Genomic DNA, 56,155 nt, shown 5'->3' on the forward strand with positions numbered 1-56,155 from the left:
ACCTTGTTGAACAATCATCCCAGCAACAAAAAGTGTTGCCAAAGGAATCCCCACCAACCAACCCCCCCGAAGAAGAGTCAGCCAGCACGGGGCAATAAATCAAATTGGCACTGGCTTATCAAGCACCCTGTTGAGTTCTCAAAGAACAACCACACACCAGCCGAAATCCCATATCCTGGGACACCGTCCGGGGCAACCTCTCCAACCTACCCGGAGCGTCCCGCGCCGTCAATCTCGGGTCTGAGATGATCAGCTTGGTTCGTTCCGGACCCACGTCGACGCACGCCGTTCCCGGCGGTCGTTTCTGTCGTGGGAAGCCCGCAGACCGGCCGATCGCCGCTTCGCGGCCATCCGCCCGGCTCCTGCCGGCTTCAGCACTCTACCCGGTCGGTTTCGCGATCGCAACCCCGTCTTTCCCGGAGTCACCCGCACCGCCCGATCCCAGTCTCGCTCGGCGTTTCCGCCACGAGCCTGGCGCCCGTTGTCGGCCGGTTTGTCCGGCCTCCCGCGTGCAGAGAGAAAGTTACGCGGGCAGTCCGCAGAAGGCAAATCAGCCCTCGTTGATGCCTCGACCCGGGGCCGTTGCCCGGTGTGCCAGGCGGTCCGCGCGGTGGACGGCTTGGCCACCACCCCACCGCGCCCTGCTTCCTGCAGCTGCAGGAAGCCACCGCCGAGAATCGGATGTTCGTACGGCGCGCGGCAACCGCGGGCGGCCGTGACGTGCCAGAGTGTCTGGCATGGATGACGTGTCCCGGCCCCCGGCGACGGTGCTTGCCGAGGAGGCGCTGCTCGGGCTGCTGCTGCCGTTCTGGCAGCTGGTCATCGGCGCCTTCGTGCTCTTCGTCGTCCTGGTCTCGGTGGCCCGGCTGGCCCGGCGCGGGCCGTCCCGGATGAGTACCGCCCTGCTCGTCACGGCGGCGGCGATCGCCGGCTTCGCACTGGTGGGGGTACTGCTGCAGGGGTGACGGCGGTCAGAGCCGGCGGTTGGCCAGGCTCGGCAGTTCGGCGCGGATGGTCCGCAGCCGCTCCAGGTCGAGGTCCGCGACGACGAAGCCGGGGCCGTCCGGCACCTGGCTGAGCACGGTCCCCCAGGGGTCGATCACCATGCTGCGCCCGAAGCAGGTGCGGCCCGGCTCGTGGTCGCCGGTCTGACCGGCCGCGGCGACGAAACACTGGTTCTCGATGGCCCGGGCGCGCAGCAGCACCTCCCAGTGGTCCCGCCCGGTGTGCATCATGAACGCCGCCGGCACCACCAGCAGCTGCGCCCCACCCTCGGTGGCGAGTTGCCGGTACAGCTCGGGGAAGCGCAGGTCGTAGCAGATCGACAGCCCCACCCGGAGCCCTTCGACGTCGACCACCACCGGCTGGTCGCCCGGCGCCACGGTGGCCGACTCGAGGTACGACACCCGGCCGGGGATCTCCACGTCGTAGAGATGGATCTTGCGGTAGCTGGCGGCGAGCGCACCGGAGCGGTCGAACACCAGGGAGGTGTTCCAGGTGTGCGCCGGGTCGGGGCCGGCCTCGTGGAAGGAGCCGGCGATCAGCCAGACGCCCAGCCGCCGGGCGACGTCGGCGAAGAAGGAACCGACCTCGCCGTCGACCGGTTCCGGCTCGGGTAGCCCGGCCGCCGGGCCCAGGTAGTCGACGTACTCGGGCAGGATCGCCAGATCCGCGCCGGCGGCCGCCGCGCGCTCCACCAGTGCCGCCGCGGCGGCAAGGTTGGTCTTCCGGTCGTCGCGGGCGTTGAGCTGGCAGACGGCGACACGCATGGCCCTCAGCGTACGGGTGGGAGCGCCGCCGCGACAGCGTCGGCCAGCGCGGGCGGGTGGTCGGCGACGCCCTCGCTGGACAGGGGCGTCGGCGGCCGGTGGATCAGGCGGACTTCTCCTCGCGGTCCCGCCGGGCGCGCCGGCCGGTGAACTCGCGCGGGACGATGGTCGGGTTGACGTTCTCCAGGACGACCTCGCGGGTGATCAGCACCCGGGCCGCGTCCGGGTTGCTGGGCACCTCGTACATCGTGGAGAGCAAAACCTCCTCGATGATGGCCCGCAGCCCTCGGGCGCCCGTCCCCCGCAGCATGGCCTGGTCGGCGATCGCCTCCAGCGCCGGCTGGTCGAACTCCAGCTCGACCCCGTCCAGCTCGAAGAGACGCTGGTACTGCCGAACCAGGGCGTTGCGCGGCTCGGTGAGGATGCGTACCAGCGCCTGCCGGTCGAGGCTGCGCACGTTGGTGATCACTGGAAGCCGGCCGACGAACTCGGGGATCAGGCCGAATTTCAGCATGTCCTCCGGCATGACCTGGCCGAAGATGTCGTCGGTCGAGCGCTCGGAGACCGAGCGGAGGCGCGCGCCGAAGCCGGTGCCGCCCTGACCGGTGCGGGACTCGATGATCTGATCGAGGCCGGCGAACGCGCCACCGCAGATGAACAGCACGTTGGTGGTGTCGATCTGGATGAACTCCTGGTGCGGGTGCTTACGCCCACCCTGCGGCGGCACGTTGGCCACCGTGCCTTCCAGGATCTTCAGCAGCGCCTGCTGGACGCCCTCGCCGGAGACGTCGCGGGTGATCGACGGGTTCTCCGACTTACGGGCGATCTTGTCGACCTCGTCGATGTAGATGATGCCGGTCTCGGCGCGCTTGATGTCGTAGTCGGCGGCCTGGATCAGCTTGAGGAGGATGTTCTCCACGTCCTCGCCGACGTAGCCGGCCTCGGTGAGCGCGGTGGCGTCGGCGATGGCGAACGGGACGTTCAGCATCCGCGCCAGGGTCTGCGCCAGGTGGGTCTTGCCGCAGCCGGTCGGGCCGATCAGCAGGATGTTGGACTTGGCCAGCTCGACGGCGTCGCTGCCGGAGCCCGGCGCGCCGGCCGCCTCGGCCTGGATCCGCTTGTAGTGGTTGTAGACCGCGACGGAGAGCGCCTTCTTGGCCTGGTCCTGCCCGACGACGTAGTTGTCGAGGAACTGGCAGATCTCCATCGGCTTGGGAAGCCCTTCCCACTTCACCTCGCCGGACTCGGCCAGCTCCTCTTCGATGATCTCGTTACAGAGATCGATGCACTCGTCGCAGATGTAGACCCCGGGGCCCGCGATGAGCTTCTTGACCTGCTTCTGCGACTTGCCGCAGAAGGAGCACTTCAGTAGGTCGCCGCCGTCACCGATCCGTGCCACCTACGTTCTCCCTGCACTCATCGGCCGGAACCCCGGCCCTGACCTGCGGACGCTGTGCTCCGTCCGTCTCCTTCACCCCGCCGGATCCACCGGCGAAGCGGCACAGACCCGACGTTACCCGCTGGCGGGGCTTTCTCCGACCCCCAAAACGGGTGTGTCAAAGGTCGGCCGGGGGCGAACCCCGACCGACCTCCGACCCGGTACCGGTCAGCTGGCGGCGTTCGCGGCCAGCAGCCCCTTCTTGCGACTGGTCAGGATCGTGTCGACCAGCCCGTACTCGCGGGACTCCTCGGCCGTCATGATCTTGTCACGGTCGATGTCCTTGCGGACCTTCTCGATCGGCTGGTTGCAGTGCCGGGAGAGCATCTCCTCCAGCTGGGTCCGCATCCGCAGGATCTCCCGGGCCTGGATCTCGATGTCCGAGCCCTGCCCGTAGCCGCCCTCGGTGGCCGGCTGGTGGATGATGATCCGGGAGTTCGGCAGCGCCATCCGCTTGCCCGGGGTGCCCGCGGAGAGCAGCACCGCCGCCGCGCTGGCGGCCTGGCCCAGGCAGACCGTCTGGATGTCCGGCCGGACGTACTGCATGGTGTCGTAGATCGCCGTCATGGCGGTGAACGAGCCACCCGGCGAGTTGATGTACATGATGATGTCGCGGTCCGGGTCGGTGCCCTCGAGCGTCAGCAGCTGCGCCATCACGTCGTTGGCCGACGCGTCGTCCACCTGGACGCCGAGGAAGATGATCCGGTCCTCGAAGAGCTTGTTGTACGGGTTCGACTCCTTGACCCCGTACGACGTGCGCTCGACGAACGACGGCAGGACGTAGCGGTTGTGCACGGCCGCGAACTGGGGCGGCAGGCTCAGATCGGTCATCGTCAGCTCCTCAGCTCAGGGTCCCGGCGCCATCCGGAACCTGAGCGGCCCCGATGATCACCTTGTCGATGAAGCCGTAGTCCATGGCCTCCTGGGCGGTGAACCAGCGGTCGCGGTCCGAATCCGCCTCGATCTGCGCCTGGCTCTGGCCGGTGTGGTGGGCGACCCGCTCCTGGAACATCCGCTTGGTGTAGAGCATCTGCTCCGCCTGGATGGCGATGTCCGACGCGGTGCCGCCCAGGCCGCCGGAGGGCTGGTGCATCATGATCCGCGCGTGCGGCAGGGCGTAGCGCTTGCCCTTGGTGCCGGCGCAGAGCAGCAGCTGGCCCATGGAGGCCGCCATGCCCATGGCGACGGTCGACACGTCGTTGTCGATGAACTGCATGGTGTCGTAGATCGCCATGCCGGAGTAGACCGAGCCACCCGGCGAGTTGATCCAGAGGTTGATGTCGCGGTCCGGGTCCTCCGCGGCGAGCAGCAGCAGCTGCGCGCAGATGCGGTTGGCGACCTGGTCGGTCACCTCACTGCCCAGGAAGATGATCCGCTCCTTGAGCAACCGGTTGTAGACCGAGTCGTCGAGGTTGCCAATGTTGTCGCCACCGCGGGCCTCGATCGCCCGGAGCGGCTTCGCTGGGATGTGCATGTCGGTCATGGCAGCCCTTCGCTCTCCGTACCGTCCTACCCGACACTAACCGCTCGACCGGGCCGCAGAGTCCCGGTCGGGGCACTGTTCGCTCTCAGCGCAGCTGCGCCGAACACGTACCCCGGAAAGGGTTTCGGCCGCCGTCCACCGCAAGCGGCGGACGGCGGCCTCCGCCTCGTCGATCAGTGCTCGTGGTCGTGCTCGGCCTCGTTCGCGGCGCGCAGCGCGTCGAGCGTCACCTCGTTGCCGGCGGTGTCGGTGATCTTGATCCGCTCCATGACCGAGGCCAGCGCCTTGCCGCGCCGGACGTCGCCGAAGACCGCGCCGGCCGCGCCGGAGCGGACCAGCTGGTCGTAGTACTGCTGCGGAGCCATCCCGGCGCGCTGGGCCCGGTGCACGATCTCGTGGCCGAACTCGTCGTCGGAGACCTGGACGTCCTCGGCGTCGGCGAGGGTGTCCAGCAGCAGCTGGATCTTGACGCCCTGGGTCGCCGCCTCGGTCAGCTCGGTGTCGATCTGCTCCTCGGTCTTCTCCTCGGCCGCGAGGTACTCCTCCAGCGAGGCGCCGATCCGCTCGAGCTGGTCGACCATCGCCTGCTTGCGGCTCTCGACCTCCTCGCGGACGACCCCCTCCGGCGCCGGCACGTCGGCGGCCTCGACCAGCTGCTCGAGGGCCTTGTCCCGGGCGGCGTAGATCTGCTCGACCCGCTTGCCCCGGCTGACCCGCTCGCGCAGGTCGTCGCGGAGCTCCTGCATGGTGTCGAACTCGCTCGCCATCTGGGCGAACTCGTCGTTGAGCTCCGGCAGCTCCTTCTCCTTGACGGTGCGCACGGTCACCGCCACCTCCGCGTCGCGGCCGGCGAAGTCGCCGCCGACGAGCTGGGTGGTGAAGGTGGTGCTCTCGCCGGCGGCCAGGCCGACGACGGCCTCGTCCAGGCCCGGCAGCAGCTGCTTGCTGCCCACCTCGTGGGAGATGTTGCTCGCCGAACCGCCCGGCACGTCCTCGCCGTCGACGGTCGCGTTCAGGTCGATCTGGACGTAGTCGCCCTCCTGGGCGGCCCGCTCGACGGTCTTGAGGGTGGCGAACCGCTCGCGCAGGTTCTTCACCTGCTCCTCGATCTCGCTGTCGTCGATCTGCAGCTCGTCGACGGTCACCTCGACGGTGGACAGGTCCGGCAGGGTGATCTCCGGCCGGACGTCGACCTCGGCGGTGAAGTTCAGCGAGTCGCCGTCGTTGAACTCGGTGATCTCGACCTCGGGGCGACCGAGCGTCTTCAGGTCGTGCTCGCGGACCGCGGCGAGGATGTTCTGCGGGATGGCCTCCTGCACCGCCTCGTTCAGGACGGTGCCCCGGCCCACCCGCTGGTCGATCACGGCGGCCGGCACCTTGCCGCGGCGGAAGCCGGGAACCTGGACCTGCTGGCCGATCTCCCGGTACGCCTTCTTGAGGCTCGGCTCGAGCTCGACGAACGGCACCTCGATGGCGAGCCGCACGCGCGTCGGGCTCAGAGTCTCGACGGTGCTCTTCACAGGCGTACTCCTTGACGGATCTCGGTTTGAGTCTGGGCGCAATTGGCCCATCGAGTGTAGGCGAGCCGGCCGGGAGTACCGGCAGCGCCCGGGCACCGCACGAACGGCGGGCCCGGTGGCACCGGCCGCGGACGACAGTCGGGGTGGCGGGATTTGAACCCACGGCCCCTCGCTCCCAAAGCGAGTGCGCTACCAAGCTGCGCCACACCCCGTGGCGACGAGAAGTGTATGCCGTCGTGCCCCACCGGACGTGTCGGGTCCTCCCCCAAACCGCCGAACGCATACCAACCGGACACCCGGCCCGCGCCGCCCCGGGTGCCGCGCTGCCCCTGGGCGCGGGGCGCGGCGACTACGGATCTTGGCGATCGGCGCGCCCGGTACACGGCTGCGCGTCGGGGGAGCGGATTGGGTACGCTGTCGGCGCGCCCCGTGCTGTCGGGGCGTACGCGGGCGTAGCTCAATGGCAGAGCTTCAGTCTTCCAAACTGACGGTGCGGGTTCGATTCCCGTCGCCCGCTCCACGACGAGGCGCGTTCACCTGCCCCGTGCCGGGGCTGCTCGGTAACCCGGTGGCGCGGCCGAGGGCTGGTCACGATGATCGAGTTCGTGCTTGCCGACCTGTGGCCCCTGTATGGCCTGACCGTCTCCACGCCACGACTTGAGCTGCGCCTGCCCCGCGAGGAGGAGCTGGCGGCACTCGCTCACCTCGCCGGCAACGGCGTCCACCGCGCAGACGAACGTCCGTTCCTGACGCCGTGGACCGACGGCACTGCCGAGGATCGGGCGCGGTTCGTGCTGCAGGGTCACTGGAGCCAGCTCGGCGGGTGGAGCGTGGCAGCCTGGCGACTCGGGCTCGGGGTCTTCCGGGACGGAGAGCCCCTGGGCGTCGTCACGCTCCGAGCCCGCGACTTCCCGGTGGTTCGGGAGGTCACGACCTCCGCCTGGCTGGGCATCGCGCACCAGGGCAGGGGCTACGGGACCGAAGCCCGCGTCGGTCTGCTCACGCTGGCGTTCGACCACCTCGACGCGCGGGCCGCGCTCACCGAGGTGTTCCAGGACAACCACGCCTCGCAGGGCGTCTCCCGCAAGCTCGGCTACCAGCCCGACGGCATCTCCGTCGACGCCCGCGGCGAGGAGGCCGTCGTGTCCGACCGCCTGCGGCTCACCAGGGAGAAGTGGGCTCAGCAGCGGCGGCTGGTGGCGAGGGTCGACGGGCTGTCGGCCTGCCGTCCGATGTTCGGCCTCTGACGGGCCCGCTCCCGCTGGAGCGCCACCCGTCCGGGAAGGCTGGACGGTCCACGACCCGGGCCGCGGTCAGTCGCTCGGCAGGTCGCGGCGGACGGCGATGACCGCGCCCGCACATGCCAGGACGGTCCAGGCCGCGGCGATCATGAGACTCCGGTGGGCGCCGGCGCCGGCGCCCAGGAAGGCGGAGAACGGCAGCGGCGCCTCCAGCCTGCCGAGCAGGCCCTCGACGAAGACGAACCATCCCGCGTAGCCCAGGAACAGCCAACTGGGCCGACGGACGATCGCCGCGTTGGCGGCAGCGAACACCGCCAGGATCGGCACCATCGTCAGGATGTCCTGGTAGCGGGCCGCTCCACCGCTGACGACCACCGAGACGCCACTGATCGCCGCGAACCCGGCTGGGCCGGATCGTCGCCACCCGGTGCAGCTCACTGCCCACCAGCGCGATCATCCGGCCGCCAGGTCGAGGAAGATCTGTTCAAGGTTCGGCGTGTCGACGGTCAACTCGTAGATCGGCACCCGCGCGTCGAAGGCGATCTCCCCCGCGTCCTCCGAGGACAGCCCCACCACTTCCAGGGTGTGTCCGTCGGTGGTGACCCGAGCGCCGGAACTCTCGAGTGCCTGCCACAGCCGCCGGGGGTCGGGTTGACCAGGTCCCGGAACCTCCGGTTGTTGATCAACGCCGCGCCGGCGGTCGGCCGGGTCAGACCGAGCAGCATCCGCAGAGGGTCGTCTTGCCCGCGCCGTTGAGCCCGAGGAACCCGGTCACCCTGCCGGGTCTGGCGGAGAAGCTGACGCCGTCCACGACCCGGACCCCGCCGTACTCCTTGGTGAGCTCGACGGCCTGGATCACGGCTGGGCGAACCGCAGGTGCCGGCGCTGGCGGAGCCGGACCGCGGCGGCCACGGCGACCAGCACGGTGAGCGCGACCGCGAACGTGGTCCCCTGGGTCAGGCCGCGGGCGAGGTAGCCGCCGTCGGTGTGGTCGATGGCGTACGTGCCGATCTCGCGGCTGAACCAGAACGGCAGCGCCCGGGTCGCGGTGTCGGCCGGGTCCATCACCATCTGCAGGCCGACGATCGTCAGCAGCACCAGTGTGCCCTCCAGCTCGCGGGGCAGCGCGGCGCTGAGCAGCAGGCCGAACGGGGTGGCGACGGCCACCGTCAACGCCATGATGAGGGCGATCGCGCCGTACCGGACGTCGTGCTGGTCGACCAGGATCAGCACGAAGTACGGCGCGGACAGCAGCACACCGACCGTCCACAGGGCGAGCAACCGCCCGAGCACCAGGTGCAGGCTGCCGTAGCCGGACAGTCGCAGCCGGGGTTCCATCCCGCGCGCCGCGCTGCCGGCGAAGAGCGCGGCGGTGCTCAACGCCCAGCCCAGCCCGAGGCAGACGAACCGGATCGACTGGCCGAGGTGGTCGCCGCGGCGGCTGAGGTAGAAGGCCAGCGGCAACAGCAGCAGGATGAGCAGCACGGAGCGGCGGCGCAGCAGTTCGCGCAGCGCGCTCTCGGCCACCACGAGGATCTTGGTCATGCGCGGGGCTCCCGGGCGGCGGTCAGGTCGAGCACGATGTCGACGCGGTCCAGTTGGTTGAGCAGGTGGGTGACGACGACGATCGCCTTGCCGGCGTCGCGCCACCGCCACACCTCGTGCCAGAAGTCGAGATAGGTCCCCCGGTCGAAACCCTGGTACGGCTCGTCGAGCAGCAGCACGTCCGGTTCACCGAGCTGGGCCAGCACCAGGTTCAGCTTCTGGCGCGTACCGCCGGAGAGGTGCCGCGCCTGAGTGCCGGCCGGCGGCGCCCAGTCCAGCACGGCGGCGCCGGCCCGGCCGGCCTGCCGGGCGGCGGCCCGGTTCAGGCCACGGCCCGCGCCGACCAGCACGAAGTGCTCGTCCGGGTCGAGGAACTCGGCGGTGCCCCCGTCCTGCGGGCAGTAGCCGAGCGTGCCGTGCACCCGCACCGTGCCGGCGTCCGGGCTCAGCAGGCCGGCGCAGATCCGCAGGAAGGTGCTCTTGCCGGCCCCGTTGGCGCCGACCACGGCGGCGATCTCCCCCGCCCGGACGGTGAGGTCGACCCGGTCCAGGACGGTCCGTCCCCGGTAGCGCTTGCTGATGCCCTGGGCGGCGAGCCGGACCGGGCCCGGCTGCCGGCGGGGTGGGCGCTGGTCGGGGCCGCCGAGACTGTCCGCGACCGCCCGGGCGTACACGTCGGGCGGCCCGAAGACCCGCAGCGGCGGTTCCCCGCTCTCATGCAGGTGGGTGGCGGCCTCGGCGACGACGTGTCCGGCCAGGTCGGGCCCGACGCCGTGCCGGCGCAGCTCGCCGGTGAGGGCGGCAAGCCAGGCGTTGTGGTTCACCGGTTCGGCTCCTCGTGCAGTATCGTGCCGACGCTCGCGGCGAAGGCGGCCCAGTCGATGGCGGCCGTACGCAACGCCGCGCTGCCGGCCGGGCTGATCCGGTAGTACTTGCGGGCCGGGCCGGTCTCGCCCTCCCGCCAGTGCGCGGTGACCAGGCCCGAGCGCTGCAACCGCAGCAGCACCGGGTAGAGCGTGCCGCCCTGCACGGCGCCGAGCCCACTGGCCTTCAGCGCCTGCGACAACTCGTAGCCGTAGGACTCCCCCCGGCTGAGCAGCCCGAGGACGCAGAGGTCGAGCACCCCGCGCAACCACTGCGCCCGCCGTTCCTGGTTCACCCGGCGCCGCCCCGACCCGCTGGAAAGATCACGCGGACAACCTAGCGCCGCCATCTAGCTAGCGCAACAACCTAGTTCGCGACGCGACCGCCGGCGACGTGGCAGCGCTGGTGGCGGCCACCGCCCGCACCCCGGCGGGGATCCGCGCGCTGGGCAGCCTCGCCCCGTTGCTCTCCATCGCCGTCTGCTGCACCGACGCGATCGGCTACGACCCGGCCGGTGACCGGTTCCCCTGGCGGGAACGGATGCGGCGGGAGACCCTCGTCGGGCTGCTCGACCGCCTCTCCGGGCAGTTGCCGGAGGCGGAGGTGGCGGTCTACGACGGTCGGGCCTGGTTGATGACCGCGGCCTCGACCTGCCGATGTTCGCCGCCGTCGGGCTCGGCGTCGCGATGGCCGACGGGCACCCGGGGGTGCTCGCCGCGGCCGGCGACAGCACCGGCGGCGTCGACCAGGACGGGTTCGCCGACTGGCCGCGCCGCGAGCGGGTGATCGGCCCGGAGGCCTGACCTGCGGACCGGTACGCCGGTGGCCCGGCCGCCGGACGCGACCGGGCCACCGACGACCGGACGGTCAGCCGCCGAGACTGGCCGCGGCCGACGCGATGGCCGAGGCGAAGGTGCTCACCTGGGTGTAGACACCGGGGTAGTTGGGTCGGGCGCAGCCGTAGCCCCAGCTGACGATGCCGACCTGGATCCAGGCGTTGGTCGCGTCCCGGCGGAACATCGGGCCGCCGGAGTCGCCCTGGCAGGTGTCCACACCGCCGCTGGCGTAGCCGGCGCAGATCTCCTCGCTCGGGATGATGTCGCCGCCGTAGTAGTTGTCGCAGGTGGTGTCGTCGACGAAGGGGACGGTCGCCTTCAGCAGGTAGCGCTGCTGCGGGCCGCCCTCCCGGGCCGCGCCCCAGCCGGCGACGGTGAAGGTGCCGTTGTCGTACGCCGTGGTGTTGGCGATCTTCAGGGTGCTGAGCGAGGTGACCGGGGTGGCGAGCCGGATCAGTGCCCAGTCCTTGCCGGCGCCGTTGTAGCCCGGCGCCCGGTAGACGTAGTTGGACCGGACCTGGATCCGGCTCGACGACTGGAGGTCCACCACGCCGAGGGTGGCGGTGATGCTGGTGTTGGTGCCGGTGCGGCCGACGCAGTGCGCCGCGGTGAGCACCAGCCGCGGGCTGTAGAGCGACCCGCCGCAGCCCATCGAGAGCCGGACCATGAACGGGAACTCACCCTGCGCGGCCCGGGTCCCGCCGACGACGTACGGGGTCATGCCGTCGTCCGGCGCCGCGTTGGCCGGCACGGGCGCCACGAACGTTCCGGCGGTGACCACCGCCAACACGGCCGCCATCCGGCCGACGAGTCTGCGCCAACGCACCATGGGTCCCTCCAAGCCTCGACGGCGCGGCTCGTGACCACGCCGTAGCTGTGATGGCGGGAGCGTACGCAAGTTCATCGATAAATGGCAATGTATGGATTCCATCCCGGCTCGGTCATACGACGGCCCGGCGCGTCGGGCCGACCGGCCGACCCGGTGGCGGCGCGGGCTGCGTACCATGCGGGACCGGGCATCCCCTCGTCCCGCGCGGAGGTATCGGCAGATGGCAGGCCAGCACGAGGGGTACGCCCTCGGCGTCGACCTGGGCACGTCGAACACGGTGGCGGTGCTCCGCCGCCCGGACGGGCAGACCCGCCCGCTGCTGCTGGACGGCCAGCCGATCATCCCCTCCGGCGTGTACGCCGACGCGGACGGGGTGCTGCACGCCGGCCGCGACGCCCAGCGGCTCGCCCGCACCGAGCCGAGCCGGTACGAGCCGCACCCGAAGCGCCGGATCGACGAACCCGCAGTGGCCGTGGGCGACCGGCGCTATCCCCCGGCGGAGCTGCTGGCCGCGACCCTGCACGCGGTGGCCCGGGCAGCGGTCGAGGCGGTCGGCTTCCTGCCCCCGGCGGTGCTCACCTGCCCGGCGACCTGGGAGGCGCCGCGCCGCCAGGTGCTCAGCGACGCGCTGGCGCTGGCCGGGTGGCCGTCCGCGGCTGAGCACACCATGTCCGGCCCCACCCCGCCCGGGACCCGGCTGCTGCGCGAACCGGTGGCCGCCGCCCGCTACTACACCCAGGTGCTGCGCCGGCCCGTGCCGGTCGGCGGCACCGTCGCGGTCTTCGACTTCGGCGCCGGCACCCTGGACGTCGCCGTGCTGCGCAACGAAGGCGCCGACCCGTGGGGCGACTCGGGATTCACCGTGGTGGCCGCGGGCGGCGCCGCGGACCTCGGCGGCCTGGACGTGGACGCGGCCCTGTTCGCCCGGCTCGGCGAACTGGTCGCGAGCGCGCATCCGGACCGCTGGGCGACGCTGACCCGGCCGGAGTCGACGACCCAGTGGCGGGACCGCCACCAGCTCTGGGAGAACGTCCGGGGCGCCAAGGAGATGCTGTCCCGGGCCACCGTCGCGCCGGTCGCCGTACCGGGGGTGGAGGCGGCGGTCCCGCTCACCCGGGACGACCTGGAGCGGGTGGCCACCCCGCTGCTGCGCCGGGGGGTTGCGGTCACCCGCGAGGTGCTCGACACGGCCGGCCTGCACCCGCAGCAGCTCGCCGGTCTCTTCCTGGTCGGCGGCGCCACCCGGACCCCGCTGGTGGCCCGGTTGCTGCACGCCGAACTCGGGGTGGCGCCGACGGTGCTGGAGCAGCCTGAGCTGCCGGTGGCCGAGGGCGCGCTGACCGACCTGCCGCTGCCCCGCCCGGCCCGGGTGGCGGCCGGCTTTGGCGCGCCCGCGGCCGTCGCGCCGCCGCCCGTCCCGGCCCCGCCACCAGCCGCGCCGGCGCCCGTCCCGGCCCCGGGCGACGGGCCAACTGTGCCCGCGGCGGCCCCGACGCAGGCCACCCCGGCCGCACCGCACCCGGTCAGCCCCGCCGCGCCACCACAGGTCCCGGCCGACTCGGCGCCGGCCCAGCAGGGCCTCGCGGCGACGCCGAGCCATGCCCCGACAGCACCGGCCGTCGCGGCGGCACCCAGCGCGGCCGGTGCACCGCCCGCGGCCACGCTGGTCGGCCCGCCCCCGCCGCCCGCCACGCTCCCCGAGTCGCGGCCGCCGGCCGCCGGGCCGCCCGGCGCGCTTCCGGTCGGGCCGGGCGCGCCGCCGCCGGGCTGGCCGGGCGTACCCGTCTCCGCCGCGCCGCTGTCACCGCCGCCCGGCCGCCCGGGCCTCTTCCGGCCCCGGGCGGTGTGGATCACGCTCGGTGCCGTGCTCGCGCTCGCCGGCGTCTCCGTCGCGGCGGTGCTGTACCTGACCCGGGACCGCTACCCGGCCCTGGAGTGGCAGAACCCGGTCACCGAGGTCGAGCGGATCGCCGCCGGGCAGGAGCGCCCGACGGACATGTTCACCGCGGTCCTCGGCGACCACGGCTACCTCGCCCACCCGCTGCCGGACGGCCGGCTGGAGGTGGTCGCGATCGACACCCGCACCGGCGGGGAGAAGTGGCGCCGGCAGGTCGGGGCATCCACCCAGCGGTGGGAGCGGATCGTCGCCCTGCCGGGGGCGGTAGCGGTCTTCGCCGACGCCACCTCCTCCGACACCCCGCGGGACCTGATCGTCCTCGACGGCGCGTCCGGCGACCGGCGGTGGGACGAGCCGATCCGGGGCGACGACGACGTGCTCTTCGCCGAGAACGTCGCGGTGCTGGTCGACCGCACCCTGGACCGGCTGGTCGGGCTGCGGCTGGACGACGGGGCCGAGGCCTGGGCCCTGCCCAACCCGCGCGACGAGTACGACGGCGCCCGCACCACCGTCCACCGGGTCACCACCGACGAGGCGCTCGGCGGGCCGGCGTACCCCAACGGCACCCCGCGGGACCCGTGGCGGGGCGACGCCCGCCGGATCGTGCAGGTCGGCGCTGACCGCTCGGTACGGCTGATCGACACCGACACCCGGGCCGTGATCCGCACCCGCGCCGGGGCGGCCGACCTCGACGACCTGGTGATGGCGCACGGCGACCGGCTCTACGTGGCCGCCGACGAGTCGCGTTACCAGGTCTTGGCGTACGACCTGACCAGCGACGCGAAGCCGGAGCTGCTCTACACCGCCGGCGACGGACGGCGGCCGGAGGCGCTGGTGCCCTGCGGCGAACGGCGGGTCTGCCTGCTCGAGGTGGCCGGCGGCGACGCGAAGACCACCGAGGTGGTGGCGGTCACCGAGGAGCGGGTGGAGCGCTGGCCGGCGCCGCAGGCGACCGTGCTGGTGCCGCTCGGCGAGCACGTGCTGGCCCGGCGCACCTCGCCGGAGTCGGCCGGCACGCTGTTCGGTCCGGACGGCCCGACGGCGCTGAAGGACCGGGACGGGGTGGCCGTCCGGATCAACGCGGGCAACCTGCTCGTCTTCGCCGACCGGCTCAGCTCCGTCGAGGACGACCGCAGCGTCGCCGGGGTGCCGGTCAGCTCGGGCAAGGTGGTCGAGCTGGGCCAGCTCAAGGACGTCCGGAGCGACACCTGCTCGTGGAACACCGCCGTGGTGGTCTGCGGCGCGGACAAGGACTACGTGCTCTACCGGTTCGCCAAGCAGTAGCCCGAAACCGCCGCCGGCCACCCGCGCCGGCCGCCCGTTTGCGGCACGGCGGCTCCCACTGAGCCATCGATCAGCGACCCGGCCGGTGCGCCCGGCCACGGATGATCCGCGGCCGGCCGGGTAAGCAGCGGCCGTCCTGGTGGAGAGACGACCTCGGTCGCGGCACCCGCGACCGGACGCCCCGGGCGGGCGGCGGCAGGCCGGCCGGTCCGGGGCGTACCGGGGGGATCAGTTGTTGGTGATCCAGTTCCAGGCCGACACGACCCACTCGGTCTGCTGCAGGTAGGCGACGCCGAGGCCGGCCAGGAAGACCGCGGTCACCAGGTGCGCGCCGCGGGCGCTGCGGCGTACCCGGCCGAGTTGCCGCTCCAGCACCACCCGGCCGAGCAGCCGGGCGAGCGCGAAGAGCCCGGCCGCCACCAGCAGGCTCAGCACGAAGATCAGGAACGGGCCGGTCAGGTCGCCGCCGCCGGAGATCGCCCAGATGCCCCAGCAGACGAAGGCGAAGAGCACGCCGGCCGCGCTCCACTCGCCGCCGCGCCGCAACTGCGCCAGGTGCCAGCTCATCGGCCGCCGTGGCGAAGGCCCGCCCGGCCAGCCGGTGCCGGTCGGCTCCTCGACGACCGGGAACGGCTCGGTGCGCGGCGTACGCGGCCGGCCGACCGACGCCACCCCCGGCCGGAACGCGTCGCGCTGCGAGGGCACCCCGACGCCGGGCTGCGGCGGCACCGCGACACCCGGCTGCGGCGGCACCTCGACGGTCCGCTCCGCCCACGGCTGCGTCTGGTCTGCCATCTCGTCCCCTCCCCTGGACCGGCGGCGGCCCACCGGTCGCCGTCCCGGTTTCGAGGGTAGCCAGCCGGCAAATCGGTCGCCCCTGGTGGCCAGCGCCACCGCCTTCACCCGCCGGCTGACCGTGCCGGGCGGCACCGTGCCGGCCGCCCACGTCAGCATGGTCGGGGTGGTGCCGACCCACCGCCGCCGCTTGCCTGCTCACCTCGCTGATGCACCACCAGGCTGGCACCGCGCCCCGGCCGCCATGGAGGTGTTCTGACTCACGGGACGGTACGGTCGGCTGATGGGGGACGCGGAACGACGGCGGCTCGGCGACGCGGAACCACGCCGGCGCCGGCTCAGGCACCAGCCGGGCGGCGAGGCGACGGGGGGCGCCGACGGCCCGAGCGCGACCACCGCCGGGGTGCACGACGGCGGCGACCCGCCGCGCGGGCGGCGGGGTGGCCCGCCCGAGGACCGCGAGGGTGAGCGGGGGCTGCGCGGCCTGGTCGGTTCCGGCTCGTCCCAGGTGAGCGTCACCGCCGCGATGCGGGCCCGGGACGCCGCCCGGCCGAGCGAGGCGGACCTGGCCGAGGCCGAGGAGCGCGTGGTGATCGTCCGCCGCAACTGGGTGCCCCGGGAGGACCTGCCCCGCCGCTGAGCCGGTGGCTCACCGCGCCGGCGGGAACGCCGTGGCCGGGGGCGCGGCCGGGCCGCGCCCCCGGCGGGCAGCGTCAGGCCGGCAGGGCGGGCAGGGTCCGGGTGCGCTCGTACTCGGCCATCTGGGCGACCCGCCGGGAGTGCCGCTCGTTGCCGGAGAACGGGGTGGCGAGGAACGCCTCGACGATGGCGGTCGCGTCGGCCAGGGTGTGCTGCCGGGCGCCGACGGCGACGATGTTCGCGTCGTTGTGCTCGCGGGCCAGTTGTGCGGTCTCGATGTTCCAGGCGAGCGCGGCCCGGACCCCGGCGACCTTGTTGGCGGCGATCTGCTCGCCGTTGCCGGAGCCACCGATCACCACGCCGAGGCTGCCCGCGTCGGCCACCACCCGGTCACCGGTGTGCAGGCAGAACGCCGGGTAGTCGTCGTCCGGGTCGAAGGCGTGCGGGCCGACGTCGACCACGTCGTAGCCCTGCGTGGCCAGGTGGTTGGCCAGGTGCACCTTCAACTCGAAACCGGCGTGGTCGGATCCCAGGTAGACGCGCATACCGCGCAGTCTGTCAGGCCGTCGCCGCCGAACGCCGCGCGGGCGGCGTCCGGGGGCGGATTCGTCACAGCTCAGCCGGCCAGCTCGGCGGCCACCAGGCCACCGCGCGCCTTCGGGGTGAACCAGGTGCTCTTGCGCGGCATCTTCTCCCGGGCGAGGTTCACCGCCACGAAGTCGTCCACGGTCACCGGGGCGATCAGCACGGCCAACTCGGCCCGGCCGGCGTCGACCTCGCCGGTGAGCCAGCTCGCCGGATAGTCGCCGCCGACGTAGGTGATCCGCTTGTCGCCCGGGTCCAGCCCGAGCGCGTCGCGCAGCAGCAGCCGCTCGACCAGGGCGTGGTCGAGGTTCTCCAGCCGGCCGCCGCCGGTCCGCGGCAGCGTCACCGCGTACCCCTGGCCGGGAAGCCGGAGTCCGACGGTGCCGCCGGCCGCCGGAACCTCGACCGGGCCGTCGATCGGGGTGACCTGCGCGCCGGCGGCGCGCAGCCGGTCGAGCAGCTCGTCCGGCGTGGTGGTCAGCTCGCTGACCAGCCGGTTGTAGGGCTGGATGGCCACCGACGCGGGCGTGGTGACCACGGCCAGGAAGCGCGGCAGCCCGCCGGTCTGGGCGGCCAGGCTGCGGTGGTTGCCGTCGGCGACGACCAGTTCGCCGCCGCCGGCCAGCGCGGTCAGCTCGTCCTGCTCCGGCCCCGGGCCGACCAGCCAGATGGCGTGCGTGCGCCCGGCCTGGTCGGTGTCGGTGGCGGCCGGCGCCCCGGCCGTCTCGGTCGCCGCCACGAGCGCGGCGTGCAGCTCGTCGCCCCGCCCGGTCTGCAGCAGCAGTACGGGCGAGAGCAGGTGACCCAGCGCCTCGGCCAGTGCCACCCGCTCCCGCACCTTGGCGATGAAGACGTCCTCGTTGCGGATCACCAGACCGGGCTCGCCGGCCCGGGTGGAGATCTGGTCGGTGTCCACCATCGCGAAGAGCCCGTACGCCGGCTCCTCCCCCGGCGCGCTGATCCGGTAGAGCACCACGACCTGCTCGGCGGGGGTGTAGCTGCCGTCCGCCTTGGCCTCGGCGAGCCGGGCGACCGCGTCCGGCAGCGCGTCGAGGAAGGACTTCCCGAGGCTCTCCGGCGCCCGGTGCGGCATCTCGATGCCGAGGGCACTGTGCGGGTTCGCCTCGATGATCGCGGTGATCTCCGCGTCGTCGGCGAACTCGTCGTAGTTCTGCGCGCCGGTGCCGCCAGTGGTGATCCAGGCCCGGGCGATCGGATGCACGACCGTCATGACCGCTGACGCTACCCGGGGCGGACCGGCCCGCGACCGCGGACCCGCACGGCGTCCACCAGACGGCCAGCGGTGGCCCGGTCAGTCGGCGCGCTCCGCCGAGCCGGCCTGGCGGCGGTGCCGGCCGGCCGGGACCGGCCGGCGGTGGGTGGTGGACGCGGCGTGTGGACCCCGGCGACCGCCCACCGGGCTGCCCTGCCCGCTCTGCGACGTCGGCCGGCTCTGCCCGCCGACCGGATCCGCCGGGCCGATCGGCGCGCCCGGTGGCGCGGGCACCGCCGGCCGGATGGGCGCGGCCGACGCGGGCCGGGTGGCCACCAGCGGCGCGGGCCGGTCGGCGGCGGGCGGGGTCAGCCGGGAGGTCGCCGGCACCCGGGCCACACCGACCACGATCGGCGGGGCGAGCAGGTCCACCACGTCCGGGGGAAGGTCGGGCCGGAGCGCCGGCCAGCGGGAGTCGTCGACCGACCAGTACGCCGCGTCGGGGCTGTCGGCCACCTCCTCACCGCTCGGGGAATCGTCAACGGACGCACGGTGCTTGGCCATCGGGATGCCTCCACGAGCTGCGGGGTGCGGCCCTGCGGGTCGCTGCGGCGGACATGGAGGCCAACGAGCCCCGCACCACCCCGGTGACGCCCCACCCACACCCCGCCCGCCTGGCCGCGCCCCGGCGGGTGGGATCAGTCGAAGATGGGGTCGAGGTCGCGGGAGCGCTTCAGCTCGAAGAAGCCGGGGGTCGCCGAGACCAGCAGGACGCCGTCCCAGAGGCGGCCGGCCGCCTCGCCCTTCGGTGCCGGGGTGACCACCGGGCCGAAGAAGGCGACCTGGCCGCCGTCCGGGCCCGGGGCGTGGATGACCGGGGTGCCGACGTCGGTGCCGACCGGCCGCATGCCCGCCTCGTGGCTGGCCCGCAGCGCCTCGTCGTACCCGGTGCCGCCGGCCACCTCGGCCAGCGCCGGGTCCAGCCCGGCGTCGGTCAGCGCGGCGGCGTACAGCTCCGGCCCGAGGTTCTGCTTGCCGAGGTGGATCCGGGTGCCGAGGGCGGTGTAGAGCTTGCGCAGCACCTCCGAGCCGTAGCGCTGCTCCGCGGCGATGCAGACCCGCACCGGACCCCAGCCGGTCCGCATCAGCTCCTGGTACTCCTCGGGCAGGTCGCGCCCCTCGTTGAGCACCGACAGGCTCATCACGTGGAAGCGGATGTCCACGTCCCGGACCTGTTCGACCTCCAGCAGCCAACGGGAGGTGATCCAGGCCCACGGGCAGATGGGGTCGAACCACATGTCGACGGCGGCACGCTCGGTCACGGTGAGGTCCCTTCACGACGGGTGACACCGGGGTTCCGGCGCCTCACCCCCGATCCTCGCCCCCGGTGCCGCGGCGCGGTACCGGAACGAGAGCGTGACCTCGACCACCGCGGACCGGCGGTGCATGCAAGACTCGGATCCGACCGGCCGCCACGAGCGGCCGGCGGACGGGCGCCGCCGCGGCGTACGGCGAGAGTGGGATGGAGACGAACGTGCCGGGAGTGCGCAACCTGACGCAGGTCGAGGCGACCGAGCGGGCCCGCCTGCTCGACGTGACCGGGTATGACATCAGTCTGGACCTGTCGAGCGCCGTCCAGGCGGCCGAGGGCCGCACCTTCCGATCGACCACCGAGGTCCGGTTCCGCTGCGCCGAGCCGGGCGCGAGCACCTTCATCGAGGTGGCCGCCGACTCGGTGCGCTCGGCGACGCTGAACGGCGCCCCGGTCGACCTGGGCGACTGGTCCGCCGAGAAGGGCCTGACGCTGTCCGGGCTGGACGGCGAGAACGTCCTGGTGGTCGACGCCGACTTCGCGTACTCCAACAGCGGGCAGGGGCTGCACCGCACGGTCGACCCGGTCGACGGCGAGACCTACCTCTACAGCCAGTTCGAGACGGCCGACGCGCAGCGGGTCTTCGCCTGCTTCGACCAGCCCGACCTGAAGAGCGTCTACACCTGGCGCGCCACCGTGCCGGGGCACTGGCGGGTCGTGTCGAACATGCCGGTGGCGCGCGAGGAGCCGGCCGGCGAGGGCCTGAAGACCGTCCACTTCGCCGAGTCCGCCCGGATGAGCACCTACATCACCGCGCTCTGCGCCGGCCCGTACCACGAGGTGCGGGACAGCCACGACGGGATCGAGCTGGGGGTGTTCTGCCGGGCGTCGATGGCGCAGTACCTCGACGCCGACGACCTCTTCCTGGTCACCAAGCAGGGCTTCGACTTCTTCCACGAGAAGTTCGGCGTCCGCTACCCGCTGCCCAAGTACGACCAGCTCTGGGTGCCCGACTTCAACGCCGGCGCGATGGAGAACTTCGGCTGCGTCACGCACGCCGAGTCGCACTACATCTTCCGCTCGCAGGTCACCGACTTCGAGTACGAGCAGCGCGCGAACACGATCCTGCACGAGCTGGCGCACATGTGGTTCGGTGACCTGGTCACCATGCGCTGGTGGAACGACCTGTGGCTGAACGAGTCGTTCGCCGAGTGGGCCAGCCACTGGTGCAACACGCACGCCACCCGGTTCCAGGACGCGTGGACGACCTTCCTGTCCATCCGGAAGAACTGGGGCTACCGGCAGGACCAGCTCTCCTCCACCCACCCGGTCTACTGCGAGATGCCGGACCTGGAGGCGGTCGAGGTCAACTTCGACGGCATCACGTACGCCAAGGGCGCCAGCGTGCTCAAGCAGTTGGTCGCGTACGTGGGCGAGGAGCCGTTCCTGGCCGGCCTGCGGACGTACTTCGAGAAGCACGCCTGGGGCAACGCCACCTTCGACGACCTGCTCTCCGAGCTGGAGACGGCCTCCGGCCGGGAACTGCGCAAGTTCGCCGCCCAGTGGCTGGAGACCGCGCAGGTCAACACGCTGCGCCCGGAGGTGGCGATCGACCCGGACGGCGCGTACCAGCAGGTGGTGGTCCGGCAGGAGGCACCGGCCGGGCACCCGACGCTGCGCACCCACCGGATCGGGGTGGGCCTCTACGACCTCGCCGACGGCCGGCTGGTGCGCCGCCAGCGGCTCGAGGTGGACGTGACCGGCGAGCGGACCGAGCTGACCGAGCTGCGCGGGGTGCGCGCCGCCGACGTGCTGCTGCTCAACGACGACGACCTCACCTACACCAAGCTGCGGCTGGACGAGCGGTCCATGGCCACCGTGGTGCAGCACATCGCCGGCCTGGAGTCGTCGCTGGCCCGCGCGCTCTGCTGGACGGCCGCCTGGGACATGACCCGGGACGCCGAACTGGCCGCCCGCGACTACGTGGCGCTGGTGCTGGCCGGGCTGCCCGCCGAGACCGACATCAACCTGGTCACCGCGACGCTGCGGCAGGCCACCACCACGCTCACCTTCTACGCCGACCCGGCCTGGGCGCCGACCGGCTGGGCCGAGCTGGCCCGTACCGCCCGGGCGGCGCTGGCCGCCGCGGAGCCGGGCAGCGGATTCCAGCTCGCCTGGGCCCGGGCGTACGCCTCGGCGGCCCGCTCCGCGGAGGACCTGGCCACGCTGCGCGGCTGGCTGGCGGGCAGCGAGGTGCCGACCGGCCTCACCGTCGACACCGAACTGCGCTGGGCGGTGCTCGGTGCGCTGGTGGCCAACGGCGCGGCCGGCCCGGCCGAGATCGAGGCCGAGCTGGCCGCCGACCGCACGGCCAGCGGCGAGCGGGAGGCCGCGTACGCGCACGCGCTGGTGCCGACGGCGGCGAACAAGGCCGCCGTCTGGGCGCAGCTGACCGGCCCGGAGGCGCTGCCGAACTGGCGGCACCGGGCGCTGCTGCAGGGCCTGACCCACCCGGCGCAGGTCGAGCTGGTCGCGCCCTACCGGGAGAAGTACTTCGCTGCGGTGGGCCAGGTGTGGGCCAGCCGGGACAGCGAGCCGGCCCAGGAGTTCACGCAGCTGGCGTACCCGGCGTACCTGGTCGAGGACGACACGGTGGCGGCCACCGACGCCTGGCTGGCGCAGGAGGGCCACCCGGGCCCGCTGCGCCGGCTGGTCGCCGAGGGCCGCGACGGCGTGGTCCGCGCCCTCAAGGCGCGCGCCAAGGACGCCCGGAGCGCCTGAGCCGGCGTGACCGGCCCGAGGCGTACACCGGTCGAGCGGGATACCTCAGAGTCATCGATATGACGCTGAGGTATCACCCGCAACGGCCCGTGTGCCGAGCCGCTCACCCGGTCCGCCGACGCGACGAAGCCCGGCCCGCGTGGGACGCGGACCGGGCTTCGTCGTACGGATGGGCTCAGCCCTTGCCGGCGTGGCTGGCGAGCTGGTCCAGGCCGTTGATGATGCCGCCGGCCAGGTCGCCGCCGCCGAACGCCGCGACCATGGAGAGCGCCGCCAGCTTGGCGTACGTGTCCGGGATGCGCTTGCGGGCGTACCGGCCGGTGACGATCTCCAGCTGGCGTTGGTTGGGCGAGATCGCGATCAGCACCGACTTGTCGGGCTCGGCGAGCTGGCGGTGCAGCCGCTCGGCGTGCTCGCGGATCGGCTCGTCGAGACCGCCGACGAAGACCGAGAAGACCAGGCCCGTGTTCTGGTCGGCCAGCCGGAGCGCCTCGTCGATGCGCAGCAGCTGCCGGGTCGAGAACGGCCCGTCCAGCACCTCGGGCGGGCTGCCCGGCCCGGCCTGCTTCTCACCAACGGTCACTTGCGCCTCCGGTTCCACCGGCCGGCGCCATCTCGCCGGCCTGCTCCTGCTTGCGGCTGGTCAGCGCCGGCGCCTGGGCGCCCGCTGCCAGGGCGGTGCCGGCCGAGTCGGCCAGCTGCTCCGGACGGGCCAGGAACCAGACCGGAGTGAAGTCGAAGGGCCGACCCGGCCGGTAGCGCTTGGCGCCGCCACCGCCGCCACGGCTACCGGCGTACGCCAGACCGGCGATCACCAGCACCGTGGCCGCCGGGATGCCGACGAAGACCAGCAACGTCTCGGTAACAGACAATCCCAACGCCCCCAGGCGGAAAGAGAGACCAGAGCATCCGGGTCGGGTGGACGATCATGGCGCCGACCGCCCGACTCCGCTGCCATTCACGTTAGCGGAGCCGACGGCCCGCCAGATTGCGGGGTGGCGATCCCACCCGCCACTGGAGTTCTCCAGTTGCGCAGCCGTGGCGATCAGCCGCGCGTCGTCACCGTACCGGCCGGTCAACAGCACCCCGACCGGCAGTCCCTCGGCGGTCACGCCCACCGGCAGTGATACGGACGGATCGCCGGTGACGTTGAAGATGGCGCAGTACGGCGAGAACCGGCGTTGCCGGTCGAAGTCCTCGGCCGGGTCGCCGCCCTCGGCGAACCAGCCCACCGGCGCCTGCGGCGCGGCGAGGGTGGGGCAGAGCAGCAGGTCGCAGCCGGCGGTGCGGTGCACGCCGAGGCGTACCTGCGCCTGGAGCTCGCCGAGCGTGGTGGTGAGGGTGGCGGCGGAGATCTCCGCGCCCCGGGCCCGCAGGTGGCGGGTCAGCGGCAGCAGCCGGCTCTCCAGCTCCGGCGGCACCGGGGCGAGCGCCAGCACGTACCAGACGATCTCGAAGAGTGGCCACGCCGCCGGCCCGAGCGGCGACGGCACCTCGACCACCTCGTGCCCGGCGGCGGTCAGCAGCGCGGCGGCCCGGTCCACGACGGCCACGCAGTCGGGGTGGACCGGCTCGTCGGCGAGCATCGGGGCGGTGAACCGGCCGATCCGCAGCCGGCCGGGGGCGGCCTGCCGGGCGGCGGCCAGGTAGCCGCCGGCGGGCGGCAACGGCGGCAGGTACGGCTCCCCCGGCACCGGCTGCGCCAGCACGTCGAGCAGCGCCGCCACGTCGGCCACGGTCCGCCCGATCGGTCCGCTGGTCGGCAGCCCGAACGCGCCGAAGCCGAGCGGGCCGCCGGAGACCAGCCCGCGGCTGGGCTTGTAGCCGATCAGGCCGCACAGCGACGCCGGGATGCGCAGCGAGCCACCGCCGTCGGAGCCTTGCGCCACCGGCACCAGGCCGGCCGCCACCGCCGCGGCCGCGCCGCCGCTGGAGCCGCCCGCGGTGTACGCCAGGTTCCACGGGTTGCGGGCCGGCGGCGCGACCAGCCCCTCGGAGTAGAGCGAACAGCCCAGCTCGGAGGTGGTGGTCTTGCCGAGGCTGATCAGGCCGGCGGCGCGCATGAAGCGGACCACGTCGGCGTCGACCGGGGGCACGAAGTCGGCGAAGGCGGCCGACCCGAAGGTGGTCCGCACACCGGCGGTGAGGGTGAGGTCCTTGATCGCGGTCGGTACGCCGTGCAGCGGCCCCCGCCGTTCGGCCGGCGCCGCGTCGGCGGCCCGGGCGGCCGTCCGGGCCAGCTCCGCCGTCACGGTGACGAACGCCCCGACCGTGTCGCCGAGCGCGACGACCCGGTGCAGGTGGTGCTCGACGAGTTCCACGCTGGACAGCTCGCCGCCGGCGATGGCGGCGGCCTGCTCCAGCGCGGTCAGGTCGTGCGGCTCGGCCATCCCCTCATCCTGCCCGCCCACCGGCCGCCGGGCGCGCAGACACGTCCGGTCAGTCGGACTCCGGCCGGCCGAGGAAGCGCAGGGCGTTGCCGCCGAGGAGCTTGTCGCGCTGATCGGGGGTGAGGAAGTCGGCCTTGCGGACGACCTGGCCGACCGGGCGTTCGCCCAGCGGGTACGGGTAGTCGCTGCCGACCAGCACCCGGTCCTCCCCCATGGTGTCCACCAGCAGCCGCAGCGCGGCCGGCTCGAAGACCACCGAGTCGACGCAGAACCGGTCGACGTAGGCGCTGGGCGGGGCGGTCGAGGAGCCCCGGACCAGGTCGCCGCGGCGGTGCCAGGCGTTGTCGGCCCGGCCCAGCCAGAACGGGAAGTTGCCGCCGCCGTGCGCGAAGCAGATCCGCAGCGTCTCCGGCACCCGGTCGAAGACGCCGCCGAGGATCAGCGCCAGCACCGACAGGTGGGTCTCGGCCGGCATGCCGGTGAGCCAGCGGGCCATCCACCGGTCCAGCCGGGGGCCGCCGGGCATGTCCCACGGGTGGACGAAGACCGGCGCGCCCACCCGGGCGCAGTGGGTGAGGAACTCGACGATGCCGCCGTCGTCCAGGTCGCGGTCGCCGACGTGGTTGCCGATCTCGACGCCGGCGTGCCCGGCGGCCAGGCAGCGGTCCAACTCGGCGCAGGCTGCCTCCGGATCCTGCAACGGCACCTGGCAGAACGGCACCAGCCGCCCGCCGCCGGCCGCGGTGACCTCCAGGGTGAGGTCGTTGAAGATCCGGGCCACCTTCGCCGCCTGGTCGGCCGGGCGGTCGTAGCTGAAGAAGACCGGGGTGGGCGAGACGACCTGGAGGTCGACACCGTCGGCGGCCATGTCCGCCAGCCGGGTCGGCGCGTCCCAGCAGGACGCGCCGATCGGGCGGAACTCCGTCTCACCCACCATGATCATGGCGGCGCGTTCGGAGTCGACCCGCAGCCAGGGCCAGCCGGATCCGCCGCACGCGGCGCCCAGGTCCGGCCACCCCTTCGGTACGACGTGCGTGTGCACGTCCACCACCGGGTACCGACCCGACCGGCCCTCGCCGGCAGCGGCCATCAGCCCTTCCCCGGATGCAGCGCGCCGCAGTTGTCGCAGGTCCGCGCGTTCTCGTCGGTGTAGAACGCCTGGAAGACCGGGGGCAGGTCGGCGGCGATGTCGCGCACCTGGAGCTCCACCTCGTGCACCTTGTGTCCGCACTCGGCGCAGTACCACTGGAACTTCTCCAGCGTGCCCTCCTCGCGGACCCGCTCGATCACCATCCCGATCGAGCCGGCCTCCGGCCGCTGCGGCGAGTGCGGCATGTTGCGCGGCAGCATCCACATCTGACCCTCGCGGATGTGCACCGTCCGCGGCCCCTCCGGGGTCATCAGGTTGACGTGCATGTTGCCCTTGACCTGGTAGAAGAACTCCTCGTACGGGTCGACGTGGAAGTCGGTGCGCTGGTTCGGGCCGCCGACCACCATGACGATGAAGTCGTCGCTGCCCGGCAGCATCTCCTTGTTGCCCACCGGCGGCTTGAGCAGGTGCTGGTTCTCCGCGATCCACCCGGGAAAGCTGAACGGTTCGGCGATCTCGCTCACGATTGACCTCCTGAGGGAAGAAGGGCCACGGCTTGAATCTCGATGAGCAGGTGCGGGTGCGGCAACTGGTGCACGGCGACGGTGGTGCGGGTCGGCCCGGTGGCGTCGAAGAACTCGGCCCACACCTCGTTGTAGCCGCCGAAGTCGTTCATGTTCACCAGGTACGAGGTGACCTGGACGAGGTCGGACAGGTCGGCGCCGACCGACCGCAGCAGGTCCCGGATGTTCTCGATCACGGCCCGGGTCTGCACCCGGATGTCCAGGTTGGTGGTGCCGAACTCGTCCACCTCCACCCCGGCGAAGGTGTTGTCCGGCCGCCGGGACGACGTACCGGAGACGAAGACGAACCCACCCGCCACCTTGACGTGCGGAAAAGCGCCCCGAGGGACGGCCTTCCCCGCGACGACGCGCGCCTCGGCCCGGTTCACGAGGCCGCCCGGAGCGAAGCGGTGCCGAGCTTCTCGACGACGGCCCGGACGTGGGCGCCCGGCCGCAGCGGCACCGCGGCGGTCGCCGCGCCGGCCAGGAAGACCCACCCGGCGTGCATCCGCACCCCGTGCCGGCCGGCCAGCCGGATCCCCTCGTCCAGCGCCCGCCGCGGGTCGCCGAGGATGGCGGCGGTCGAGCCGACCTGCGCCACCCGGCCGTCGATCTCCAGCAGCACGCCGAGGTTGTCCAGTCCGTCCGGCACCGGGGACCACGGGCCGACCACGAACGCGGCGGCCGAGGTGTTGTCGGCGATCACGTCGGGCAGCGAGAAGGTGAAGTTCGCGTACCGGGAGTCGATCAGCTCGATGGCCGGCGCGACCGCGCGGACCGCGTCGCGGAACTCGCCGACCGGCTCGCCCGGCCGGGCCAGCCGGTCCAGCAGGAACGCCACCTCCGGCTCGACCCGCGGGTGGATGTAGTCGGCCGGGTCGACGGTGCCACCGTCGGGCACCCGCATCACGTCGGTGAGCCGACCCCAGATCACCTCGTCCACGCCGACCTGGGCCATCTTCGCCTTGCTGGTCAGCCCCATCTTCAGCCCGATCAGCCGCTCGCCCCGGTCGATCCGGCGTTGTAGCAGCGCGGTCTGCACCGCGTACGCGCCGTCGACGTCCAACCCGGTTTCGGCGGCGAGCTGCGGGATCGCGGTGGCGGTGTCCGCCGCCACGCCCAACCGCTCGGCGATCCCGGCGGTGTCCGGACCGATCACGACTCCTCCTTGGCGGCGAGGTCCAGCGCCACGTCCACGATCATGTCCTCCTGGCCGCCGACCATCCGGCGCCGGCCCAGCTCGACCAGGATCGACCGGACGTCCACGCCGTACTTCGCCGAGGCACGCTCGGCGTGCCGCAGGAAACTGGAGTAGACCCCGGCGTAGCCCAGCGAGAGCGTCTCCCGGTCCACCTGGACCGGCCGGTCCTGCAACGGGCGGACCAGGTCGTCGGCCGCGTCCATCAGGGCGAACACGTCGCAGCCGTGCTTCCAGCCGTGCAGTTCGGCGACCGCGACGAAGACCTCCAGCGGGGCGTTGCCGGCCCCGGCGCCCTGGCCGGCCAGCGAGGCGTCCACCCGGACGGTCCGCCCGTGCGGCGACCCCAGTGGCCCGGCGCCGAGAATCCGGCCGTGCTCGACCGCCACCACGCTGTTGGCCACGCCCAGCGAGAGGTTGTGGTGCGCGTGGATGCCGATCTGCGTCTCCGGCTCCAGCACCTGCCGGTAAGCGTCGATCCGCTCGGCCACGTCGGACATCAGCAGCCGGCCGCCGGAGTCGGTGACGTAGACGCAGTGCGCCCCGTACGACTCCATCAGCTTGGCCTGCCCGGCCAGCCCGGCCGCGTCGAACATGTGCGACATCATCAGGAAACCGGAGACGTCCATGCCGTTCTCCCGGGCCCAGGAGATGTGCTGGGCCGAGATGTCCGCCTCGGTGCAGTGGGTGGCGATCCGCACGCTGGTCACCCCGAGCGCCTTCGCCGCCTTCAGATCGGCGATGGTGCCGATGCCGGGCAGCAGCAGCGTGGTGAGCTTCGCGCTGGTCATCACCTCGGCAGCCGCCGCGATCCACTCGGCGTCGCTGGCCGCGCCGTGGCCGTAGTTGACGCTGGACCCGGCGAGGCCGTCGCCGTGCGCCACCTCGATCGCGGCCACCCCGGCCGCGTCCAGCGCGGCGGCGATGGTGCGGACCTGCTCGACGGTGTAGCGGTGGGCGATGGCGTGCATGCCGTCGCGCAGCGTCACGTCCTGGATGTAGAGGTCGGTCATCGCGCGGCCACCTCCGCGGTCCGCAGGGCGACCAGCCGCTCGGCGGTACGCAGCGCGGCCGAGGTCATGATGTCCAGGTTCCCGGCGTACGCGGGCAGGTAGTGCCCGGCGCCGGAGACCTCCAGGAAGACGGAGACCTGCAACCCGGTCAGGTGCCGGCCCAGGGCCGGCACGTACGTGTCGACCCGGTCGAACTGCACGTCCTGCTTGAGCCGGTAGCCGGGGACGTACTCCTGGACGGTCGCCACCATCCCGGCCACGGAGGCGGCGATCGCGGCCCGGTCGGCGTCGTCGTCCGGGCAGAGGCAGTAGACGGTGTCCCGCATCAGCAGCGGCGGGTCGGCCGGGTTCAGCACGATGATCGCCTTGCCCCGCTCGGCGCCGCCGACCACCTCGATCGCCCGGGCGGTGGTCTCGGTGAACTCGTCGATGTTGGCCCGGGTGCCCGGCCCGGCCGACTTCGAGGCGATCGAGGCGACGATCTCCCCGTACGCCACCGGGGTGACCCGACCGACCGCGGCGACGATCGGCACGGTGGCCTGCCCGCCGCAGGTGACCATGTTGACGTTGGCCTCGTGCAGGTGCTCGTCGAGGTTGACCGGCGGCACCACGTACGGGCCGATGGCGGCCGGGGTCAGGTCGACCACGGTCCGACCGTGGGCGCGCAGCACCTCGTGGTGGCGCCGGTGCGCGCCGGCCGAGGTGGCGTCGAAGACCAGTTCGACGTCGGCGAACTCGGGCATCGCCACCAGGCCGTCCACGCCGTCGGCGGTGGTGGCCACGCCGAGCCGCCGGGCGCGGGCCAGGCCGTCCGACTCCGGGTCGATGCCGGCCATCGCCACCATCCGCAGCGACTCGGAGAGCCGCAGCACCTTGATCATCAGGTCGGTGCCGATGTTGCCGGACCCGAGCACCGCCACCCCGACAGTCATGCTGAACCCTCCGAAGACGAGAAACAGGTCCGGACCGAGCCGAGGCCGGAGATCCGGGCCTCGTACGCCGCGCCCGGGGTGACCGGCACCATCGGGCCGAGCGCCCCGGAGAGCACCACGTCACCGGCGCGCAGCGGGTCGCCGGAGCGGGCCATCGTGCGGGCCAGCCACTCCAGCGCGTGCAGCGGGTTGCCCAGGCAGGCCGCCCCGGCGCCGACCGAGACCGGCTTCCCCGCGTGCTCCAGCACCATCCCGCAGAGCCGCAGGTCCACGTCGGTGAGCCGGCGCGGCGTGGTGCCGAGCACGAACAGCCCGCTGGACGCGTTGTCGGCGACGGTGTCCACGATGGAGATGTCCCAGCCGGCGACCCGGGAGTCGACGATCTCGATCGCCGGCAGCACGTGGTCGACCGCGCGGGTCAGGTCGGCCGTGGTGACCCGCTCGTCGGGCAGGTCGGCGCCGAGCACGAAGGCGACCTCCGCCTCCACCCGGGGCTGGAGCAGCCGGTCCAGGCCGACCTCCGCACCGTCGGGTACCGCCATGCTGTCCAGCAGCACGCCGAAGTCCGGCTGGTAGACGCCGAAGCTCTCCTGCACCGTCCGGGAGGTCAGCCCGATCTTCGCGCCCACCCGCCGGTGGCCGCGCTGCAGCCACTGCCGCACCTGGAGCTGCTGCACCACGTACGCGGACGTGACGTCCCCCTCGGGCAGCAGCCGCCCGCGCAGCGGCGGGCAGGGCTTGCCGCTCTGGCGCGCCTCGACCAGTTCCCGGGCCGCGGCCTCAAAATCGCTCATGACAGGTCCACGCAGACGTTGGTGAGTTCGGAGTAGAAGTCCAGCGAGTGAACCCCGCCCTCGCGCCCGATGCCGGACGCCTTCACCCCGCCGAACGGGGTGCGCAGGTCGCGCAGGAACCAGGTGTTCACCCAGACGATGCCGGCGTCCAGCCGGGCACCGGCCCGGTGCGCGCGGCCGACGTCCCGGGTCCACACCGCCGCGGCCAGGCCGTACTCGGTGCCGTTGGCCAGCGCGTACGCCTCCTCCTCGGTGTCGAACGGGGCCACGTGCACGACCGGGCCGAAGATCTCCTCGCGGTTGGTCCGGGCGTCCGGGCCCAGCCCGGTGAGCACCGTCGGCTGCACGTACGCCCCGCCGTCGCGGGCGTCGCCGAACGCCGGCACCCCGCCGCCGGTCAGCACCTCGGCGCCCTCGGTGCGGGCCAGGTCGTAGTGGCCGAGCACCTTGTCGCGGTGCGTGTGCGAGATCAGCGGCATGTTCACCGTAACCTCGTCGGCCGGCCACCCGTACGCCAGGTCCGCTGCCCGCTTCGCCAGCCGCTCCGTGAACTCGGCGAAGACCGGCCGCTGCACGTAGACGCGTTCGGTGCAGAGGCAGACCTGGCCGCCGTTGGTGAAGCTGGACCGGACCGAGCCGGCCACCGCCGCGTCCAGGTCGGCGTCGGCGAAGACCAGCCCGGCGTTCTTGCCGCCCAGTTCGAAGGAGACCGCCTTCACCCCGTCGGCGGCGGCCCGCATGATGGCGCTGCCGGTGGCCGACTCGCCGGTGAAGGTGATCGCGTCGACGTCCGGGTGCCGGGTGAGGAACTCCCCGGCCGAGTCCGGGCCGAAGCCGTGCACCAGGTTGAACACCCCGGCCGGCACTCCGGCCGCGGCCATCACCTCGGCGAGCAGCGTCGCCGAGGCGGGGGTCTCCTCGCTCGGCTTCACCACCACCGCGTTGCCGCAGGCCAGCGCCGGGGCGACCTTCCAGGTGAGCAGCAGCAGCGGCAGGTTCCACGGCACGATGACCGCGACCACGCCGACCGGCTTGCGGACCGCGTAGTTCAGCGCCCGGCCGCCGGTCGCGGTGACCGTGGTGAACGATTCGGTCGGCGCGGTCGCCACGATCTCGGCGAAGGCGCGGAAGTTGGCCGCCCCGCGCGGGATGTCCAGGGTGCGGGCCTGCGAGATGGCCTTGCCGGTGTCGGCCACCTCGGCGGTGACCAGGTCGTCGAAGCGGCGTTCCAGCTCGTCGGCGACCCGGCGCAGCACCTCGGCCCGCTCCCGCTCGCTCATCCGGCCCCACGGCCCGCGCAGCGCCGCCCGGGCGGCGGCCACCGCGTCGTCCACGGTGGAGCGGTCGGCCTCGGCCACCTCGAAGACCGGTTCCCCGGTCACCGGGCTGGCCTTGGTGAAGGTCCTGCCGGCCACGACGAACTCGCCGTCGACGAAGTTGCGCAGCAGGCCCGGCCCGTCCGGCGCCCGCCCGGTCATCAACCGGGGATCCCAGACCACCGTCATCAGCGCCTCCCTCGGCTGACCGTGGCGCCGACCGCACCAACCAGCGCCGCCACCGCACCCGCGGCCACCGCCCCCAGCACCCGGTGCTGCCGGCGCACCCGCCGCCGCACCTCCGCGTACGGGGTGGTGGAGAACGAGACCAGCTCGTACTGCGAAACGTACCGGCCGGGCAGCGCCCGTTCCAGTGCGTGCTCCACCCGCCGCCACAGCTGGAACACCGGCGAGGCGACCTTGTCCCGCATCTCCACGAAGTTGGTCAGCGCCATCCGGGCGATCGCCTCGGCGTTGCCCTGGCGGCGCTCCTGGAACAGCGGCAGCGCGGCCGACCAGTCGTCGGCGCACTCGTCCAGGCAGCGGTCCAGCTCGACCACGTCCTCGAACGCGCAGTTCGCGCCCTGCCCGTAGAACGGCACGATGGCGTGCGCCGCGTCGCCGAGCAGGCCGACCTTGCCGCCCACCTGCCACGGGGTGCAGCGCACCGTGCCGAGCACGCCGACCGGGTTGTGCTGGTAGTCGTCGACCAGGTTCGGCGCCAGCGGCGGCAGGTCCGGGTAGTGGGTGGCGAAGTGCCGCTCGATCGCGGCCGGGCTGCCGAGCGAGGCGAAGCTCGCGGTGCCGTGGGTGGGCCAGAAGAGCGTGCAGGTGAACGACCGGTCCGGGTTGGGCAGCGCGATCATCATCGAGGTGCCGCGCGGCCAGATGTGCAGCGCCTCCGGGTCGAGGGCGAAGTCGCCGCCCAGCGGCGGGATGGTCAGCTCCTTGTAGCCGTAGTCGAGGAAGTCGAGGCTCTCGGTGAGCAGGCCGTGGCCGAGCAGTTGGCCGCGTACCGCCGAGCCGGCGCCGTCGGCGCCGAGCACGACCGGCGCGACGGCGGTCGTCTTGCCCGTCGGCGTCTCGAAGGTCATCGCACCGGTGGCCGGGTCGAGCCCGACCAGCCGGTGGTCGAAGGCGATCCGCACCCCGGGCAGCGCGGCGGCGGCGTCCAGCAGGGCGTTGTTCAGCGCGCCCCGGCTGATCGAGTTGATCGCCAGGGTGCCGGCCGCGCTGTAGGACTGGAACTGCGGCTCGCCGTCCACCGGGTGGATCATGCGGCCGCGCATCGGCAGCGCGTCCGCCATCACCTGCTCGGCCAGCCCGATCCGGCGCAGCGCGTCCAGGCCGCGCTCGGAGAGCGCCAGGTTGATCGAGCGGCCCCGCTCGACCCGCCCGGAACGCGGGTCGGGTCGCCGCTCGTAGAGCGCCACCCGGTAGCCGCGCCGGGCCAGGAAGCAGGCCAGCAGGCAGCCGGCCAGGCCGGCGCCGACCACCGCGATCTCGTCCCGTTCGCTCACGCCGGCACCTCCCCGACGGTCGCGGCCAGCGCCTGGGCGACCCGCCAACAGTCGTGGTACGTGGAGTAGAGCGGCACCGGGGCGAACCGGACCACGTCCGGCTCCCGGGCGTCGGCGATCACGCCGTGCTCGTACCGCAGCCGCTTGGTCAGCTCGGCGGCGCTGCCAGCGCCGATCCGCACCGACAGCTGGCAGCCGCGGCGTTCCGGCTCGCGCGGGGTCACCACGGTCAGCGGCCGGGTCGCGGTCACCTCGTCGAGCAGCCGCTCCAGGTAGCCGGTGAGCCGGACGCTGCGCTCGCGCAGGGCGGTCATGCCGATCGCGTCGAAGATCTCCAGCGAGGTCCGCACCGGGCCCATCGCGAAGATCGGCGGGTTGGAGATCTGCCAGGCCTCCACGGTGGCCGGTGGCCGGGCGACCGGGGTCATCTCGAACCGGGTGGCCGCCTCGGTGCTCCACCAGCCCTCGAAGCGCGGCAGGCCGGGGTCGCCGAGGTGCCGCTCGTGGACGAAGACGCCGGCCAGGGCGCCGGGGCCGGAGTTGAGGTACTTGTACGAGCACCAGGCGGCGAAGTCGACGCCCCAGTCGTGCAGGGCCAGCGGGACGTTGCCGGCGGCGTGCGCCAGGTCCCAGCCGACCACCGCACCGGCGGCCCGGCCGGCGGCGGTGATCGCCGGGATGTCCATCAGCTCGCCGGTGAGGTAGTTGACCCCGCCGAGCAGCACCAGCGCCACCCGGTCCCCCTCCGCGGCGAGGTAGCCGGTGACGTCCTCGGTACGCAGGGTGTCCTCGCCGGGGCGGGGGCGGAGCCGGACCACCGTCTCGTCGGGGTCGAGCCCGTGGAACCGGGCCTGGCTGCGCACCGCGTAGCTGTCCGACGGGAAGGCGCTGTCCTCGATGACGATCCGGGTCCGGGCGCCGGCCGGCCGGTAGAAGCTGACCATCAGCAGGTGCAGGTTGACGGTGAGCGAGTTCATCACCACGGTCTCCGTGGGCCGGGCGCCGACCAGTCGCGCGGCCGGCCCGGTGAGCAGTTCGTGGTACGGCAGCCAGGGCCGTTCCGCCTCCAGATGCCCCTCCACGCCGAGCCGGCTCCAGGCGTCGAGATCGGCGAGGAGCTCGGTACGGGTGGCCCGGGGTTGCAGCCCGAGCGAGTTGCCGGCCAGGTAGGCCACCTCGGGGTACCGGCCGCCCTCGGCCGGCGGCACGTGGAACAGGTGGCGGTGGCCGCGGTCGTCGGCGTCGAGGCGGCGCGCCTCGGCCTCACCGGCGGCGAGGGGTGCGGGGGTGTCCATGTCGCGTTCTCCGGTCACATCGCGGTCCGGGCCGACCACAGCTCCGGGAAGACCACCCGGGCCATGCTGCGCTGCAGCCACGCCAGACCGGCGGAGCCGCCGCTGCCGACCTTGGCGCCCATTGTCCGCTGTACGGCCTTGATGTGGTGCTGCCGCCAGTCGCCGAACTGCTCGGCCACCTCGGTCAGCGCCTCGCCCAGCAGCCGCAGGTGGTTCTCCGGCCCGGCGTCGGCGTAGATCCGCACCCAGGCCGCCTCCACCGCGGGGTGCGGCTCGTGCTCGACGGCGACGTCCCGCTCCAGCAGCTCGGTCGGGAGGTCGTGGCCGCGCCGGGCGAGTACGGCGAGCACGTCGTCCCAGACGCTCGGCGCGGCCAGGGTGGCGGTCAGCTCGGCGTACACCTCGGTCTGCCGGCGGAACGGCCGGATCAGCGCCGGGTCCCGGAGCCCGAGCAGGAACTCCAGGTGGCGGTACATCGCCGACTGGAAGCCGGAGCCCTCGCCGAGCAGGTTGCGGAACCGGTTGAAGTCGGCCGGGGTCATCCAGCGCAGCCCCTTCCAGGCCGCGTTCAACCCCTCCAGGTGCAGGGCGGCCCGGCGTAGCGGGGCCAACGCGTCCCACACCCGGTCGGCGCGCAGCAGCCGCTGGGTCTCCCGCAGCTCGTGGCAGGTGAGCTTGAAGTACAGCTCCATGATCTGGCTGACCACCAGGAACGACATCTCGCCCGGGTCGTCGCTGAGCGGCTCCTGCAACCGGTGCAGGGTGCTGGCCCGGACGTACGCGTCGTAGGGCACCCGCTCGGTGAACTCCAGCGTCGGCTTGCCACCGTTGCGCTGCGCCCGAGCGGTCCGCTGCTGCGGGGTGGTGGGGCGCACCACCGCGGCCGGCGCGGGCGCCGGCAGCTCCGTCTGCTTCACCTGTCGTCTCCTCCGTGAGCCGGGTGGCGACATGATCTCCCGGTCACAGCGCTGATCGGAATGCCTGTTCAACGGCGCTGCGCCGGGACGACCTGCCGTCGCGAAGGCGGTTCGGGGGTTCCGGTTGGAGAACGTAAGGTCTGCTCATGGACGACATGGACTGGGCGCTGCTGCGCGAGCTGCAGGCCGACGCGCGGCTCTCCTTCAGCGAGCTGTCCCGGCGGGTGCACCTGTCGCCGCCCGCGGTGGCCGAGCGGGTCCGCCGGCTGGAGGAGGCCGGCGTCATCACCGGCTACCACGCCCACGTCGACCTGACCCGGGCCGGGCGCACCGTGGTCGCGCTGATCCGGATGTCCTGCTACGGCGCCCGGTGCATCCTGCACGACCCGGCGGTCGCCGGGTGGCCGGAGATCCTGGAGATCCACCGGATCACCGGCGACGCGTGCAGCATGCTCAAGGTCGCGGCCGGCTCGATCGACGAGTTCGAGGCGGTGATCGACCGGCTCGCCCCGTACGGCCAGCCGTCCAGCACGATGGTGCTGTCCACCCCGCTGGACTGGCATCCGGTCACCCCGCTGCCGCCCGCCGACGGCCCCTCCGCCCGCCGCCGCTGACCGGACCGGTTAGCCCCGCACGCAGGGGGAAAGCACGCCGGGTCGCCCCAGCAGGACCGGTACACCGGTGCCGGGAGGGAGGATCATGCGGGGTCTGCGACCGTACGGAGGCGTGCTCCGCGCCCCGTCGACCATCATCCGACTGCTCGGGGTCTTCGTCCTGATCGGGGCCTTCGTCCTGGTCGGCTCGGCGCCGGCCCGGGCGGCCGAGAACGTCTTCGTCGAGGTGACGCCGAACAGCGCGCAGGCGGGCACCCGGGTGAGCATCCGGGCCAGCTGCGACAACGGCAACAACCGACAGGCGGAGGTGCACTCCGACGCGTTCGGGCGGGTGGTGCTCCGGTCGGACAACGGCTTCCTGACCGGTCAGGCGACCATCCCGGGAAACACGCAGCCCGGTGACTACCCGGTCGACCTGCGCTGCCAGAACGGCAAGACGGCGACCACCACGCTGACCGTGCTGAACATGGAGCAACCCAGCAAGGGTCCGGCGACCGGGGGCGGCGCCACCGCCGGCGGCCGGGGCACCGGCTCGCTGCTGCTGGTCGGCGGCGTCGCCGCGGTCGCCGTGGTGGTGGCTTTCGGGTTGTTCGGCAGCCGCCGTCGGACCGGGGCCGGCTCCTGACCGCCCGCCGTCATGGCCGGTTCTCGCGCGCGTACCTCGCGACCGGGCCGGGCGGCCGCCCGCCGGGCGCTGCGGGCGTCCGGCCGGGCGGTGGCGGCCACCACCCGGCGGCTGCGCCGGGTGGCCGGAGAGACCTTCTCGGCCAGTGTCGCCACACCGGACCCGGCCGCCCGGCCGCTGCCGCCGCGGCCCCGGCACCGCTGGGTGCCCGGCCGGCGGCTGGCCGCCGCCAACCCCGGGCTGCCGGTGCTGGTGATCGGCACCTTGATGGTGCTGATCATCGCGATGCTCGGGGTGGAGCGGGTCACCGGGATCAGCATGCTGCCCGACCGGTTCACCGCGGGGCTGCGGCCACCGCCGAAGGAGTTCCCGGTGCTGCCGGCCAGCCGGCCGGTGGGCATCAGCAGCCAGCCGATCGACCTGGCTGCGCCCGTGCACAACGTGGGCATCGCCGCGGACGGCAGCATCGCCGTGCCGGACGCCGCCCGCGCCCAGGAGGCCGGCTGGTACGACCAGGGCCCGACCCCGGGCCAGTACGGACCGGCCGTCATCGTCGGGCACGTCGACACCAACACCGGACCGGCGGTGTTCCACCAGTTGCGTGAACTGCGCGCCGGCGACCCGGTCGAGGTCAGCCGCCAGGACGGCTCGGTGGCGGTCTTCGAGGTGAACTCGGTGGAGCGGTTCGACAAGGAGCGGTTGCCGGTGGACGAGGTGTACGGCGACTTCAGCCGCCCCAACCTGCGCCTGATCACCTGTGGCGGACGCTGGATCGGCGGGGAGACCGGCTACGCCGACAACGTGGTGGTCTTCGCCACCCTGGTGCGGGCGCGCACCGGATGAGCGGGATCAGGCCGCCTCGGGCTCCCGCAGGTCGAGCCAGTCGGCCCAGCGCGGATCGGGCGCCCGGTGGCCCAGCACCCGCCAGGCGACGCCTTTCGGGGCGGCCGGCAGCGCGTGCAGCCGCCAGCCCAGCTCGGCCGGGGTCTTGTCGCCCTTGGTGTGGTTGCACTTCGCGCACGCCGCCACCACGTTCTCCCAGGCGTGCCGGCCACCCCGGCTGCGCGGGAAGACGTGGTCGATGGTCTCCGCCGGCCCCCGGCAGTACGCGCACCGCCAGCCGTCCCGGGCGAAGATCGCCCGGCGGGACAGCCCGACGTGGGTGCGGTAGGGCACCCGGACGAACCGGGTGAGCCGGACGACCGACGGCACCGGTAACGCGTTGCGGGCGCTGTGCAGGACGCCGTCGCCGTCGGCGACACAGACGGCCTTGGCGGAGAGCACGAGGATGGCGGCACGACGGACGGACACGACACACAGCGGCTCGTAGGTGGCGTTGAGGACCAGCGCGCCGGAGCCCACCGTGGGTCGTATGTCAGGCATCGCGCTCACCCTCCCGGTCCAGCGGCCCCCACCTCGCCACCGTCGACCGGGATCGGGCACAGCGCTCACCGCGGCCGACGCCGGCCGGATCACCGACATCCGTTGCGCCAATAGTCCCTGATCGGAACCGGGATTGCACGTACTAATCTCTCTTCTGGTACGAGGATCATCCGCGATGGCGTGGATCACCGTCCCGACCTGGGTGAACTCGTCGGTTGCCCGGCGATGGCCGACGGCCCTCGCGGCCCGGTGGGCCGGAGCCGGGCCCGATGTTCCTCGGCGACGCAGTTCGGCCGCGGTGACCGGGAGGTACGGCTGAGTTTGAGCCGTACCCTCGCCGCGCTCGGGGATCCGGACCCGACGATCCGCGGCCATGCCGCTCTCGCGGTGGGCGCGCGGGGCGTGACGCGAGCCGTCCCGACGCTCCTCGGCATGGTGGTCGAGGGCCGCCGCAACGATGTCGAGGCGGCCGAGATCCTGGGGACGTTGGAAACCCGGGACGCCCCGCCCGGTGGCTCCCACCGCCACGGGTGAGGCGTTCCGGCCCGGTCGACGCCGTCACCCCCGGGCCGGTTCCGCACCCACCGGTGGCCGTACCGGCGGCTCGGGTCACCCGGGCGGTGGGTCGGCGCGGGCGGCCTGCCCGGGGTGCGGTACGAAGACATCGTGAGTTCCGTCAGCCTGCTCCATGCCGCGCCGGCACCGCCGAGCCCGGACCCGTCGCCGAGCCCCGAGTGCCTGGAGGAGGCGCTCTGCAAGGCGGCCTGGGAGATGACCAACTCGGTCTGGTTCGCCGAGGGCAGTTACTGGATCCTGCTCAAGCCGCTGCGGATCGCGCTGATCCTGCTGCTGGCCGTCGCCGCCCGGTGGCTGGTGCACCGGACCATCCGCCGGCTGGTGCGCACCACCACGGCCGCCGGGGTGCCCACCATGCTGCGGCCGCTGCGCGAGCGGATCCCCACCGCCGCGGCCGAGCCGGGCGAGTTCGTGCCGGAACGGCGGCGCCAACGGGCCGAGGCGATCGGGTCGGTGCTGCGCAGTCTGACCACGGCGTTCATCTTCGGCATCGCACTGCTGATGGTGCTCAAGGAGTTCAGCTTCGACCTCGCCCCGTTGCTGGCCAGCGCCGGCATCGCCGGGGTGGCCCTCGGTTTCGGCGCGCAGAGCCTGGTCAAGGATCTGATCGCCGGCCTGTTCATGCTCATCGAGGACCAGTACGGCGTGGGCGACACGGTGGACCTGGGCGAGGCCACCGGGGTGGTGGAGTCGGTCGGGCTCCGGGTCACCACCGTGCGGGACGGGCGCGGGGTGCTCTGGTACATCCGCAACGGCGAGATCGTCCGGGTGGGCAACAAGAGCCAGGGCTGGGCCCTGGTCGTGGTCGACCTGCCGATCGGCTTCGCCGGCACCGAGGAGGCCAGCGCGGTGCTGCGTACCGCGGCCGCGTCGGTAGCGATGGACCCGGACCTGGCGCCGGAGATCGTGGAGGCCCCCGAGGTGCTCGGCGTGGAGCAGATGACGGTGGAGGGCGCGGTGATCCGGACCGTCGTCAAGACCACCGCCGACGGGCAGTTCGCGGTCGGCCGCGAGCTGCGCCGCCGGCTGACCGAGGCGCTGGAGAACTCCGGGATCACCGCCCGCATCGCGGCGGCACGGCTCTACCCGGGAATGCCCGCCGGGGGCCCCGGCGAGACCGGCCAGGGCGGCGCCACCTGAGGCCACCAAATGACCGGGCAGCGCGGGGGTCGCGGGCCGGCCGGCCCCTCGGGTATCGTCCGTTCGTTCAGTCGGGGATGCGACGATCAAGCCGTTCGCCCTAGCCAGTTGTCAGACGATCGGGCAGAATCCGGGGCACGCGTTCCCCCCGGAACGTGATCACGTCCTCGCTGATCCGTAGATCTGACGACGGTTTCCCGGGTGTGTACGCCACGAGCGGCAGCACCCGGAAACGATGGAGGCGACGGTGTCCGACGAGCGACCCTCTGCGGAAGGGCCGGCCACCTTCCGTGAGGTGTTCGCCCAGCGCGAGTATCGAGCGATCTACGCGGCCAGCGCGCTCTCCTGGGTCGGCGACTACATCGCCAAGGCGGCAGTCACCCTCCTGGTCTACCAGGAGACCAAGTCGGTGGCCCTCTCCGCCGCCGCGTTCGCGATCAGCTACCTGCCCTGGCTGGTCGGCGGCCCGCTGCTGGCCACCCTCGCCGAACGGCACCGCTACCGGCAGGTGATGGTCACCTGTGACCTGATCCGGATGGCGCTGATGGTGCTCATCGCCATCCCGAACATCCCGGTCAACGTGATCCTGGTGCTGCTCTTCGCCACCACCCTGGCCAACCCGCCGAGCCAGGCCGCGAAGTCCGCGCTGATGCCGCTGGTGCTGACCGGCGACAAACTGGTCCTCGGGCTCTCCCTGAACGCCAGCACCGGCCAGGCCGCCCAGGTCGTCGGCTACCTGGTCGGCGCGTCCGTGGCGGCGTTCAACCCGGCCTCGGCCCTGCTGATCAACGCGGCGACGTTCGCCGTCTCGGCCGCGCTCACCCGCTTCGGCGTCGCCGACCGGCCGCCGGCGATGGCCGCCGCGCACCGCAGCCACCTGCTCCGGGAGACCGGCCAGGGGTTCCGACTCGTGTTCGGCACTCCGGTGCTGCGGGCCATCGCCGTGCTGGTGTTCAGCGCCATGCTCTTCTCGGTTGTGCCGGAGGGGCTGGCCGCGGCCTGGGCGAACGAGCACCGTGGCAGCGGGATGGACACCGGCGTCGCGCAGGCCGTGATCATGGCCGCCAACCCGGTCGGCTTCATCCTGGGCGGGCTGGTGGTCGGGCGGGCGTTCGGGCCGGACCGGCGACTGGCGCTGATGCGGCCCCTCGCGGTGCTCGCCCCGGTGGTGCTGGTGCCCGCCCTGTTCGACCCGCCACCGGCGGTGGTGGCGCTGCTCGCCGGGGCCTGCGGGTTCGCGGTCGCCGGCATGCTGCCGATGGCCAACGGCCTGTTCGTGCGTGCCCTGCCCAGCGGTTTCCGGGCCCGGGCGTTCGGCGTGATGGCCACCGGGGTGCAGGTGATCCAGGGCGTGGCGGTGCTGGTCACCGGGCTGCTCGCCGAGCGGTTCCCGATCCCGGCCGTGGTCGGCTGGTGGAGTGCGGCGGGTGTCCTGCTGATGGCCCTGGTGGCGCTGCGCTGGCCGAGCCGGTCGAGCGTCGACGCGGCGATCAGCGCGGCGGAACGGGCCGGCGGAGTCGGGGCGGAGCCCGCCGAGGACGCGACCACGGAGCAGACCGGCGGCGCGCCGGACCGGCCCGGCGAACCGGGGCGGCCGCGGCACGCGGTGAGGTGAGTTACACCCGCGCCCCGGTCCCTCCCCCGGGTTGCGGCCGGGGGCACCTGGCAGGATGGAACGGTGAATCCCGCTGCTGAGTCCGGCCGTCTCCGGCCGTCGATGACCCTCTTCGAGGCGATCGGCGGTGAGCCCGCCTTCCGCAAGCTGGTCGACGAGTTCTACGCGGGCGTCGCCGACGACCCACTGCTGCGCCCGATGTACCCGGAGGAGGACCTGGGCCCGGCGGCGGACCGGCTGACGCTGTTCCTGATGCAGTACTGGGGCGGCCCGAACACCTACTCGGCCCAGCGGGGGCACCCGCGGCTGCGGATGCGGCACGCGCCGTTCCGGATCGGCGCGGCCGAGCGGGACGCCTGGCTGCGGCACATGCGCACGGCCGTCGACAGCCTCGACCTGCCGCCGGAACTCGCCACCGCGCTCTGGGACTACCTGGAGCGGGCGGCGTACTTCATGGTCAACGTGATGGAGGACCCGCCCGCCGGGACGCCGTAGCGGCCAGGACGGCGGCCGTGGCCGGCACCCGGCCGACACCCGCACGACGGCCGCGTGCGGCAACGGCGGCACGCGGGCCGCTCGCGGGGCGGACAGCCGGCCTGGCGACGGCTCAGAGCAGGGCGCCCTCGTCGTGCAGCCAGTCCACGAAGCTGGTGGCCACCGCGGCGCCACAGTCGAGCATCTCGACCAGGAGCGCGTCGTGCGTCCCGGCGCCGAACGGCACCTGGAGCTCGGCGTAGATGGGCAGCTGGCCGCGTTCGGTGGGGTCGCCGACGTAGGCCTTGCAGAACCGGCGGGTGTGATTCCACTCGTTGACCACCCGGTAGGCCCGGTCGGCCCAGTCGGGCGGGACCGTCGCGTGTGGACGCGCCCGCATCACCAGGATCTCGTCCTCCGGGCCCTCGAGGGTGACCAGCACCGCGTGCCGTTCCCACATGGCCAGCAGGTTGCCGTCACCGTCGGCCAGGTAGCGCACGTCGAGCAGGTCGAGCGCCTCGCAGACGCGGCCCAGGGTGACCGGCTCGACCGTGGCCCGCATCTCCGGGATGGCGGGCCGGTCGACGGCCGGGGAGTCGTCCTCGGGCTGCCGGGGGGTCGGTGGTCCGACCCGGACGGTGCCCTCCACTGTGATCCCGCTTCGAGTTTCCGGATCGCCGCCGTTGGCGGGACCGGGGCGCCATGACCACCACGGCATCGCTCGCGCACCTCACTCCCCAGCGGATCCAGTCGCCTACGGTGCGTTGGATCCGAGGATGGACGGTACCCGGACAGCCGGGATGAAGCATCCCCCCAACGGGAGCCCCAAACCAGAAGAATGACCGTGGGTCATCCGAACGGATGACCGCCAGCGGGCCGTACGGCAAGATCAGTAGCCGTCTGCGACCAAGTCGCTCCATATGGTCCCACCAGGCAGACCCAACGTCCGGCCGTCCGCACCTGGACCTCGGCGGCGTCGGAACCGTCTCCCGGGGCACCGAGGAAGCCCATCCGGACCAGACCCTGGACCAGCCGCTGGGTCACCTCGACCGGTGCGCCCGGCGGGTCGTCCGGGGTCACCACCACCGGTACGTGGTCGAGCAGCGCGTCGCGCAGCGCCCGCTGCCCCACCGCCCGCCCGGCCACGCCGTGCGTACTGGCGGCGCGCAGCGTGCCCGCCGCCGCTTCGGCGATCCGGCGCAGCTCGCCGCCCGGCAGCGTCTCCACCCGACGGCTCGCCGCCGGCGGCAACGGCCACCGCCACTGCGCGTCGCGCCGGGCCGGCAACTCCTGCCGTCCCTCGCCGAGTGCCGCGAGCAGAGCGTCGGCGGCGACCGTGACGTCGCCCGGCGCCGTGCCGGCCACCGTGCGGACCACCAGCACCCCCCACGGCAGCCGGGCCCAGAGGGCGGTACGCGCCGGCGTCCCGGCCGGCCGGAGCCGGACCAGGGCGCCCCGGTCCAGCCGGACCAGCCGGGCCAGGAAGGCGCCCGCGTCGGCGACGTCGGCGATCCCGTGCCCGCCCGCGGCGTCGACCGGGTGACCGGCCGCGGTCACGCCGCGCCCCGCGGGGCGTACGTCAGGAGGAACTCGCGCTCCTCGGCGCTGACCCGGCGCGGCAGCTGCCGGTCGAGGTCGAACGGGACCAGCACCGAGCGGGCCCGGCTGGCCAGCACGTCCCCGTCGTACAACTCGTAGGCGACGGTGAACGAGGCGGCCCGGATCTCCTCCACCCACAGTTCGATCCGGACGGTCGGCGCCGCCTCCGCGGTGGCCCGGCCGAGCGCGTAGTCGACCGGGCGCAGGTAGTCGACCTCGTGCCGGCGGATCACCACCCCGTCGGCGAACGAGCCAACTCCCCACGCCCGGCCGCCGGCGAACATCAACGCCACCCGGGCCTCCTCGTAGAGGGTCAGGAAGCGCGAGTTGTTGACGTGGCCGTACGCGTCCAGGTCGGACCACCGCAGGGTGCAGTGGTAGACGAAGCGGTCGGCCACGTCAGTCGCGGGTCAGCTTGCGGTAGGTCACCCGGTGCGGCCGGGCGGCCTCGGCGCCGAGCCGGTCGATCTTGTTCTTCTCGTACGCCTCGAAGTTGCCCTCGAACCAGAACCACTTCGCCGGGTTCTGGTCGTCGCCCTCCCAGGCCAGGATGTGTGTGGCGACCCGGTCGAGGAACATCCGGTCGTGCGAGATGACCACGGCGCAGCCGGGGAACTCCAGCAGCGCGTTCTCCAGGCTGCCGAGCGTCTCGACGTCGAGGTCGTTGGTCGGCTCGTCGAGCAGGATCACGTTGCCGCCGATCTTCAGCGTCAGCGCCAGGTTGAGCCGGTTGCGCTCGCCGCCGGAGAGCACCTTGGTCGGCTTCTGCTGGTCCGGGCCCTTGAACCCGAACGCCGCGATGTACGCCCGGGACGGCATCTCGACCTTGCCCACCAGGAGGTGGTCCAGCCCGTCGGAGACGGTCTCCCAGACCGTCCTGTCACCGGCCAGCCCCGCCCGGCTCTGGTCGACGTACGACAGCGAGACGGTGTCGCCGACCTTCACCGTGCCGGAGGTCGGCTCCTCCAGCCCGACGATGGTCTTGAACAGGGTGGTCTTGCCGACGCCGTTCGGGCCGATCACGCCGACGATGCCGTTGCGCGGCAGCGAGAACGACAGGTCGTCGATCAGCACCCGGTCGCCGAAGGCCTTGGTGAGGTGGCTGACCTCGATGACCGTGCTGCCCAGGCGCGGGCCCGGCGGGATCTGGATCTCCTCGAAGTCCAGCTTGCGGGTCTTCTCCGCCTCGGTGGCCATCTCCTCGTACCGGTCGAGCCGGGCCTTGGACTTGGTCTGCCGGGCCTTGGCGTTGGAGCGGACCCACTCCAGCTCCTCGCTCAGCCGCTTCTTCATCTTGGCGTCACGCCGGCCCTCGACCGCCATCCGGGCGGCCTTCTTCTCCAGGTAGGTGGAGTAGTTGCCCTCGTACGGGTACGTCCGGCCGCGGTCCAGCTCCAGGATCCAGTTGGCCACGTTGTCGAGGAAGTACCGGTCGTGGGTGATGGCGATGACGGTGCCGGCGTACTTGGCCAGGTGCTGCTCCAGCCACTGCACGCTCTCCGCGTCCAGGTGGTTGGTGGGCTCGTCGAGCAGCAGCAGGTCGGGCGCCTCCAGCAGCAGCTTGCACAGCGCCACCCGGCGGCGCTCGCCACCGGAGAGCGTGGTGACGTCGGCGTCCGGCGGCGGGCAGCGCAGCGCGTCCATGGCCAGTTCGAGCTTGGAGTCGATGTCCCAGGCGTCGGCGTTGTCCAGCTCCTCCTGGAGCTTGCCCATCTCCTCCATCAACGCGTCGGAGTAGTCGGTCGCCATCTGCTCGGCGATCTTGTTGAACCGCTCCAGCTTCGCCTTGGTCTCGGCGACCGCCTCCTCGACGTTGCCGAGGACGGTCTTGGCGTCGTTCAGCGGCGGCTCCTGGGCCAGCATGCCCACGGTGTAGCCGGGCATCAGCCGGGCCTCGCCGTTGCTCGGCCGGTCCCACCCTGCCATGATCTTGAGGAGGCTGGACTTACCGGCGCCGTTCGGACCGACCACACCGATCTTGGCCCCCGGCAGGAAGTTCAGCGTCACGTTGTCGAGCACGACCTTGTCGCCGTGCGCCTTGCGCGCCTTTTCCAGGACGTAGATGAACTGGGCCACGGTGCGGGCTACCTCCGTACGTTGCGACTGGGAGCCGGCGGGCGAGGGCGCGGGCTGGTCGTCACCCGCGGCCGCCGGCCGGGGCCGGCCGCACGCACGCCGCTGTCAATCCTGACAGGTACGCGTCGCAACGCCCACATCACCCCGCCGCAGCGCGGCGGCCGGTCTGTTGGCAAGATCACCTCCAGGGTTCGGCGGGCGTGGGACGGGTAGGGAACTCCGGCACGGGGCCCCAGACGCCGCAGCTACGCTCAGTACGCTCATCGCGGTTGACCCGTCAGCACCCGGAGGTGGCCGAACGTGACCGTCCGCAGCTCCTTTGTCGTAGTGGCGAACCGCCTGCCGGTCGACGAGGTGAGCACACCCGAGGGACGGCAGTGGCGACGCAGCCCCGGTGGGCTGGTCACCGCCCTGCATCCCGTCCTCGCCGAGCACCAGGGCACCTGGGTCGGTTGGGCCGGCGGCACCGGCGCCGCCCCGGAGCCGTTCGACCTGGAGGGGATCCGGCTGCACCCGGTGCCGCTGAGCGCCGAGGAGCTGGAGCGCTACTACGAGGGGCAGTCCAACGCGACGATCTGGCCGCTCTACCACGACGCGGTGGAGACACCGGCCTACAAGCGGCGCTGGCGGGAGGCGTACCGCCTGGTCAACGCCCGGTTCGCGGAGGCCGCGGCGGACGTCGCGGCCGAGGGGGCCACGGTCTGGGTGCAGGACTACCAGCTCCAGCTGGTCCCGGCCATGCTCCGCGAGCTGCGCCCGGACCTGCGGATCGGCTTCTTCCTGCACATCCCGTTCCCGCCCATCGAACTGTTCATGCAGATGCCGTTCCGCACCGAGATCCTGCGCGGCCTACTCGGTGCCGACCTGGTCGGCTTCCAGCAGCGGCTGGCCGCGCAGAACTTCGTCCGGCTGGCCCGGCACCTGCTCGGGCTCCGCTACGAGGGTCAGATGATCCAGGTCGACGGGCGGCAGGTGAAGGCCGGCGCCTTCCCGATCAGCATCGACACCAAGGAGATGGAACGGATGGCCGCCGACCCGGCGGTGCAGGCCCGGGCCAAGGAGATCCGCGAGGAGCTGGGCAACCCGAAGACGATCATCCTGGGCGTCGACCGGCTCGACTACACCAAGGGGATCGAGTTGCGGCTCAAGGCCTTCCGCGAGCTGCTGGCTGACGGAAAGTTGACAGTCCCGGAGGCCGTCATGGTGCAGGTGGCGACGCCGAGCCGCGAGCGGGTGGAGCACTACCAGGCACTTCGGGTCAAGGTCGAACGTGAAGTTGGTCGGATCAATGGCGAATTCGGCAGGGTCGGCGTGCCGGCGGTGCATTATCTGCATCAGTCGTACAGTCGCAGTGAACTGGCCGCGATGTACGTCGCTGCCGACGTGATGATGGTGACCCCGCTGCGAGACGGAATGAATCTGGTGGCCAAGGAGTACGTCGCATCGCGCGCCGACCAGGGCGGCGCGCTCGTGCTCAGTGAGTTCGCCGGCGCCGCCACCGAGCTGCGCCAGGCGTTCCTGTGCAATCCGCACGACCCGGACGCGGTCAAGGACGCGCTGCTGCGAGCTGTGCACGTGGAGCGAACCGAGGCCCGCCGGCGGATGCGGACGATGCAACGCCACCTACGCACCCACGACGTGGGGCACTGGGCCAAGTCGTTCCTCACCGAGCTCGGTGTGCCCGAGGCGGAGGCCGCGTGAACACGTCCGTCAGCGACGGAGCGCCCATCGTCACCGGAGTGCTGGACGCTGAGCTGCGTACCGCCATCGGTCGGATCGCCCGGGTGCCGCAGCTCCTGATCGCCTGTGACTACGACGGCACGCTGGCGCCGATCGTCGAGGACCCGAGCAAGGCCGTACCGCTGCCCGAGTCGGTGGCGGCGGTGCGCGCCCTCGCGGCGCTGCCGCAGACCACCGTGGCGGTGGTCTCCGGCCGGGCGCTGCGCGACCTGGCCGCGCTCTCCCGGCTGCCCAGCGAGGTCCACCTGGTCGGCAGCCACGGCTCCGAGTTCGACATCGGCTTCGTCGAGCGGCTCTCCCCCGAGCTGATCGCGGTGCGCACCCGGCTGCGCGACGCGCTGCGCGAGATCGCCGCCGCCCACCCGGGCGTCCGGCTGGAGCGCAAGCCGGCCAGCGTCGCGGTGCACACCCGCGGGATGGACCCGCAGGTCGCCGCGGCGGCCATCGAGGCGGTCCGCAGCGGCCCCGCCACCTGGGACGGCGTCACGGTCACCCAGGGCAAGGAGGTCATCGAGCTGTCCGTGGTGGCCACCCACAAGGGCACCGCCGTCGACCAGCTGCGCACCCAGCTCTCCGCCAGCGCCGTGCTCTTCATCGGCGACGACGTCACCGACGAGAACGCCTTCGGCAACCTGCACGGGCCCGACGTCGGTATCAAGATCGGTCCCGGCGACACCCAGGCCCAGTACCGGGTCGCCGAGCCGATCGAGGCGGCGCGGGCCCTCGGGCTGCTGCTGGAGACCCGCCGGCACTGGCTCTTCGGCGAGCGGGCGGTGCCGATCGAGCGGCACTCGATGCTGGCCAACGGCCGCACCGTCGCGCTACTCACCCCGGACGCCAAGGTCACCTGGCTCTGCCACCCCAAGCCGGACTCGGCGGCCATCTTCGCCGACCTGGTCGGCGGCAGCCCGGCCGGGCACTTCAGCGTCGCGCCCGAGCGTGGCGGCATCCCGCTCGGCCAGCGGTACCGCTCCGGCACGATGACCGTGGAGACCCGCTGGTCGGGCCTGACCGTCACCGACTGGCTCGACACCCCGGACAGCGAGACCACGCCGGACGGGCCGGCCATCCTCAGCGGCGACTCCACCCTGATCCGGGTGCTCACCGGCACCGGCCGGGCGCGCATCGAGTTCGCGCCCCGGCCCGAGTTCGGCCAGGTGGCCGTCCAGCTGCAACCGCTCGGCGACGGCCTGCTGGTGCTCGGCTCCAACGAGCCGGTGGCGCTCTACTCCCCCGGTGTCGAGTGGGAGGTGACCGGCGACGGCGTCTACGAGACCGCGAAGGCGGTCGTCGACCTGCGCGCGGCCGGCGGGCAGGTGGTGCTGGAGATGCGCTTCGGCACGCAGAGCCTGGAGCACCACCGGCTGCCGATCCACGAGCGGCAGGCCGCGGCCGAGCAGCCGTGGAAGGACTGGGTGGCCTCGCTGCGGCTGCCGAGCACCGCGCGGGACCTGGTCGCCCGCAGCGCGCTGACCCTGCGCGGGCTCTGCCACCAGGCGACCGGTTCGATCCTGGCCGCGGCCACCACCTCCCTGCCCGAGGAGCTGGGCGGCGTCCGCAACTGGGACTACCGGTACTGCTGGCTGCGCGACGCGGCGCTGACCGCCCGGGCGCTGGTCGACCTCGGCTCGACCGAGGAGGCCGAGGGGCTGCTCCGGTGGATCGACGGCGTCGTCGAGCGCACCGGCGGGCACCCTGAGCGGCTGCACCCGCTCTACACCGTGGACGGCTACGAGCTGGGTGCCGAGGCGGTCATCGACACCCTGCCCGGCTATGCCGGCTCCCGGCCGGTGCGGGTCGGCAACCTGGCCAACCACCAGCTCCAGCTGGACGTCTTCGGCCCGGTGGCCGACCTGATCGCCGCCGTCGCCGACGCCCGCGGCTCGGTCCGCGAGGACGAGTGGCGGGTGCTGGAGAACATGGTCGAGGCGGTCCGCCGCCGCTGGCACGAGCCCGACCACGGCATCTGGGAGGCCCGTCTCCCGCCGCGGCACCACATCTTCTCCAAGACGATGTGCTGGATGACCGTCGACCGGGCGCTGCACGTGGTCCGCCAGCACGGCGGCGACGACCGGCCCGAGTGGGTGGAGCTGCGCGACCGGATCGGCGCCAACGTGCTGGAGTACGGCTGGCACGAGCACGCCGAGGCGTACAGCGTCGCGTACGGCGACGAGGACATGGACGCCTCGTCGCTCTGGATCGGCCTGTCCGGCCTGCTGCCGGGTGACGACCCGCGCTTCCTCTCCACGGTGCTCAAGATCGAGGCCGACCTGCGCAGCGGCCCGGTGGTCTACCGGTACCACTGGGACGACGGCCTGCCCGGTCGCGAGGGTGGCTTCCACATCTGCACCGCCTGGCTGGTCGAGGCGTACCTGCGCACCGGCCGGCGGGACGACGCCGAGGAACTGTTCGCCCAGATGATCGACACCGCCGGGCCGACCGGGCTGCTCCCCGAGCAGTACGACCCGCTGGCCGAACGCGGGCTGGGCAACCACCCGCAGGCCTACAGCCACCTCGGCGTGGTCCGCTGCGCCCTCCTGCTGGACAACATGCTCAAGCAGTGACCTGACGGTCCCACCCGTCGGCGGCCGGAGACCTGGTTCTCCGGCCGCCGTCGGCGTCTCCGGTAACCGCCGTGCTCAGTCGTCGGGGCCCACGACGGCCCCGGACGAGAGCACCGGCACCACGTCGCCGACCACCACCACGGCCGGCGGCCGCAGCCCCGCGGCGACCACGTCCGCCGCGACCGAGGCGAGCGTCGACCGGAGCACCCGCTGGGCCCCGGTGGTGGCCTCCTGGACCACCGCGGCGGGCGTCTCCGCGGGCCGGCCGTGCGCGACCAGCGTCGCGGTGATCTCGGCCAGGTTCTTCAGACCCATCAGGATCACCAGGGTGCCGCGCAGCCCGGCCAGGTGCTCCCAGCGCACCAGCGAGGCCGGCGAGTCCGGCGCGACGTGCCCGGAGACCACGGTGAACTCGTGCGCCACCGCCCGGTGGGTGACCGGGATGCCGGCCACCGCCGGGGCGGCGATCGAGCTGGTCACCCCCGGCACCACGGTCACCGGCACGCCGGCCGCCGCGCAGGCGAGCAACTCCTCCCCACCCCGGCCGAAGACGTACGGGTCGCCGCCCTTGAGCCGGACCACGAACCTCCCGGCCAGCGCCCGGTCCACCAGGATCCGGTTGATCTCCTCCTGCGCGCGGGCCGGCCCGTACGGGATCTTCGAGGCGTCGACCAGCTCCACGTCGGCGCGCAGCTCGTCGAGGAGCAGCCCGGGGACCAGCCGGTCGGCGACCACCACGTCTGCCGCGGTGAGCAGCCGCCAGCCCTTGACCGTGATCAGCTCCGGGTCGCCCGGCCCGGCGCCGACCAGCGCGACCCGGCCGGCGGCGCCGCCGGCCGGGGCCCCGGTCGGTGCCGCTTCGATCCGGGCGGTGAGCAGGTCGCGCACCGCGTCCCGCACGCTCATCGCCCGGCGCGGGTCACCGCCGCCGAGCACGGCCACGGTGACCGGGCCGTGCCGGGTCACCGCCGGGGTCCACGCGGTGGCGGCCGCCCGGTCATCGGCGCGTACGCAGAAGATGCGCCGCTCGGCAGCGGCCGCGCTGACCGACGCGGCGGCGATCGGGTCGTCGATCGCGACCTGGACCAGCCAGGCCCCGTCCAGGTCGTCGGGGAGGAACCGGCGCGACTCCCAGTGCAGCCGGCCGGCGTCGGCGTGCGCCCGTAGCGCCGGGGTCAGCTCCGGGGCGACCAGCAGGACGTCCGCGCCGGCGTCGAGCAGGGCCGGCACCCGCCGGGTGGCCACGGCTCCGCCGCCCACCACCACCACCCGCCGCCCGGCCAGCCGCAGCCCGAGCGGGTACGGATTGCCGCTCACCGCACCCCGCCCCGTTTCCCGGCGGTGGCGCGCGGCGGCACGCTGCCGAGCGCGGTCACTTCTCGGCCACCCCGGCCGAGTCGAAGGTGGCCACCTCGTGCAGCACCCGGACCGCACCGGTGACCACCGGCAGCGCGAGCAGCGCGCCGGTGCCCTCGCCGAGGCGCAGCCCGAGGTCGATCAGCGGGTCGAGGCCGAGCCGGCGCAGCGCGACCGTGGCGCCCGGCTCGGCGGAGCGGTGGCCCGCGACCATCGCCCCGGTGGCGTCCGGCGCGAAGGCGGCGGCGGCGAGCGCGGCGGAGACCGCGATCACCCCGTCCAGCAGCACCGGGGTGCGGCGGGCGGCGGCGCCGAGGATCAGCCCGGCGAGGGCGGCGTGCTCCAGGCCGCCGACCGCGGCCAGCACGCCCAGCGGGTCGGCCGGGTCCGGCCGGTGCCGGCGCAGCGCGTCCCGCACCACGCCGATCTTGCGCTGGTACGTCGGGTCGTCCACGCCGGTTCCCCGGCCGGTCGTCTCCGCCGGGTCGATGCCGGTGAACGCGGCGATCAGCGCGGCGGCCGGGGTGGTGTTGCCGATGCCCATGTCGCCGGTGAGCAGGATGCCCGCCCCGGCGTCGATCAGGTCGCCGGCCACCCGGATACCGATCTCCACCGCGGTCCGGGCCTCGTCCCGGGTGAGCGCGGCGGTCACCGCCAGGTCCCGGGTGCCGGCCCGGACGTTCGCCGCCACCAGCCGGGGTGCGCCGGCGTCGCTCGCCGGGGCGGCGGGCACCGGGGTGGCCACACCGACGTCGACCACGGTGACCGTGGCGCCGGCCTGCCGGGCGAACGCGTTCACCACCGCGCCGCCGGCCAGGAAGTTGCCGATCATCTGGGCGGTGACCTCCTGCGGCCAGGGGGTCACCCGTTGGGCGTGTACGCCGTGGTCGCCGGCGAAGATCGCCACCGCGGCCGGCTCGGGCAGCGGCGGCGGGCAGGCCCCGGCCAGGCCGGCGAGGCGTACCGAGAGTTCCTCCAGGGCGCCGAGCGAACCGGCGGGCTTGGTCAGCCGGCCCTGCAGTTCCCGGGCGGCGGCCATTGCCGGCTCGTCCAGCGGCCGGGTCGCCGCGATCGTGGTCTCCAGCATCATGCCTCCAGGATCTGCGCCAGTACTGCGGTGAACGCGTCGGTGGTGCCCGGGTCGCGGACGGCGATCCGCAGCCAGTCGGGGCCGAGGCCGGGGAAGGTGTCGCCCCGGCGTACCGCCCAGCCGCGCTCGCGCAGGGCGGCCCGTACGGCAGCGGCGCCGGGGAGCCGGACCAGCACGAAGGCGCTGGCCGGGCGGCCGGCGACGCGTACCCCCGGCAGGGCCGACAGGCGGGCGACCAGGTGGTCGCGGTCGGCCGCGAGCCGGGCGGCGATCGCGCGCTCGGCCTGCACCGCGACGGGGTCGGCGCAGGCGGCGGCAGCGGCCAGCGCGGGCGTGGAGACCGCCCAGAGCGGCTGCACGGCGGCCAGCCGGTCGAGCAGCGGTGCGGCGCCGAGCAGGTAGCCGATGCGCAGCCCGGCCAGTCCCCAGGTCTTGGTGAGGCTGCGCACCACCAGCAGGCCGGGCAGGTCCCGCCGGGCGGCCAGGGACTCCGGCTCGCCGGGTACGCCGGGCGCGGCGGTGGTGTCGGCGAACGCCTCGTCGACCACCAGCACCCGACCCGGACGGGCCAGCGCGGCCAGGTCGGCGGCGGGGTGCAACACCGAGGTCGGGTTGGTCGGGTTGCCGATCATGACGAGGTCGGCGTCCGCGGGCACCCGGGCCGGGTCCAGCCGGAAGCCGTCGGCGGGGTCGAGCAGCACCCGTTCGACCCGGTGACCGGCGGCCCGGAGCGCGGCCTCCGGTTCGGTGAACTGGGGATGCACCACCACCGGTCGGCGTACCCCGCGCAGCGCCTGGGCGAGCAGCACGAAGCCCTCGGCCGCGCCGGCGGTGAGCAGCACCTCCGCCGGGGGCCGGCCGTGCCGGGCGGCGACGGCTGCCCGGGCGGGCGTCGGGTCGGGATACCGGGCGAGGTCGGCCAGGGACGCGGTGATCGGCCCGGCCAGCCAGGCCGGCATCGGGGCGCGGCGGACGTTGACGGCGAGGTCGACCAGGCCCTCGCCCACCTCCGCGTCGCCGTGGTGGGCGAGGTCGGGCTCGTGGGCGGGGTCGGGCCCGACGCCGGTGGGCGCCCCGATCGGCTGACCGCGCATGACCGCGATCCTGCCGGGAAGGCGGCCGGCGGGACAGCGTGTCCCGGGGTAAGACGCGTCACCACCCACGGCGTTCATGAATACTTCTCATGAATGAATCGGAAATGTCATACCTTGACCGTGTGAGCAACCGACCCCTTGCTTCCGCTGGTCGTCTCCTTCCTCTCCTCCGCGCCGGGCTGATCGCCGGCATCGTGATCGCCGCCGTGGCCTATCCGGTTGCCGCCGCCACCGGCATCGGCGCCAAGGTCACCGCGCACGCGCTGGAGCACAAGACCAAGATCCTGACCACCGCGTTGCCCGCCGAGACGTCGTACCTGTACGCACCGGACGGCCGGACCGTGCTGACGATGTTCTACGAGGAGTACCGGCAGTACACCAAGCTGTCGGACATGTCGCCGAACATCCAGCAGGCGATCGTCGCGGCCGAGGACTCGCGCTTCTACCAGCACCACGGCGTCGACCCGAAGGGCGTCGCCCGCGCCTTCGTGGCCAACGCCCGCTCCAGCGGCGTCTCCCAGGGCGCCTCCACGCTGACCATGCAGTACGTGCGGATGGCCCTGCGGGACAGCGCGAAGACCCCGAAGGAGGTCCAGGAGGCCACCCAGCAGACCAGCCTGCGCAAGGTCCGCGAGATGCGGATGGCGCTCGACCTGGAGAAGGAGCTGAGCAAGGAGGAGATCCTGGAGCGCTACCTCAACTCGGCGTACTTCGGCCACCGCGCGTACGGCATCTACGCGGCCAGCGAGATCTTCTTCTCCAAGACCCCGAAGGACCTCACCCCGGTCGAGGCGGCCACCCTCGCCGGCCTGGTCAAGTCCCCGTCCGAGTACGACCCGGCCAGCTCGGACCAGAAGGACGCCACCGCCCGGCGCAACTACGTGCTGGACCGGATGGCCCAGCTCGGCTACCTCTCGCCGAACGACGCGGCGCAGGCCAAGAGCGAGCCGATCCGGCTCAAGCTGAGCTACCCGCCGAACGACTGCGCCTCGATCCCGGAGAAGTGGAACAGCTGGGGCTTCGCCTGCGACTACCTGAAGAACTGGTGGAGCGCGCAGCCCGCGTTCGGGGACAACCGGCTGGAGCGGATGGACAAGCTGCGCCGGGGCGGCTACCGGATCGTGCTCAGCCTGGACCCGAAGATCCAGGAGGCGGCTGAGAAGAACGTCGGCGCGAAGGAGGGCACCGGCAGCCCGTTCGCCAACGGCATCGTGGTCTCCGAGCCGGGCACCGGGCGGGTGAAGGCGATGGCGGTGAACCGGACCTACTCCCTGGACCTGGCCGAGAACCCGCCCAGCTCCAACCCGGAGGCCGACCCGACGACGAAGGCGAACTACCCGAACACGGTGGCGCCCCTGCTGGGCGGCGGCGACCTGCCGGGCTACCAGGCCGGATCGACGTTCAAGATGTTCCCGATGCTGGCCGCGCTGAACTCGGGCATGCCGCTGTCCACCTCGTTCAACGCCCCGCACCGGTACCGCTCGGAGGTCTACAACGGCTGGTCGCCGTCCAACGCCAGCGGCGCGATGTCCGGTACCCAGACCATGTGGTCCGGCTTCGGCAAGTCGGTGAACACGTACTTCGTCTGGCTGGAGGAGCAGGTCGGCGCGGACAAGGCGGTCCGCCTGGCTGAGCAGCTCGGGCTGCGCTGGCGTACCGACGTGGACCGGGAGCACGCCTCCCCGGCGAAGGCGAAGCAGTGGGGCGCGTTCACCCTGGGCGTCTCCGACGCCACCCCGCTGGAGATGGCCAACGCGTACGCGGCCATCGCCGCGGACGGGCGGTACTGCGAGGCGATCCCGGTGCAGTCGATCCACAACCGGGACGGCACGCCGACCACGTACCGGACCGCCGGTGGGATCGAGCGCGAGGTCGCGAAGCCGCGCTGCCGGCAGGTGGTGAACGCGGACGCGGCCCGGGCCGCCACCGACGCCGCCCGCTGCCCCACCGGGGACACCCCGGCGCGCGGAAGCTGCGGCGGCTGGTCGACCGCGGACAGCGTGCGGGGCACGGTCGGGCGGCCGGTGGCCGGCAAGACGGGTACCACGGACAGCACCCGGTCCGCCTGGTTCGTCGGCTACACCCCGGAGCTGGCGGCGGCGAGCTTCATCTCGGACCCGGACAACCCGTTCAACGCGGTCGGCGACGGCCAGTCCCAGATCCCGATCGCCGCGGTCGCGGAGACCCTCCGCGACGCCCTCAAGGGCAAGCCCACCCGACAGTTCACCCCACCCTCCGACCGCATGGTCGGCTGATCCGGGGCGGGTCGACCAGGGGTCCGGGGCCGTCCGCCGGGCATGGCGGCCGGAGGGGGTCAGTGGAGATCGGCGGTCACGAAGGACCAGACCTCCAGGTCGACCCGGCCGCCACGGGCGTAGCCGGCGTTGCGGAGCAGGCCCTCGTAGCTGAAGCCGGCCTTCTCCGCCACCCGGCGCGACGCCAGGTTGCCCGGCGCCACCCGCAGCTCGACGCGCTGGAAGCCGTGCTCCAGGATCAGCGCGATGGCCAGCGCGTCGACCGCCTCGGCGGCCAGCCCGAACCCGCGGGCGTGCGGCGCCATCGCGTAGGAGATCTCGGTGCACCGGGCGCCCCAGTCGGTGCGCCGGGTCCAGAGGCAGCCCACCACCCGGTCGTCCTCCCGGCGGACCACCCCGTAGTGGTCGCCGTCGCCGGCGTCCCGCCGCTGCCGGGCCAGGTCCGTGCACCAGGCGTGGCCGTCGATCTGGCCGGTGGCGTCGGCCAGCGGCAGCCAGCGCTGGGTCTGCTTGTCGGCGAAGACCTCCTCGGCCGCCGGCGCGTCCGCCGCCACCAGCGGGCGCACCTCGGTACGCGGGGTGGAGACGGTCAGCGCCGGGAACCGGCGGATCGCCACCTGACCGATCACGCCGGCACTCCGCCGGGCCGCGCCTCCTCGACCGCCGGCTCCGCCGCCGCCGCGGCCACCAGCCGGGCGGCGATCTCCGGGTCCGCGGCCCAGTGCACCACCAGCTGCGAGGCGTGCACGCCCCGCCAGACGAAGCCCTCCGGCGACCCGCCCAACCAGCTCCAGACCGGGCGCTGCCCGGCCCGCGGGGTGAGCACCGCCCGGTGCGCCTTGTGCCCGGCCACCACGGCGCCCGCCGGCGCGACGACGGTGCCGGTCACCGCGGT

Annotated in this window: 55 protein-coding genes, 2 tRNA genes and 2 pseudogenes (1 of these 59 cut by a window edge); 18 read left to right on the forward strand and 41 right to left on the reverse strand. The window is 73.3% G+C overall.

Annotated elements, in window-relative coordinates:
• Positions 1–737: 737 nt before the first annotated feature.
• A complete protein-coding gene (locus FHX32_RS03125; protein WP_167179285.1) occupies positions 738–965 on the forward strand; it encodes a hypothetical protein in 228 nt (75 codons plus the stop codon).
• A gap of 6 nt (positions 966–971) precedes the next feature.
• On the opposite strand, the gene FHX32_RS03130 is transcribed toward FHX32_RS03125, so the two are convergent.
• From FHX32_RS03130 to FHX32_RS03155, 6 genes are all read right to left on the reverse strand, one after another.
• Positions 972–1,769 carry a carbon-nitrogen hydrolase family protein gene (locus FHX32_RS03130; RefSeq protein ID WP_167179287.1) on the reverse strand — a complete coding sequence of 266 codons (798 nt, stop codon included), beginning with the start codon at positions 1,767–1,769 and terminating at the stop codon, positions 972–974.
• 103 nt (positions 1,770–1,872) lie between these two features.
• Positions 1,873–3,168, reverse strand: coding sequence for an ATP-dependent Clp protease ATP-binding subunit ClpX (clpX, locus tag FHX32_RS03135; RefSeq protein ID WP_167179289.1), 1,296 nt, complete (start codon positions 3,166–3,168; stop codon positions 1,873–1,875).
• Positions 3,169–3,375: 207 nt separating this feature from the next.
• A complete protein-coding gene (locus FHX32_RS03140) occupies positions 3,376–4,038 on the reverse strand; it encodes an ATP-dependent Clp protease proteolytic subunit (RefSeq protein WP_088992362.1) in 663 nt (220 codons plus the stop codon).
• Between the two features lie 10 nt (positions 4,039–4,048).
• Entirely contained in the window at positions 4,049–4,690 is a 642-nt protein-coding gene (locus tag FHX32_RS03145; protein ID WP_088992361.1) for an ATP-dependent Clp protease proteolytic subunit, read from the reverse strand.
• A 173-nt stretch (positions 4,691–4,863) separates the two neighbouring features.
• Positions 4,864–6,210, reverse strand: coding sequence for a trigger factor (gene tig, locus FHX32_RS03150; protein WP_167179291.1), 1,347 nt, complete (start codon positions 6,208–6,210; stop codon positions 4,864–4,866).
• A 138-nt stretch (positions 6,211–6,348) separates the two neighbouring features.
• Positions 6,349–6,422 (reverse strand) — tRNA-Pro (locus tag FHX32_RS03155).
• A 234-nt stretch (positions 6,423–6,656) separates the two neighbouring features.
• Here FHX32_RS03155 and FHX32_RS03160 point away from each other — a divergent pair.
• Positions 6,657–6,730, forward strand: a tRNA-Gly gene (locus FHX32_RS03160).
• Between the two features lie 73 nt (positions 6,731–6,803).
• The gene (locus FHX32_RS03165; protein WP_167179293.1) at positions 6,804–7,457 is read left to right on the forward strand and encodes a GNAT family N-acetyltransferase; all 654 of its coding nucleotides are present in this window, start codon (positions 6,804–6,806) and stop codon (positions 7,455–7,457) included.
• Between the two features lie 66 nt (positions 7,458–7,523).
• On the opposite strand, the gene FHX32_RS03170 is transcribed toward FHX32_RS03165, so the two are convergent.
• The 5 genes from FHX32_RS03170 to FHX32_RS03190 all read right to left on the reverse strand — a co-directional run bounded on the left by FHX32_RS03170 (position 7,524) and on the right by FHX32_RS03190 (position 10,155).
• Positions 7,524–7,889, reverse strand: a complete 366-nt coding sequence (locus FHX32_RS03170) for a hypothetical protein (RefSeq protein WP_208417924.1) — start codon at positions 7,887–7,889, stop codon at positions 7,524–7,526.
• 271 nt (positions 7,890–8,160) lie between these two features.
• Positions 8,161–8,310: an ATP-binding cassette domain-containing protein gene (locus tag FHX32_RS34385; RefSeq protein WP_208417925.1), complete on the reverse strand. Its 150-nt coding sequence runs from the start codon at positions 8,308–8,310 to the stop codon at positions 8,161–8,163.
• Positions 8,307–8,996 carry an ABC transporter permease gene (locus tag FHX32_RS03180; protein WP_167179297.1) on the reverse strand — a complete coding sequence of 230 codons (690 nt, stop codon included), beginning with the start codon at positions 8,994–8,996 and terminating at the stop codon, positions 8,307–8,309. The genes FHX32_RS34385 and FHX32_RS03180 overlap by 4 nt, the downstream gene beginning before the upstream one ends.
• Positions 8,993–9,820, reverse strand: coding sequence for an ATP-binding cassette domain-containing protein (locus FHX32_RS03185; protein ID WP_167179299.1), 828 nt, complete (start codon positions 9,818–9,820; stop codon positions 8,993–8,995). Before FHX32_RS03185 ends, FHX32_RS03180 begins: the two co-directional genes overlap by 4 nt.
• The gene (locus FHX32_RS03190) at positions 9,817–10,155 is read right to left on the reverse strand and encodes a PadR family transcriptional regulator (protein WP_167179301.1); all 339 of its coding nucleotides are present in this window, start codon (positions 10,153–10,155) and stop codon (positions 9,817–9,819) included. Before FHX32_RS03190 ends, FHX32_RS03185 begins: the two co-directional genes overlap by 4 nt.
• A 361-nt stretch (positions 10,156–10,516) precedes the next feature.
• Here FHX32_RS03190 and FHX32_RS03195 point away from each other — a divergent pair, with 361 nt between their 5' ends.
• The gene (locus FHX32_RS03195) at positions 10,517–10,663 is read left to right on the forward strand and encodes an HAD hydrolase family protein (RefSeq protein WP_167179303.1); all 147 of its coding nucleotides are present in this window, start codon (positions 10,517–10,519) and stop codon (positions 10,661–10,663) included.
• A gap of 64 nt (positions 10,664–10,727) precedes the next feature.
• Here FHX32_RS03195 and FHX32_RS03200 read toward each other — a convergent pair whose 3' ends face one another.
• Positions 10,728–11,525: a serine protease gene (locus FHX32_RS03200; protein WP_167179305.1), complete on the reverse strand. Its 798-nt coding sequence runs from the start codon at positions 11,523–11,525 to the stop codon at positions 10,728–10,730.
• Positions 11,526–11,745: 220 nt separating this feature from the next.
• On the opposite strand from FHX32_RS03200, the gene FHX32_RS03205 reads away from it, so the two are divergent.
• Entirely contained in the window at positions 11,746–14,706 is a 2,961-nt protein-coding gene (locus tag FHX32_RS03205; protein ID WP_167179307.1) for an Hsp70 family protein, read from the forward strand.
• A 228-nt stretch (positions 14,707–14,934) separates the two neighbouring features.
• Here FHX32_RS03205 and FHX32_RS03210 read toward each other — a convergent pair whose 3' ends face one another.
• Positions 14,935–15,501 carry a cation:proton antiporter family protein gene (locus tag FHX32_RS03210; protein WP_167179309.1) on the reverse strand — a complete coding sequence of 189 codons (567 nt, stop codon included), beginning with the start codon at positions 15,499–15,501 and terminating at the stop codon, positions 14,935–14,937.
• An 82-nt stretch (positions 15,502–15,583) separates the two neighbouring features.
• On the opposite strand from FHX32_RS03210, the pseudogene FHX32_RS34855 reads away from it, so the two are divergent.
• A pseudogene (locus tag FHX32_RS34855) lies at positions 15,584–15,722 on the forward strand (GNAT family N-acetyltransferase); the annotation flags it as partial.
• 62 nt (positions 15,723–15,784) lie between these two features.
• On the forward strand, positions 15,785–16,141 hold the full coding sequence (locus FHX32_RS03220) for a hypothetical protein (RefSeq protein WP_167179311.1): 357 nt from the start codon (positions 15,785–15,787) through the stop codon (positions 16,139–16,141).
• A gap of 73 nt (positions 16,142–16,214) precedes the next feature.
• Here the strand turns inward: FHX32_RS03220 and FHX32_RS03225 are convergent, their stop codons facing one another.
• The 4 genes from FHX32_RS03225 to FHX32_RS03240 all read right to left on the reverse strand — a co-directional run bounded on the left by FHX32_RS03225 (position 16,215) and on the right by FHX32_RS03240 (position 19,236).
• The gene (locus FHX32_RS03225; protein ID WP_167179313.1) at positions 16,215–16,685 is read right to left on the reverse strand and encodes a ribose-5-phosphate isomerase; all 471 of its coding nucleotides are present in this window, start codon (positions 16,683–16,685) and stop codon (positions 16,215–16,217) included.
• Positions 16,686–16,756: 71 nt separating this feature from the next.
• Entirely contained in the window at positions 16,757–17,956 is a 1,200-nt protein-coding gene (locus FHX32_RS03230; RefSeq protein WP_167179315.1) for a DUF1015 family protein, read from the reverse strand.
• 81 nt (positions 17,957–18,037) lie between these two features.
• Entirely contained in the window at positions 18,038–18,502 is a 465-nt protein-coding gene (locus FHX32_RS03235; RefSeq protein WP_167179316.1) for a hypothetical protein, read from the reverse strand.
• Positions 18,503–18,636: 134 nt separating this feature from the next.
• The gene (locus FHX32_RS03240; protein WP_208418252.1) at positions 18,637–19,236 is read right to left on the reverse strand and encodes a DsbA family protein; all 600 of its coding nucleotides are present in this window, start codon (positions 19,234–19,236) and stop codon (positions 18,637–18,639) included.
• Positions 19,237–19,481: 245 nt separating this feature from the next.
• On the opposite strand from FHX32_RS03240, the gene pepN reads away from it, so the two are divergent.
• A complete protein-coding gene (gene pepN, locus FHX32_RS03245; protein ID WP_167182149.1) occupies positions 19,482–22,031 on the forward strand; it encodes an aminopeptidase N in 2,550 nt (849 codons plus the stop codon).
• 175 nt (positions 22,032–22,206) lie between these two features.
• Here the strand turns inward: pepN and FHX32_RS03250 are convergent, their stop codons facing one another.
• The 14 genes from FHX32_RS03250 to FHX32_RS03315 are packed head-to-tail and all read right to left on the reverse strand — an operon-like array spanning position 22,207 to position 35,059.
• The gene (locus FHX32_RS03250) at positions 22,207–22,614 is read right to left on the reverse strand and encodes a DUF5130 family protein (protein ID WP_167179320.1); all 408 of its coding nucleotides are present in this window, start codon (positions 22,612–22,614) and stop codon (positions 22,207–22,209) included.
• Positions 22,601–22,909 (reverse strand): aa3-type cytochrome oxidase subunit CtaJ, encoded by a 309-nt coding sequence (ctaJ, locus tag FHX32_RS03255; protein WP_486480890.1) that lies wholly within the window; start codon positions 22,907–22,909, stop codon positions 22,601–22,603. Before ctaJ ends, FHX32_RS03250 begins: the two co-directional genes overlap by 14 nt.
• A gap of 48 nt (positions 22,910–22,957) precedes the next feature.
• Positions 22,958–24,421 carry an amidase gene (locus FHX32_RS03260; RefSeq protein ID WP_167179322.1) on the reverse strand — a complete coding sequence of 488 codons (1,464 nt, stop codon included), beginning with the start codon at positions 24,419–24,421 and terminating at the stop codon, positions 22,958–22,960.
• A gap of 49 nt (positions 24,422–24,470) precedes the next feature.
• A complete protein-coding gene (locus FHX32_RS03265) occupies positions 24,471–25,511 on the reverse strand; it encodes an amidohydrolase family protein (protein ID WP_167179324.1) in 1,041 nt (346 codons plus the stop codon).
• Positions 25,511–26,035, reverse strand: coding sequence for a 3-hydroxyanthranilate 3,4-dioxygenase (locus FHX32_RS03270; protein ID WP_167179326.1), 525 nt, complete (start codon positions 26,033–26,035; stop codon positions 25,511–25,513). Before FHX32_RS03270 ends, FHX32_RS03265 begins: the two co-directional genes overlap by 1 nt.
• A complete protein-coding gene (locus FHX32_RS03275; RefSeq protein WP_167179328.1) occupies positions 26,032–26,463 on the reverse strand; it encodes a RidA family protein in 432 nt (143 codons plus the stop codon). Before FHX32_RS03275 ends, FHX32_RS03270 begins: the two co-directional genes overlap by 4 nt.
• The gene (locus tag FHX32_RS03280) at positions 26,460–27,233 is read right to left on the reverse strand and encodes a fumarylacetoacetate hydrolase family protein (protein ID WP_167179330.1); all 774 of its coding nucleotides are present in this window, start codon (positions 27,231–27,233) and stop codon (positions 26,460–26,462) included. The genes FHX32_RS03275 and FHX32_RS03280 overlap by 4 nt, the downstream gene beginning before the upstream one ends.
• Positions 27,230–28,285 carry a 4-hydroxy-2-oxovalerate aldolase gene (gene dmpG / locus FHX32_RS03285; RefSeq protein ID WP_167179332.1) on the reverse strand — a complete coding sequence of 352 codons (1,056 nt, stop codon included), beginning with the start codon at positions 28,283–28,285 and terminating at the stop codon, positions 27,230–27,232. Before dmpG ends, FHX32_RS03280 begins: the two co-directional genes overlap by 4 nt.
• Positions 28,282–29,217 carry an acetaldehyde dehydrogenase (acetylating) gene (locus tag FHX32_RS03290; RefSeq protein ID WP_167179334.1) on the reverse strand — a complete coding sequence of 312 codons (936 nt, stop codon included), beginning with the start codon at positions 29,215–29,217 and terminating at the stop codon, positions 28,282–28,284. Before FHX32_RS03290 ends, dmpG begins: the two co-directional genes overlap by 4 nt.
• Positions 29,214–30,011, reverse strand: coding sequence for a fumarylacetoacetate hydrolase family protein (locus tag FHX32_RS03295; RefSeq protein ID WP_167179336.1), 798 nt, complete (start codon positions 30,009–30,011; stop codon positions 29,214–29,216). Before FHX32_RS03295 ends, FHX32_RS03290 begins: the two co-directional genes overlap by 4 nt.
• Positions 30,008–31,489, reverse strand: coding sequence for a 2-hydroxymuconic semialdehyde dehydrogenase (locus FHX32_RS03300; RefSeq protein WP_167182155.1), 1,482 nt, complete (start codon positions 31,487–31,489; stop codon positions 30,008–30,010). The genes FHX32_RS03295 and FHX32_RS03300 overlap by 4 nt, the downstream gene beginning before the upstream one ends.
• Before the next feature lie 26 nt (positions 31,490–31,515).
• Entirely contained in the window at positions 31,516–32,847 is a 1,332-nt protein-coding gene (locus FHX32_RS03305) for an FAD-dependent oxidoreductase (protein ID WP_167179338.1), read from the reverse strand.
• Positions 32,844–34,142 (reverse strand): kynureninase, encoded by a 1,299-nt coding sequence (kynU, locus tag FHX32_RS03310; protein ID WP_167179340.1) that lies wholly within the window; start codon positions 34,140–34,142, stop codon positions 32,844–32,846. The genes FHX32_RS03305 and kynU overlap by 4 nt, the downstream gene beginning before the upstream one ends.
• Before the next feature lie 14 nt (positions 34,143–34,156).
• Positions 34,157–35,059 carry a tryptophan 2,3-dioxygenase family protein gene (locus FHX32_RS03315; protein WP_167179342.1) on the reverse strand — a complete coding sequence of 301 codons (903 nt, stop codon included), beginning with the start codon at positions 35,057–35,059 and terminating at the stop codon, positions 34,157–34,159.
• A gap of 146 nt (positions 35,060–35,205) precedes the next feature.
• Here FHX32_RS03315 and FHX32_RS03320 point away from each other — a divergent pair, with 146 nt between their 5' ends.
• The 3 genes from FHX32_RS03320 to FHX32_RS03330 all read left to right on the forward strand — a co-directional run bounded on the left by FHX32_RS03320 (position 35,206) and on the right by FHX32_RS03330 (position 37,141).
• The gene (locus FHX32_RS03320) at positions 35,206–35,673 is read left to right on the forward strand and encodes an Lrp/AsnC family transcriptional regulator (protein WP_167179344.1); all 468 of its coding nucleotides are present in this window, start codon (positions 35,206–35,208) and stop codon (positions 35,671–35,673) included.
• Between the two features lie 85 nt (positions 35,674–35,758).
• A complete protein-coding gene (locus tag FHX32_RS03325) occupies positions 35,759–36,298 on the forward strand; it encodes a hypothetical protein (protein WP_167179346.1) in 540 nt (179 codons plus the stop codon).
• 12 nt (positions 36,299–36,310) lie between these two features.
• Positions 36,311–37,141: a class F sortase gene (locus FHX32_RS03330; RefSeq protein ID WP_167179348.1), complete on the forward strand. Its 831-nt coding sequence runs from the start codon at positions 36,311–36,313 to the stop codon at positions 37,139–37,141.
• 6 nt (positions 37,142–37,147) lie between these two features.
• Here FHX32_RS03330 and FHX32_RS03335 read toward each other — a convergent pair whose 3' ends face one another.
• A complete protein-coding gene (locus FHX32_RS03335) occupies positions 37,148–37,681 on the reverse strand; it encodes an HNH endonuclease (protein ID WP_109902624.1) in 534 nt (177 codons plus the stop codon).
• A 339-nt stretch (positions 37,682–38,020) separates the two neighbouring features.
• Between FHX32_RS03335 and FHX32_RS03340 the strand changes: the two are divergent.
• The 4 genes and pseudogenes from FHX32_RS03340 to FHX32_RS03355 all read left to right on the forward strand — a co-directional run.
• Positions 38,021–38,170: pseudogene (locus FHX32_RS03340) on the forward strand (HEAT repeat domain-containing protein); the annotation flags it as partial.
• Positions 38,171–38,347: 177 nt separating this feature from the next.
• Entirely contained in the window at positions 38,348–39,397 is a 1,050-nt protein-coding gene (locus tag FHX32_RS03345; protein ID WP_486480891.1) for a mechanosensitive ion channel family protein, read from the forward strand.
• Positions 39,398–39,632: 235 nt separating this feature from the next.
• On the forward strand, positions 39,633–41,012 hold the full coding sequence (locus tag FHX32_RS03350; RefSeq protein WP_167179350.1) for an MFS transporter: 1,380 nt from the start codon (positions 39,633–39,635) through the stop codon (positions 41,010–41,012).
• A gap of 63 nt (positions 41,013–41,075) precedes the next feature.
• On the forward strand, positions 41,076–41,507 hold the full coding sequence (locus tag FHX32_RS03355) for a globin (RefSeq protein ID WP_167179353.1): 432 nt from the start codon (positions 41,076–41,078) through the stop codon (positions 41,505–41,507).
• Between the two features lie 112 nt (positions 41,508–41,619).
• Here FHX32_RS03355 and FHX32_RS03360 read toward each other — a convergent pair whose 3' ends face one another.
• The 4 genes from FHX32_RS03360 to ettA all read right to left on the reverse strand — a co-directional run bounded on the left by FHX32_RS03360 (position 41,620) and on the right by ettA (position 45,161).
• Positions 41,620–42,204, reverse strand: a complete 585-nt coding sequence (locus FHX32_RS03360; RefSeq protein WP_167179355.1) for a type III secretion system chaperone family protein — start codon at positions 42,202–42,204, stop codon at positions 41,620–41,622.
• A gap of 131 nt (positions 42,205–42,335) precedes the next feature.
• A complete protein-coding gene (locus FHX32_RS03365; protein ID WP_167179357.1) occupies positions 42,336–43,043 on the reverse strand; it encodes a DUF8185 domain-containing protein in 708 nt (235 codons plus the stop codon).
• Entirely contained in the window at positions 43,040–43,483 is a 444-nt protein-coding gene (locus FHX32_RS03370) for an acyl-CoA thioesterase (protein WP_167179359.1), read from the reverse strand. The genes FHX32_RS03365 and FHX32_RS03370 overlap by 4 nt, the downstream gene beginning before the upstream one ends.
• Before the next feature lies 1 nt (position 43,484).
• On the reverse strand, positions 43,485–45,161 hold the full coding sequence (ettA, locus tag FHX32_RS03375) for an energy-dependent translational throttle protein EttA (protein ID WP_167179361.1): 1,677 nt from the start codon (positions 45,159–45,161) through the stop codon (positions 43,485–43,487).
• A gap of 300 nt (positions 45,162–45,461) precedes the next feature.
• On the opposite strand from ettA, the gene FHX32_RS03380 reads away from it, so the two are divergent.
• Both FHX32_RS03380 and otsB read left to right on the forward strand, forming a co-directional pair.
• A complete protein-coding gene (locus FHX32_RS03380; RefSeq protein WP_167179363.1) occupies positions 45,462–46,862 on the forward strand; it encodes a trehalose-6-phosphate synthase in 1,401 nt (466 codons plus the stop codon).
• The gene (gene otsB, locus FHX32_RS03385) at positions 46,859–49,465 is read left to right on the forward strand and encodes a trehalose-phosphatase (RefSeq protein WP_486480892.1); all 2,607 of its coding nucleotides are present in this window, start codon (positions 46,859–46,861) and stop codon (positions 49,463–49,465) included. The genes FHX32_RS03380 and otsB overlap by 4 nt, the downstream gene beginning before the upstream one ends.
• Positions 49,466–49,540: 75 nt before the next feature.
• On the opposite strand, the gene cobA is transcribed toward otsB, so the two are convergent.
• The 3 genes from cobA to cobC are packed head-to-tail and all read right to left on the reverse strand — an operon-like array spanning position 49,541 to position 53,005.
• Complete coding sequence (cobA, locus tag FHX32_RS03390; protein WP_167179365.1) at positions 49,541–50,782, reverse strand: uroporphyrinogen-III C-methyltransferase; 1,242 nt, start codon at positions 50,780–50,782, stop codon at positions 49,541–49,543.
• A gap of 55 nt (positions 50,783–50,837) precedes the next feature.
• Entirely contained in the window at positions 50,838–51,908 is a 1,071-nt protein-coding gene (gene cobT, locus FHX32_RS03395; protein ID WP_167182164.1) for a nicotinate-nucleotide--dimethylbenzimidazole phosphoribosyltransferase, read from the reverse strand.
• Entirely contained in the window at positions 51,908–53,005 is a 1,098-nt protein-coding gene (gene cobC / locus FHX32_RS03400; protein WP_167179366.1) for an Rv2231c family histidinol phosphate aminotransferase CobC, read from the reverse strand. The genes cobT and cobC overlap by 1 nt, the downstream gene beginning before the upstream one ends.
• 122 nt (positions 53,006–53,127) lie before the next feature.
• On the opposite strand from cobC, the gene FHX32_RS03405 reads away from it, so the two are divergent.
• Positions 53,128–55,260, forward strand: a complete 2,133-nt coding sequence (locus FHX32_RS03405) for a transglycosylase domain-containing protein (protein WP_167179368.1) — start codon at positions 53,128–53,130, stop codon at positions 55,258–55,260.
• A gap of 59 nt (positions 55,261–55,319) precedes the next feature.
• Here FHX32_RS03405 and FHX32_RS03410 read toward each other — a convergent pair whose 3' ends face one another.
• Both FHX32_RS03410 and FHX32_RS03415 read right to left on the reverse strand, forming a co-directional pair.
• Positions 55,320–55,889 (reverse strand): GNAT family N-acetyltransferase, encoded by a 570-nt coding sequence (locus FHX32_RS03410; protein WP_167179370.1) that lies wholly within the window; start codon positions 55,887–55,889, stop codon positions 55,320–55,322.
• Positions 55,886–56,155, reverse strand: the 3' end of a protein-coding gene (locus tag FHX32_RS03415; protein WP_167179372.1) for a cobyrinic acid a,c-diamide synthase CobB. It continues 1,122 nt past the right edge of the window; the window shows 270 of its 1,392 coding nt (coding positions 1,123–1,392); its start codon lies beyond the right edge, outside the window; it ends in the stop codon at positions 55,886–55,888. The genes FHX32_RS03410 and FHX32_RS03415 overlap by 4 nt, the downstream gene beginning before the upstream one ends.

The organism is Micromonospora sp. CNZ280, assembly GCF_011759515.1.

Coding starts and splice junctions, on each gene's coding strand:
- FHX32_RS03125 (WP_167179285.1), top strand. CDS start 738: ATGGATGACGTGTCCCGGCCCCCGGCGACGGTGCTTGCCGAGGAGGCG.
- FHX32_RS03130 (WP_167179287.1), bottom strand. CDS start 1,769: ATGCGTGTCGCCGTCTGCCAGCTCAACGCCCGCGACGACCGGAAGACC.
- FHX32_RS03140 (WP_088992362.1), bottom strand. CDS start 4,038: ATGACCGATCTGAGCCTGCCGCCCCAGTTCGCGGCCGTGCACAACCGC.
- FHX32_RS03145 (WP_088992361.1), bottom strand. CDS start 4,690: ATGACCGACATGCACATCCCAGCGAAGCCGCTCCGGGCGATCGAGGCC.
- FHX32_RS03165 (WP_167179293.1), top strand. CDS start 6,804: ATGATCGAGTTCGTGCTTGCCGACCTGTGGCCCCTGTATGGCCTGACC.
- FHX32_RS03180 (WP_167179297.1), bottom strand. CDS start 8,996: ATGACCAAGATCCTCGTGGTGGCCGAGAGCGCGCTGCGCGAACTGCTG.
- FHX32_RS03195 (WP_167179303.1), top strand. CDS start 10,517: ATGTTCGCCGCCGTCGGGCTCGGCGTCGCGATGGCCGACGGGCACCCG.
- FHX32_RS03200 (WP_167179305.1), bottom strand. CDS start 11,525: ATGGTGCGTTGGCGCAGACTCGTCGGCCGGATGGCGGCCGTGTTGGCG.
- FHX32_RS03205 (WP_167179307.1), top strand. CDS start 11,746: ATGGCAGGCCAGCACGAGGGGTACGCCCTCGGCGTCGACCTGGGCACG.
- FHX32_RS03210 (WP_167179309.1), bottom strand. CDS start 15,501: ATGGCAGACCAGACGCAGCCGTGGGCGGAGCGGACCGTCGAGGTGCCG.
- FHX32_RS03220 (WP_167179311.1), top strand. CDS start 15,785: ATGGGGGACGCGGAACGACGGCGGCTCGGCGACGCGGAACCACGCCGG.
- FHX32_RS03225 (WP_167179313.1), bottom strand. CDS start 16,685: ATGCGCGTCTACCTGGGATCCGACCACGCCGGTTTCGAGTTGAAGGTG.
- FHX32_RS03230 (WP_167179315.1), bottom strand. CDS start 17,956: ATGACGGTCGTGCATCCGATCGCCCGGGCCTGGATCACCACTGGCGGC.
- FHX32_RS03235 (WP_167179316.1), bottom strand. CDS start 18,502: ATGGCCAAGCACCGTGCGTCCGTTGACGATTCCCCGAGCGGTGAGGAG.
- FHX32_RS03240 (WP_208418252.1), bottom strand. CDS start 19,236: ATGTGGTTCGACCCCATCTGCCCGTGGGCCTGGATCACCTCCCGTTGG.
- FHX32_RS03260 (WP_167179322.1), bottom strand. CDS start 24,421: ATGGCCGAGCCGCACGACCTGACCGCGCTGGAGCAGGCCGCCGCCATC.
- FHX32_RS03265 (WP_167179324.1), bottom strand. CDS start 25,511: ATGGCCGCTGCCGGCGAGGGCCGGTCGGGTCGGTACCCGGTGGTGGAC.
- dmpG (WP_167179332.1), bottom strand. CDS start 28,285: ATGACCGACCTCTACATCCAGGACGTGACGCTGCGCGACGGCATGCAC.
- FHX32_RS03290 (WP_167179334.1), bottom strand. CDS start 29,217: ATGACTGTCGGGGTGGCGGTGCTCGGGTCCGGCAACATCGGCACCGAC.
- FHX32_RS03295 (WP_167179336.1), bottom strand. CDS start 30,011: ATGAGCGATTTTGAGGCCGCGGCCCGGGAACTGGTCGAGGCGCGCCAG.
- FHX32_RS03300 (WP_167182155.1), bottom strand. CDS start 31,489: ATGACCGGGCGGGCGCCGGACGGGCCGGGCCTGCTGCGCAACTTCGTC.
- kynU (WP_167179340.1), bottom strand. CDS start 34,142: ATGGACACCCCCGCACCCCTCGCCGCCGGTGAGGCCGAGGCGCGCCGC.
- FHX32_RS03320 (WP_167179344.1), top strand. CDS start 35,206: ATGGACGACATGGACTGGGCGCTGCTGCGCGAGCTGCAGGCCGACGCG.
- FHX32_RS03325 (WP_167179346.1), top strand. CDS start 35,759: ATGCGGGGTCTGCGACCGTACGGAGGCGTGCTCCGCGCCCCGTCGACC.
- FHX32_RS03330 (WP_167179348.1), top strand. CDS start 36,311: ATGGCCGGTTCTCGCGCGCGTACCTCGCGACCGGGCCGGGCGGCCGCC.
- FHX32_RS03335 (WP_109902624.1), bottom strand. CDS start 37,681: ATGCCTGACATACGACCCACGGTGGGCTCCGGCGCGCTGGTCCTCAAC.
- FHX32_RS03350 (WP_167179350.1), top strand. CDS start 39,633: ATGGAGGCGACGGTGTCCGACGAGCGACCCTCTGCGGAAGGGCCGGCC.
- FHX32_RS03360 (WP_167179355.1), bottom strand. CDS start 42,204: ATGCCGTGGTGGTCATGGCGCCCCGGTCCCGCCAACGGCGGCGATCCG.
- cobT (WP_167182164.1), bottom strand. CDS start 51,908: ATGCTGGAGACCACGATCGCGGCGACCCGGCCGCTGGACGAGCCGGCA.
- cobC (WP_167179366.1), bottom strand. CDS start 53,005: ATGCGCGGTCAGCCGATCGGGGCGCCCACCGGCGTCGGGCCCGACCCC.